Annotated in this window: 57 protein-coding genes and 6 pseudogenes (1 of these 63 cut by a window edge); 26 read left to right on the plus strand and 37 right to left on the minus strand. The window is 58.2% G+C overall.

All coding sequences use genetic code 11. The features are described from left to right. A partial coding sequence (locus MRBLMR1_RS09970) for a PAS domain S-box protein (RefSeq protein WP_500064401.1) occupies window positions 1-1084 on the minus strand: 1084 nt, incomplete at its 3' end. A 1272-nt stretch (window positions 1085-2356) separates the two neighbouring features. Here MRBLMR1_RS09970 and MRBLMR1_RS09975 point away from each other — a divergent pair. From MRBLMR1_RS09975 to MRBLMR1_RS09990, 4 genes and pseudogenes are all read left to right on the plus strand, one after another. After that, window positions 2357-2851, plus strand: a complete 495-nt coding sequence (locus MRBLMR1_RS09975) for a YciE/YciF ferroxidase family protein (RefSeq protein WP_183687713.1) — start codon at window positions 2357-2359, stop codon at window positions 2849-2851. A gap of 60 nt (window positions 2852-2911) precedes the next feature. After that, entirely contained in the window at window positions 2912-3109 is a 198-nt protein-coding gene (locus MRBLMR1_RS09980) for a DUF2934 domain-containing protein (RefSeq protein WP_183687715.1), read from the plus strand. Between the two features lie 54 nt (window positions 3110-3163). Beyond that, window positions 3164-3550, plus strand: a pseudogene (locus MRBLMR1_RS09985) (SDR family oxidoreductase); the annotation flags it as partial. A 34-nt stretch (window positions 3551-3584) separates the two neighbouring features. Further along, entirely contained in the window at window positions 3585-3992 is a 408-nt protein-coding gene (locus tag MRBLMR1_RS09990; protein WP_210298124.1) for a GFA family protein, read from the plus strand. Between the two features lie 22 nt (window positions 3993-4014). Here MRBLMR1_RS09990 and MRBLMR1_RS09995 read toward each other — a convergent pair whose 3' ends face one another. The 12 genes from MRBLMR1_RS09995 to MRBLMR1_RS10050 form a co-directional block, all read right to left on the minus strand. After that, on the minus strand, window positions 4015-4461 hold the full coding sequence (locus tag MRBLMR1_RS09995; RefSeq protein WP_183687717.1) for a YetF domain-containing protein: 447 nt from the start codon (window positions 4459-4461) through the stop codon (window positions 4015-4017). A gap of 7 nt (window positions 4462-4468) precedes the next feature. Further along, on the minus strand, window positions 4469-4984 hold the full coding sequence (locus tag MRBLMR1_RS10000; RefSeq protein WP_183687719.1) for a hypothetical protein: 516 nt from the start codon (window positions 4982-4984) through the stop codon (window positions 4469-4471). Window positions 4985-5057: 73 nt separating this feature from the next. Then, on the minus strand, window positions 5058-5897 hold the full coding sequence (locus tag MRBLMR1_RS10005) for an SMP-30/gluconolactonase/LRE family protein (protein ID WP_500064407.1): 840 nt from the start codon (window positions 5895-5897) through the stop codon (window positions 5058-5060). Continuing rightward, window positions 5894-7675, minus strand: a complete 1782-nt coding sequence (locus MRBLMR1_RS10010; protein WP_500064409.1) for a glycoside hydrolase family 15 protein — start codon at window positions 7673-7675, stop codon at window positions 5894-5896. The genes MRBLMR1_RS10005 and MRBLMR1_RS10010 overlap by 4 nt, the downstream gene beginning before the upstream one ends. Further along, complete coding sequence (locus MRBLMR1_RS10015; protein ID WP_112456584.1) at window positions 7675-8574, minus strand: SDR family oxidoreductase; 900 nt, start codon at window positions 8572-8574, stop codon at window positions 7675-7677. The genes MRBLMR1_RS10010 and MRBLMR1_RS10015 overlap by 1 nt, the downstream gene beginning before the upstream one ends. A 111-nt stretch (window positions 8575-8685) precedes the next feature. Beyond that, on the minus strand, window positions 8686-9291 hold the full coding sequence (locus MRBLMR1_RS10020; RefSeq protein WP_500064411.1) for a flavodoxin family protein: 606 nt from the start codon (window positions 9289-9291) through the stop codon (window positions 8686-8688). 137 nt (window positions 9292-9428) lie between these two features. After that, window positions 9429-10235 carry an SDR family NAD(P)-dependent oxidoreductase gene (locus MRBLMR1_RS10025; protein WP_500064413.1) on the minus strand — a complete coding sequence of 269 codons (807 nt, stop codon included), beginning with the start codon at window positions 10233-10235 and terminating at the stop codon, window positions 9429-9431. A gap of 12 nt (window positions 10236-10247) precedes the next feature. After that, window positions 10248-11417: a zinc-dependent alcohol dehydrogenase gene (locus MRBLMR1_RS10030; protein ID WP_500064416.1), complete on the minus strand. Its 1170-nt coding sequence runs from the start codon at window positions 11415-11417 to the stop codon at window positions 10248-10250. Between the two features lie 13 nt (window positions 11418-11430). After that, window positions 11431-13239, minus strand: coding sequence for a YbhB/YbcL family Raf kinase inhibitor-like protein (locus MRBLMR1_RS10035; RefSeq protein WP_500064420.1), 1809 nt, complete (start codon window positions 13237-13239; stop codon window positions 11431-11433). 66 nt (window positions 13240-13305) lie between these two features. Next, complete coding sequence (locus MRBLMR1_RS10040; RefSeq protein WP_500064424.1) at window positions 13306-13833, minus strand: DUF4142 domain-containing protein; 528 nt, start codon at window positions 13831-13833, stop codon at window positions 13306-13308. Between the two features lie 12 nt (window positions 13834-13845). Beyond that, window positions 13846-14904 carry an alpha/beta hydrolase gene (locus MRBLMR1_RS10045; RefSeq protein ID WP_500064426.1) on the minus strand — a complete coding sequence of 353 codons (1059 nt, stop codon included), beginning with the start codon at window positions 14902-14904 and terminating at the stop codon, window positions 13846-13848. 318 nt (window positions 14905-15222) lie between these two features. Further along, on the minus strand, window positions 15223-15462 hold the full coding sequence (locus MRBLMR1_RS10050) for a DUF6894 family protein (RefSeq protein WP_500064428.1): 240 nt from the start codon (window positions 15460-15462) through the stop codon (window positions 15223-15225). Between the two features lie 141 nt (window positions 15463-15603). On the opposite strand from MRBLMR1_RS10050, the gene MRBLMR1_RS10055 reads away from it, so the two are divergent. Continuing rightward, a complete protein-coding gene (locus tag MRBLMR1_RS10055; RefSeq protein ID WP_183687741.1) occupies window positions 15604-15747 on the plus strand; it encodes a hypothetical protein in 144 nt (47 codons plus the stop codon). Window positions 15748-15794: 47 nt separating this feature from the next. Here the strand turns inward: MRBLMR1_RS10055 and MRBLMR1_RS10060 are convergent. Further along, window positions 15795-17429 (minus strand): annotated as a pseudogene (locus tag MRBLMR1_RS10060) (response regulator); the annotation flags it as partial. A gap of 268 nt (window positions 17430-17697) precedes the next feature. Between MRBLMR1_RS10060 and MRBLMR1_RS10065 the strand changes: the two are divergent. The 4 genes from MRBLMR1_RS10065 to MRBLMR1_RS10080 all read left to right on the plus strand — a co-directional run bounded on the left by MRBLMR1_RS10065 (window position 17698) and on the right by MRBLMR1_RS10080 (window position 20535). Further along, entirely contained in the window at window positions 17698-18111 is a 414-nt protein-coding gene (locus MRBLMR1_RS10065) for a nuclear transport factor 2 family protein (protein WP_183687747.1), read from the plus strand. 100 nt (window positions 18112-18211) lie between these two features. Beyond that, on the plus strand, window positions 18212-19273 hold the full coding sequence (locus MRBLMR1_RS10070) for an aldo/keto reductase (protein WP_183687750.1): 1062 nt from the start codon (window positions 18212-18214) through the stop codon (window positions 19271-19273). Between the two features lie 54 nt (window positions 19274-19327). After that, window positions 19328-20077: a glucose 1-dehydrogenase gene (locus MRBLMR1_RS10075; RefSeq protein ID WP_183687752.1), complete on the plus strand. Its 750-nt coding sequence runs from the start codon at window positions 19328-19330 to the stop codon at window positions 20075-20077. 44 nt (window positions 20078-20121) lie between these two features. Beyond that, the gene (locus tag MRBLMR1_RS10080; protein WP_183687754.1) at window positions 20122-20535 is read left to right on the plus strand and encodes a nuclear transport factor 2 family protein; all 414 of its coding nucleotides are present in this window, start codon (window positions 20122-20124) and stop codon (window positions 20533-20535) included. A 38-nt stretch (window positions 20536-20573) separates the two neighbouring features. Here the strand turns inward: MRBLMR1_RS10080 and MRBLMR1_RS10085 are convergent, their stop codons facing one another. Both MRBLMR1_RS10085 and MRBLMR1_RS10090 read right to left on the minus strand, forming a co-directional pair. Then, window positions 20574-21470: a LysR family transcriptional regulator gene (locus MRBLMR1_RS10085; RefSeq protein WP_183687756.1), complete on the minus strand. Its 897-nt coding sequence runs from the start codon at window positions 21468-21470 to the stop codon at window positions 20574-20576. A 110-nt stretch (window positions 21471-21580) separates the two neighbouring features. Continuing rightward, the gene (locus tag MRBLMR1_RS10090) at window positions 21581-21991 is read right to left on the minus strand and encodes a hypothetical protein (protein ID WP_183687758.1); all 411 of its coding nucleotides are present in this window, start codon (window positions 21989-21991) and stop codon (window positions 21581-21583) included. 72 nt (window positions 21992-22063) lie between these two features. Between MRBLMR1_RS10090 and MRBLMR1_RS10095 the strand changes: the two genes are divergently transcribed. Then, window positions 22064-22624 carry a TetR/AcrR family transcriptional regulator gene (locus MRBLMR1_RS10095; protein ID WP_183687882.1) on the plus strand — a complete coding sequence of 187 codons (561 nt, stop codon included), beginning with the start codon at window positions 22064-22066 and terminating at the stop codon, window positions 22622-22624. A 68-nt stretch (window positions 22625-22692) separates the two neighbouring features. On the opposite strand, the gene MRBLMR1_RS10100 is transcribed toward MRBLMR1_RS10095, so the two are convergent. Continuing rightward, entirely contained in the window at window positions 22693-23502 is an 810-nt protein-coding gene (locus MRBLMR1_RS10100) for an SDR family NAD(P)-dependent oxidoreductase (RefSeq protein ID WP_183687760.1), read from the minus strand. Between the two features lie 47 nt (window positions 23503-23549). Between MRBLMR1_RS10100 and MRBLMR1_RS10105 the strand changes: the two genes are divergently transcribed. Beyond that, a complete protein-coding gene (locus tag MRBLMR1_RS10105; RefSeq protein ID WP_183687762.1) occupies window positions 23550-23930 on the plus strand; it encodes a winged helix-turn-helix transcriptional regulator in 381 nt (126 codons plus the stop codon). On the opposite strand, the gene MRBLMR1_RS10110 is transcribed toward MRBLMR1_RS10105, so the two are convergent. The 6 genes and pseudogenes from MRBLMR1_RS10110 to MRBLMR1_RS10135 form a co-directional block, all read right to left on the minus strand. Next, window positions 23898-24128, minus strand: coding sequence for a hypothetical protein (locus tag MRBLMR1_RS10110; RefSeq protein ID WP_183687898.1), 231 nt, complete (start codon window positions 24126-24128; stop codon window positions 23898-23900). The genes MRBLMR1_RS10105 and MRBLMR1_RS10110 overlap by 33 nt on opposite strands. Then, window positions 24108-24282 (minus strand): annotated as a pseudogene (locus tag MRBLMR1_RS10115) (FAD-dependent oxidoreductase); the annotation flags it as partial. The pseudogene MRBLMR1_RS10115 and the gene MRBLMR1_RS10110, both read right to left, overlap by 21 nt. Window positions 24283-24626: 344 nt before the next feature. Further along, the gene (locus tag MRBLMR1_RS10120; RefSeq protein WP_500064433.1) at window positions 24627-24803 is read right to left on the minus strand and encodes a hypothetical protein; all 177 of its coding nucleotides are present in this window, start codon (window positions 24801-24803) and stop codon (window positions 24627-24629) included. 2 nt (window positions 24804-24805) lie between these two features. Beyond that, window positions 24806-25327, minus strand: coding sequence for an SDR family NAD(P)-dependent oxidoreductase (locus MRBLMR1_RS10125; protein WP_500064435.1), 522 nt, complete (start codon window positions 25325-25327; stop codon window positions 24806-24808). A gap of 15 nt (window positions 25328-25342) precedes the next feature. Then, window positions 25343-26095 (minus strand): SDR family oxidoreductase, encoded by a 753-nt coding sequence (locus tag MRBLMR1_RS10130; protein WP_183687766.1) that lies wholly within the window; start codon window positions 26093-26095, stop codon window positions 25343-25345. Beyond that, complete coding sequence (locus tag MRBLMR1_RS10135) at window positions 26092-26925, minus strand: oxidoreductase (RefSeq protein WP_183687769.1); 834 nt, start codon at window positions 26923-26925, stop codon at window positions 26092-26094. Before MRBLMR1_RS10135 ends, MRBLMR1_RS10130 begins: the two co-directional genes overlap by 4 nt. 111 nt (window positions 26926-27036) lie before the next feature. Between MRBLMR1_RS10135 and MRBLMR1_RS10140 the strand changes: the two genes are divergently transcribed. Together MRBLMR1_RS10140 and MRBLMR1_RS10145 are read left to right on the plus strand one after the other, a co-directional pair. Then, window positions 27037-27945 (plus strand): LysR family transcriptional regulator, encoded by a 909-nt coding sequence (locus MRBLMR1_RS10140; protein WP_183687771.1) that lies wholly within the window; start codon window positions 27037-27039, stop codon window positions 27943-27945. 142 nt (window positions 27946-28087) lie between these two features. Continuing rightward, window positions 28088-28379, plus strand: a pseudogene (locus MRBLMR1_RS10145) (hypothetical protein); the annotation flags it as partial. Between the two features lie 18 nt (window positions 28380-28397). On the opposite strand, the gene MRBLMR1_RS10150 reads toward MRBLMR1_RS10145, so the two are convergent. Further along, window positions 28398-29051 (minus strand): TetR/AcrR family transcriptional regulator, encoded by a 654-nt coding sequence (locus MRBLMR1_RS10150; protein WP_183687773.1) that lies wholly within the window; start codon window positions 29049-29051, stop codon window positions 28398-28400. A 314-nt stretch (window positions 29052-29365) separates the two neighbouring features. On the opposite strand from MRBLMR1_RS10150, the gene MRBLMR1_RS10155 reads away from it, so the two are divergent. Next, complete coding sequence (locus MRBLMR1_RS10155; protein WP_500064439.1) at window positions 29366-29878, plus strand: limonene-1,2-epoxide hydrolase family protein; 513 nt, start codon at window positions 29366-29368, stop codon at window positions 29876-29878. 225 nt (window positions 29879-30103) lie between these two features. Then, the gene (locus MRBLMR1_RS10160) at window positions 30104-31243 is read left to right on the plus strand and encodes an epoxide hydrolase family protein (protein WP_183687777.1); all 1140 of its coding nucleotides are present in this window, start codon (window positions 30104-30106) and stop codon (window positions 31241-31243) included. Window positions 31244-31436: 193 nt separating this feature from the next. Here the strand turns inward: MRBLMR1_RS10160 and MRBLMR1_RS10165 are convergent, their stop codons facing one another. Beyond that, window positions 31437-32378 (minus strand): dienelactone hydrolase, encoded by a 942-nt coding sequence (locus MRBLMR1_RS10165; RefSeq protein ID WP_183687779.1) that lies wholly within the window; start codon window positions 32376-32378, stop codon window positions 31437-31439. A gap of 39 nt (window positions 32379-32417) precedes the next feature. Beyond that, on the minus strand, window positions 32418-33176 hold the full coding sequence (locus tag MRBLMR1_RS10170) for an SDR family oxidoreductase (RefSeq protein WP_183687782.1): 759 nt from the start codon (window positions 33174-33176) through the stop codon (window positions 32418-32420). A 98-nt stretch (window positions 33177-33274) separates the two neighbouring features. Here MRBLMR1_RS10170 and MRBLMR1_RS10175 point away from each other — a divergent pair, with 98 nt between their 5' ends. From MRBLMR1_RS10175 to curA, 3 genes are all read left to right on the plus strand, one after another. Continuing rightward, window positions 33275-34174 (plus strand): AraC family transcriptional regulator, encoded by a 900-nt coding sequence (locus tag MRBLMR1_RS10175; protein WP_183687784.1) that lies wholly within the window; start codon window positions 33275-33277, stop codon window positions 34172-34174. A 324-nt stretch (window positions 34175-34498) separates the two neighbouring features. Further along, window positions 34499-35725: an alpha/beta fold hydrolase gene (locus MRBLMR1_RS10180; protein WP_183687786.1), complete on the plus strand. Its 1227-nt coding sequence runs from the start codon at window positions 34499-34501 to the stop codon at window positions 35723-35725. Window positions 35726-35796: 71 nt separating this feature from the next. After that, on the plus strand, window positions 35797-36813 hold the full coding sequence (curA, locus tag MRBLMR1_RS10185) for an NADPH-dependent curcumin/dihydrocurcumin reductase (RefSeq protein ID WP_183687788.1): 1017 nt from the start codon (window positions 35797-35799) through the stop codon (window positions 36811-36813). Between the two features lie 35 nt (window positions 36814-36848). Here curA and MRBLMR1_RS10190 read toward each other — a convergent pair whose 3' ends face one another. Beyond that, window positions 36849-37232: a winged helix-turn-helix transcriptional regulator gene (locus tag MRBLMR1_RS10190; protein ID WP_148171133.1), complete on the minus strand. Its 384-nt coding sequence runs from the start codon at window positions 37230-37232 to the stop codon at window positions 36849-36851. 133 nt (window positions 37233-37365) lie between these two features. Here MRBLMR1_RS10190 and MRBLMR1_RS10195 point away from each other — a divergent pair, with 133 nt between their 5' ends. The 3 genes and pseudogenes from MRBLMR1_RS10195 (at window position 37366) to MRBLMR1_RS10205 (ending at window position 41499) form a co-directional block, all read left to right on the plus strand. Further along, on the plus strand, window positions 37366-38094 hold the full coding sequence (locus tag MRBLMR1_RS10195) for an SDR family oxidoreductase (protein WP_183687790.1): 729 nt from the start codon (window positions 37366-37368) through the stop codon (window positions 38092-38094). 801 nt (window positions 38095-38895) lie between these two features. Beyond that, window positions 38896-40367, plus strand: a pseudogene (locus tag MRBLMR1_RS10200) (methionine--tRNA ligase). Window positions 40368-40491: 124 nt separating this feature from the next. Continuing rightward, window positions 40492-41499 (plus strand): NAD(P)-dependent oxidoreductase, encoded by a 1008-nt coding sequence (locus tag MRBLMR1_RS10205; RefSeq protein WP_183687794.1) that lies wholly within the window; start codon window positions 40492-40494, stop codon window positions 41497-41499. A 114-nt stretch (window positions 41500-41613) separates the two neighbouring features. Here the strand turns inward: MRBLMR1_RS10205 and MRBLMR1_RS10210 are convergent, their stop codons facing one another. The 7 genes from MRBLMR1_RS10210 to MRBLMR1_RS10240 form a co-directional block, all read right to left on the minus strand. Next, window positions 41614-41955 carry a hypothetical protein gene (locus MRBLMR1_RS10210; RefSeq protein ID WP_500064444.1) on the minus strand — a complete coding sequence of 114 codons (342 nt, stop codon included), beginning with the start codon at window positions 41953-41955 and terminating at the stop codon, window positions 41614-41616. 49 nt (window positions 41956-42004) lie between these two features. Continuing rightward, on the minus strand, window positions 42005-42568 hold the full coding sequence (locus MRBLMR1_RS10215) for a hypothetical protein (protein WP_500064446.1): 564 nt from the start codon (window positions 42566-42568) through the stop codon (window positions 42005-42007). A gap of 45 nt (window positions 42569-42613) precedes the next feature. Then, window positions 42614-43870 (minus strand): GNAT family N-acetyltransferase, encoded by a 1257-nt coding sequence (locus MRBLMR1_RS10220; RefSeq protein WP_183687800.1) that lies wholly within the window; start codon window positions 43868-43870, stop codon window positions 42614-42616. A gap of 71 nt (window positions 43871-43941) precedes the next feature. Further along, window positions 43942-44877 carry a pirin family protein gene (locus MRBLMR1_RS10225; protein WP_183687802.1) on the minus strand — a complete coding sequence of 312 codons (936 nt, stop codon included), beginning with the start codon at window positions 44875-44877 and terminating at the stop codon, window positions 43942-43944. A 29-nt stretch (window positions 44878-44906) separates the two neighbouring features. Continuing rightward, on the minus strand, window positions 44907-45827 hold the full coding sequence (locus MRBLMR1_RS10230; RefSeq protein WP_183687804.1) for a LysR family transcriptional regulator: 921 nt from the start codon (window positions 45825-45827) through the stop codon (window positions 44907-44909). 29 nt (window positions 45828-45856) lie between these two features. Then, on the minus strand, window positions 45857-46894 hold the full coding sequence (locus MRBLMR1_RS10235) for an LLM class flavin-dependent oxidoreductase (RefSeq protein WP_183687806.1): 1038 nt from the start codon (window positions 46892-46894) through the stop codon (window positions 45857-45859). A gap of 234 nt (window positions 46895-47128) precedes the next feature. Further along, window positions 47129-47788, minus strand: a complete 660-nt coding sequence (locus MRBLMR1_RS10240) for a hydrolase (protein WP_500064450.1) — start codon at window positions 47786-47788, stop codon at window positions 47129-47131. Between the two features lie 146 nt (window positions 47789-47934). Here MRBLMR1_RS10240 and MRBLMR1_RS10245 point away from each other — a divergent pair, with 146 nt between their 5' ends. Continuing rightward, window positions 47935-48846 carry a LysR family transcriptional regulator gene (locus tag MRBLMR1_RS10245; RefSeq protein ID WP_183687811.1) on the plus strand — a complete coding sequence of 304 codons (912 nt, stop codon included), beginning with the start codon at window positions 47935-47937 and terminating at the stop codon, window positions 48844-48846. Window positions 48847-48915: 69 nt separating this feature from the next. On the opposite strand, the gene MRBLMR1_RS10250 is transcribed toward MRBLMR1_RS10245, so the two are convergent. The 3 genes from MRBLMR1_RS10250 to MRBLMR1_RS10260 form a co-directional block, all read right to left on the minus strand. Then, a complete protein-coding gene (locus MRBLMR1_RS10250; protein WP_500064452.1) occupies window positions 48916-49791 on the minus strand; it encodes a class I SAM-dependent methyltransferase in 876 nt (291 codons plus the stop codon). A 240-nt stretch (window positions 49792-50031) separates the two neighbouring features. Then, window positions 50032-50988 carry a quinone oxidoreductase family protein gene (locus MRBLMR1_RS10255; RefSeq protein ID WP_500064454.1) on the minus strand — a complete coding sequence of 319 codons (957 nt, stop codon included), beginning with the start codon at window positions 50986-50988 and terminating at the stop codon, window positions 50032-50034. 104 nt (window positions 50989-51092) lie between these two features. Further along, the gene (locus MRBLMR1_RS10260; RefSeq protein ID WP_183687815.1) at window positions 51093-52868 is read right to left on the minus strand and encodes a monovalent cation:proton antiporter-2 (CPA2) family protein; all 1776 of its coding nucleotides are present in this window, start codon (window positions 52866-52868) and stop codon (window positions 51093-51095) included. A 410-nt stretch (window positions 52869-53278) separates the two neighbouring features. Here MRBLMR1_RS10260 and MRBLMR1_RS10265 point away from each other — a divergent pair. The 4 genes and pseudogenes from MRBLMR1_RS10265 to MRBLMR1_RS10280 all read left to right on the plus strand — a co-directional run. After that, window positions 53279-53599: pseudogene (locus MRBLMR1_RS10265) on the plus strand (alpha/beta fold hydrolase); the annotation flags it as partial. 121 nt (window positions 53600-53720) lie between these two features. After that, the gene (locus MRBLMR1_RS10270) at window positions 53721-54044 is read left to right on the plus strand and encodes an alpha/beta fold hydrolase (protein WP_500064457.1); all 324 of its coding nucleotides are present in this window, start codon (window positions 53721-53723) and stop codon (window positions 54042-54044) included. 113 nt (window positions 54045-54157) lie between these two features. Then, window positions 54158-54577 (plus strand): L-alanine exporter AlaE, encoded by a 420-nt coding sequence (gene alaE, locus MRBLMR1_RS10275; protein ID WP_183687817.1) that lies wholly within the window; start codon window positions 54158-54160, stop codon window positions 54575-54577. Between the two features lie 58 nt (window positions 54578-54635). After that, on the plus strand, window positions 54636-55009 hold the start of the coding sequence (locus MRBLMR1_RS10280; protein WP_183687819.1) for a nitronate monooxygenase. The gene runs 700 nt beyond the window's last position; the window shows 374 of its 1074 coding nt (coding positions 1-374); its start codon is at window positions 54636-54638; the stop codon falls past the right edge of the window.

Consider the following 55009-nt stretch of genomic DNA (forward strand, 5'->3'; position numbering starts at 1 on the left):
GCCGCTCCGCCTCTTTCTTCGCGGAGATGTCATGCGCGATTTTCGAGGCGCCAACAATCCTGCCGGCGGAGTCATAGATCGGTGAGACGCTGAGGAGAACGTCGACCAGACGTCCGTCCTTACGCCTTCGCTTCGTCTCATACGCGTCAACCGGCGACCCTGCCCTGATCTGCTCTAGAAGTGCCGGCTCCTCGTCGGTCCGGTCTTCCGGCACGAGCATCAGCACGGATTGACCGAGGACTTCCCCAGCCTTGTAGCCGTAAAGGCGTTCAGCCCCGCCGTTCCAGGAGGTAATGTTCATGGCCAAATCGATGCCGAGGATGGCGTCGTTAGAGGATGCGATGATCGAGGCCAGTCTGCGTTCGGCTTCCTGAGCCTGCTTGCGCTCGGTGACATCGACCGAGATGACGGCAACCTGGTGAATCCGCCCTTCGTCATCGCGCAGAGCAGAGACCGTATTGTTCACCCAGACGAGGCTACCGTCTTTCCGCACATAGCGCTTCTCCATGTCGAAGCTTTCGCCGGTCGCGGCCAGCCGGTTGAACAGGCGGGTCTGCTCGGGCATGTCATCGGCATAAGTGATGTCCGCAATGTTTTTTCCGAGAAGTTCGTCCTCTTCATAGCCGACGATCTCGCAGAATCGCCGGTTGATGTGCAGGATCTTGCCTTCCAGGCTTCCCTGGCCAATGCCGGCGGCCGACTGGGATATGACTGCCCGAAGCCTTTCCTCGCTTGCCTGCAATGCCTGATCGGCGCGGACGCGATCGGTCGTTTCGTTGACGATGCAGAAGACGCCGCGGACCGCGCCATATTCATCATGAATGGCCGAATAGGAGATATCGAAATAGACGGTTTCCGGATAGCCGTGACGCTCGATGTAGAAAGGACGATCCTTTGCCGCGACCGTCTCGCCGGTCTCCATCACCCGGCGCAGGAGGGGTTCGAGATCATCCCAGAGTTCGGCCCAGTTCTCTCGCGCCGGCCGGCCAAACGCCTTGGGGTGTCGTTGGCCGATCGTCGGAGCATACGGCTCGTTATAGAGCGCGATCAGGTCGGGTCCCCAGAACATCACGATCTGGGCCATTGCCGGCAGCATGATATCGACAGCAGATCTGAGACAGGGGGGCCATGTCGACGGCGGGCCGAGGATGGAATCGTCCCAGTTTCCGCTCTCGATAAGCCGAGAGATCTCATCCGTCCCTTTGAAAGTCTTCCCCGCTTCGCTCCGCATTGGTACCCGCTTTACATTTCCATTGCGTGACCGCGCCTCGTTCCCGATCTGTCGCTGGCAGATTTATGGCGCAAGCACGGCTCGGCAAGCCTTTCCGCAATGAAATCAGCGTGAGATGCCAGCTGGGCTCGTAAATCCCTCCTCAGTTGACCGACTGTAATTCGGTCTTGACCCCGCACGCCCGATTTCCCATATCGCGCCGCAAAGAAGGGGAAGGCTATGCGCGCGTTTCTTGAAACGGCATTTGGACCACAAGAGTTCGAGATAATTGATGAGGTATTCCATAATTGGCTAGACACGCACCGCGTTTTTAAAGGTAGCCTAGAGGCTGAGCTCGCCGCAGCGATCATAATCACCCTTTATCGAGAGGGCCATGATACCCGGTTGGCGCTAGAGACTGCCATGTCTCAGCATCGCGGGCTGAGTGATCTTGCCGGTTAGCACCGAGGTCTTGAAAGGAAATGAACCCTCGACCAGCCAATTGATGGTCGTGTTTTCTCATTTATAATTCAATCCTAACAAGAGCTTGAAGGACTTTCATGCTGCCGGAGTAAGGCTTGAACCGTTCCTGCGAAGTCCAATGGCCTCCCCGTATGCAACAAGCCTATCGAGATGCACAAGATCAGAAAAGGGCTTACTGAGATTTGACACAGCGGTCGGCTATACATGCTGCGAAAGCCATTCGGAACGTTTCCCAGCTCAACAGGCCGGCGTCAGTCTCGTCACAAAAGATGAGCGCTAATCGAGGTTTAACCGCCCTCCCCCTGACGTAATAAACACAGATCCATCGGCCCGATCGACAGCGGATGGACTATCGCTCGTGCACGGTGATCACCGCGACTCCAATCCCGATGCCCAAAGATTGAGCAGGATCTGGACGGTAAGCGACAATGAGATGCCGGCAAAGATCGCCCTTGTTGTGGGTGCTGTTAATGTAGGGATCGGTGATTGGGCGTGGTCTAATACCACTGACTACCTCTGTCACGCCTCTCTCCTCAAAAGGGGTTTTTGATTGCGGTAGAAACTTGGCTAGATGCCGTTTTGTTTCCAACCGATCATTGCCGCATTCCGGAACAAATGATCGCCCGGAAAGTTGATCGGCGCTGCAACAAGGGAGATTCAGCAATGGCTAGCACCAAAACACTCGATGACCTGTTCCTCGATACGCTGAAGGACATCTATTATGCAGAAAAGCAGATCATCAAAGCCCTGCCCAAAATGGCGCGCGCTGCCGACTCCGAAGAAGGGAAGGCCGGATTTCTTCAGCACCGAGAGGAAACACAGGGACAGATCGAACGTCTCGAGCAGGTGTTCGAACTTCTCGGCAAGCCCGCTCGCGGCAAAACCTGCGAGGCAATCCAGGGCATCATTGCCGAGGCAGAAGAGATCATCGACGAATTCAAGGGATCGGTAGCCTTGGATGCTGGTTTGATCTCGTCGGCTCAGGCGGTCGAACACTATGAGATCGCGCGTTACGGCACTCTGATCGAATGGGCCGGACAGCTTGGCCTGACCGAGGCGGTGTCGCTGCTCAAGGCAAATCTTGCCGAGGAGGAAGCGACTGACAAGAAGCTCACCCAGCTTGCCAAGGCATCGGCTAACACTAAAGCCAAAGGCTGATCATTATCGTGGCGGCGGACCAGCCCGCTGCCACGTTTAAATTCAATGTGGAGCTTTGAGATGGGCAACGAACGAGACGAGTGGATAGCAGCCAGGGCCTATGAGCTTTGGGAGCAAGCTGGTAGGCCGGAAGGTCAGGATCACGAGCACTGGTCCCAGGCCAGCCGCGACTGGGGAACTACGTCAGCAGGGCCAGCAATCGAAGTCGTCATGGGACGACGAGGAATACTGAAAAATATGCGTATGTCTCATCCATGACTAAGTCGAGTGCCGCGAGGCCGTGTTTAGGATCAAAGCGCAGTCGCGACTTCCACGGCTTCAAACCCCGAGCGGCGCTTCATGCGGGCCGGCAGCTCCATCATCAACACGACGTCGATCCAGTCTTGGCAACCCTCACCACAACTGCTGGCCTATGCTTCAACGAAGGGAGCAATCTCGAACTTCACAGCCGGCCTGGCGGAGATGGTTGCGGACAAGGGCATCCGAGTAAATGCAGTTGCTCCTGGCCCCATCTGGACTCCACTTATTCCCTCGACAATGTCGGCCGAGAAAGCCGCCAAGTTTGGCGAGCAAACATTGATCGGTCGGGCTGGCCAGCCGGCGGAACTTGCCGGGGCCTATGTGTTGCTAGCGTCCGATCTCGGCAGCTACATCACTCGGGCTGTCATTCTGGTGACGGGCGGCGAGGTGATGATCTGACCGCAATCCGCCGGTCCTCGAAGAGGGTGCACTGATGAATGTGGTGGCAAAATGGACCGGCGGATGTCTATGTGGCGCATGCCGGTATGAGTTCACTGAAAAGCCGCTATATGCCGGCTATTGTCATTGCAATATGTGCAAACGCGCGACCGGCGGCGGCTTCGCTGTCCTTGTCCAAGCGAGAAAATCATCACTGAAGTGGATAGCGGATAAGCGGACCGTATATCGCTCGTCTGCCATCGCCACGCGAGGATTTTGCAAGAAATGCGGCTCTCCGCTTTACCTGCAGTATGATGGTGACGAACTCATCCGGTTGACGGTGGGATCGTTGGATCGACCAGCCGATATATTCCCAAGCGGACATTACGGTGTGGAAAGCAAGCTAGTCTGGGCAGACATCGGTGGAGGCCTTCCTGAGGAAGAAACTCAGGAACAGTTGTGATTTCCACCCGCTCGTCCGGCGTTTACTGCTCTCGTGGTACAATGCTGACAGCGCCATCTGCCTCGAGCACCGCTGACTTTATCTGGTCCAGCCGTTCCAACCCTTGCTCCTGCCGAGCGGTCGTCAGCACATCCTCCAAGCTCACGCGTGCACGGGCGAAGGCGCGCAGGTCAGGCCTGCCGTCGGATATAAGGACGGTTGGTGTTCCGTCGATGACGCGCGCCAACCTGGGTGCCCACTGCTTGACGTAGGAGAGGCCGATATCGAGGCTGAACAGCACGATGATCAGAAGCGTGGCATTGACGATGGAGAAATCGTCACCCAACAGCGCCTGCTGCGTGGTTTCGGCAATGATGAGCAGCAGCACGAGGTCGAACGGCGTCATCTGCGCAACCGTTCTTCGGCCTGACAACCGCAACGCTATCAGCAAGATGAAGTAGATCGCTGCTCCCCGAATGATCGATTCCATTACACCCTCACGGAAAGATAAAGCTGGAAAGCGAGGCAGGTGCATCATCGACGATAATATCAAACGTAGCCGAACCGGCCGTCTGGGCGCGCAGATGTAGTTTTATTACCCCACCGTCCTGCCTCGGATTGTCGAAATGCAATCTCTGCCCGCCGGCCTCGATCGCTGTCCGTATCGGCAATGGCTGGATGTCCTCGACTTGAAACACTTTGGCGAACGCGTCAGGCAAAAATAGCGAACGGGTTTGCTTGGCAGGATCAGGCTTGTATTTCACGGTCATCTCGTCCGTGCCCTCCCAGCGTCCGATCCGGGGATGTTCGACAACTGCTCTTTCGGTCTCTGTAACTTTTGTCGCGAGCGGACCGCCTGCCCCAAATGCACCGAGCATAGCGAGCACTATGATCAGCGAGAACATCAACCAGGCAAATCGTTCAATCGTCCAGAAGCGCTCTTGAAACCTGCGGTGCTCATCCAGTTGTAGACCATCCTTTCGGACGGGTGGCTGTTCTGGAATTCTGCTCACGGCTCAAACCTCGTTGCCTTCGATCCTTCTTAACGCCGGTGACTGCTGAAGGTTTCGGTGCAAAGTCTGTCGCTCATCGATGCAACTCAAACTGAAAAACCTGTCCCGAGAGAGGTGCGGAACGCCGCTCCTCGTCACTCATTCCGTCAAAAGCGGTCGTGATGAACAATGTCCTTCGGTCCAATCCACCCAGGCAGCAACTGGTAACGTTTGGCGCGGCAAGATCGACCTTTCCAACGATCTCGCCGCGGATGGAAAGAATGTCGACCCTGGAGCCGCCGAAGATCGCCGCATAGAGCCTGCCCTCATCATCGGCCTCCAGTCCATCCGGACGGCCGTTAACGGTTTTGGCAAAGACACGCTTGTTTGCCAGCGAGCCATCCTCAAGGTTGTAGTCGTAGACCCAGATCGTATCGCGGCCCGTGTCCGCGTGAAACATCACCTTCTCGTCGACACTCCACGCCTTGCCGTTCGCATTGGTGTAGCCACCCTCGACTTCCTGCAGATGATCGCCCTCAAGCAAGTAGAGTGCTGCCGTCTCCGAAGGCTCGGGGGAGGTATCGATTGTTCCGACCCACAGACGCCCTGCCGGGTCCAGTTTTCCATCGTTGAGGCGGTGATCATGCGGAAGGTCGAGGAGAGCGATGGGAAACTCGTCTCCTGTGTCAGGGTCAAACTCGTATACACCGTCAGCCAAGCCAACCAGGATCTGTCCATCTTGGCGGGGGAAGACAAAGCTGACCTGCTTCGAAACCGTCCAGGACTGATGCAGCTTCTGGGCCAGTTCGTACCGGTGAATTGACTGTTGCACGATATCGACCCACCATAGCGACGAGGAATGCTCGTCCCAATGGATACCTTCACCGAGCTGACAAGCCGGCAAAGAAGCATCTAGGAGCACAGCTTGTGTCATCGGTTTTCCTGCAGCGAATAAATGGCGTGAAGAAGGGTGAGATGGCTGAGGCCCTGAGGCAAGTTGCCCAGGCCTGCACCGCTGGAAGGATCGATCTGCTCGGGCAGAATGCCGAAATTGTTGCCGAGTGGCTTTAGCAGATCCTTTAATAGCTCTTCCGCTTGATCGACCTCGCCTAGAAACGCGAATGCCTCCACGAGCCAGCAGGAGCAGGCGACGAATGTTCCTTCCTCGTCTGACGCGCCGCTATATCGATAGACAAGCGGTCCGACAGCAAGTTCCTGGTGAATGGCGTCGCGGGTGCGGGCAAGGCGATCTTCATGTTCGAAGCCGAACCTCGTCGTCAAAAGCAAGGCGGCGTCGAGCTTTTCTGTCCCGGCAAAGAAAGTGTATGCGCCTCGGTGCTGCGACCAACAATTGGCATCGATCCAGTCACGGATATTGCGGCTTTCCGTTTCCCAACGGTCCGCGTCACCGCCTATGTGGCCACCACGTGCAAGCTGCGCCGCGCGATCGAGCGCCAGCCAGCAGCCGATCTTGGAAAAGGTATAATGCTGCTGCTCCTCCAGTTCCCACAGACCGGAGTCCTTTTCCTGCCACCGATCGACGACTTGATTGGCCAAGCGCTCGACGAGGCGCGCTGTCGCTGGATCGAGAACATGCCCCATGTCAGCGAATAGCGCAGCAGTTTCCAAGAGATCCCCATAGCAGCTGAGCTGGACCTGGCTTTTGGCACGATTGCCGGTCCTCACGGGTGTCGATCCTTTGTAGCCCGGCACCTCGATGATCTCTTCGTCCGGAACTTCGCCACCGCTCAGCGTGTAGACCACCGAAGGGGTCGGGCCGTCTTCATCGATTGTACGGATCAACCAGCCAAAGGCTGCTATCGCCTCGGATAGCGCGCCAGCGCGGAGAAAAGCCTTGATCGTATAGGCAGCATCGCGGATCCAGGCGTAGCGATAATCGTAGTTCTTATCCTCCCCAATCCGCTCGGGAAGCCCTGACGTGGCAGCTGCTGCGATGGCACCGGTTTTGGAGTAGAGCAGAAATTTGAGGGAGAGTGCGCATCGGACGAGGTCGGAGCGAAACGGTCCTTCATAGGAAAGCTTTTGCGACCACCGTCGCCATTCGTCATCACTGAAGTCGATCCTCGCATCGATCTCTGACAAGTCAGGGATTGCCAATGGTGCCCTGTCCGCAACCAGATAAGCAATACAAACTCTGCTGCCGGCTTCGGCTTTATAACGCGCCTTTGTAATTTTGTCGGCATCCTCAACAATTGAGACTGCGTCCGGATGACAGAATGTCGTTGTCAGATCACCGATATAGCGGATAGCGGCGTTCGGGTGATTGACACGCTGGACCTCGCCTTGGGCGCAGATAGGACTGATAACAATCTCGAAGTCGACAAAGCCGGACAGTCCTTCAATGCGGCGCGCAAGCTCGCACCATGGCAGCCGCCCGCCGGCCCCACTGTTGATTGATTCCGTCACACGAGCCGTACCCGTTTCGGTGATGAAAATTGTCTCAAGAACATTGCTGTCTTCGCGATATTGCCGCTCGATGGAAAATGGCTGGATCGGCGAGAGTGAAAAACGCCCGCCGTCGGCATCGTGCAAACGGTTGAAAAGTGGCGGCGAATCCATGTCGGGCGCGCACCACCAGTCGATCGACCCATCTGCGCCGATTAATGCGACAGAGCGCCCCTCGCCGATAGCCGCATAGTGCTCGAGCGGCAGAAAGCCGCCCGAGCGTTCGGGTGTGAGCGATTTCAGCATCAGGGCAGCGTGTTGCCGCCAGTGACGCCGAAAACTTCACCGGTAATATAGCTCGACTCCTGAGTGGCCAGGAACACGTAGAGCGGCGCACATTCGGCGGGCTGACCGGGACGTTTCATCGGCACCTGACTGCCGAACTTGACGATCGCCTCCTGCGGCTGACCGCCCGACGTCTGCAATGGTGTCCAAACCGGGCCGGGTGCGACGACATTTACACGAACGCCCTTGTCGATGACCTGCTTGGACAGTGCCTTGCTGAAGGCAACGATCGACGATTTGGTTGGTGCATAGTCGAGCAGGCTGGCAGACGGCTCATAGGCCTGGATCGAGGCGGTATTGATAATAGTCGCGCCCTCCGGCATGAGCGGCAGTGCCGCCTTGCAGATCCAGAAGAGTGCGTAGACATTGGTTTTGAAGGTCTCATCGAACTGCTCGGTGGTGAGTTCGGCGATGCTCTCGACGGACTTTTGACGGCCGGCCACATTCGCAAGCAGATCAAGGCCGCCGAGTGCGCTGTGCGCCTGCTCGACCAACTGCTTACAAAACTCTTCGCTCTTCAGATCGCCTGCGATAGCGACTGCTTTTCGCCCTTCCGCCTCGATTAGCTTGACGACTTCGTCAGCGTCGGACTGTTCTTCCGGGAGATAGTTGATGACGACGTCGGCACCCTCGCGGGCAAACGCGATAGCCGCTGCCCGGCCGATACCGGAATCTCCGCCCGTCACGAGAGCTTTGCGGCCATTCAGCCGGCCCGAGCCTTTATAGCTCGTTTCGCCGTGGTCGGGAACCGGGTCCATCTTAGATGCGAGACCTGGGACGGGTTGCGGCTGTTTGGGGAATTCCGGCTGGGGATATTGCGTCAGGGGATTTTGAATATCGAATTGGTTGGCAGATGCCATTCTCATTATTCCTTTCTTGGGGACGATGGGAAAGACTTGGCGCCGATAGATGTTCCGAGGAAAATATCGGAGATGACCTGTCCCGGCCCGCTCGCAATTGAACGGTCAGCCCTAGCCGGGAAACGGGTTGTCCTTGGTCAGCCGCGCCAGATGAACAGTGTTTCGGGCCAACATGTTGACCGTATTCGTCACCACTTCGGGCACATCGGACAGATCAACAAAATTGGTGCTGCCCATCGCCTCCCCCACCCAATAAGCCACAGCATTGGGCGCAATCGTGAAGCCAACATCATTCAAGGCCTGGTAAATCTCGGCAGACGTATGATGCGCGCCGTCTTCATTGCCGACCACCGCAACCGCGGCGACACGGCCATAGGAAACCATCCGTCCCTCATCGTCGGTTTCCTCCAGGAATGCGTCCATGCGCTCCAAAGCCCGCTTTGCTACGCTGCTCGGCTGACCAAGCCATATCGGTGTGCCGATGATGAGAATGTTTGCATCAAGGATTTTCTTACGAATAACCGGCCAATCATCCCCCTCGCCTTCATCTGAGGTGACACCTGGCTTGATATCGTAATCCGCAAGACGAAGGATTTCCGTCTCGACACCATCCTTTTCCATGGCTGACCCGATCAGAGACAGCATGCGATCCGTCGAAGAGGGCTCGCCTCCCGTCGATTTGAGCGTTGCGTTCAGCGCGACTGCCTTGAGTGTCATGGTCATCATCCTCTCGACTTTCAAAGAATAGGCGGCGCCATGCGACGGTCGGCGCCCTAACGGCTTCTGATGCTTGTGCACACAGCCGCGATTGCTTGATCCGCCATTGATCAGCGGATTGACTGAGTGCGAAGAGCCTAGATGTCAGGCTTTGCCGAACCGGGCTCAGCCATCTTGCGATGCTGCTTGGCCAGTGTTTCTGAGGGCATGACGTTGGCGGCCGCCGACATTACCTTGTTTTTCCAGCCGGATACGACATCGCCATCTCCGTCCATCATGGCGTCAAAGCCTGCCTTTGCGACCTCGGCAGGGTCATCCTTCTCGCCCTGACCGACGGCTGTATCCAGCATATCAGCACGAGCGAAGAACTGAGTCTCAGTTGGTCCCGGCATCAAGCTGGTTACTGTCACGCCCGTATCCTTCAGTTCCTCACGAAGCGCGAACGAGAAGGAAGTGATGAAGGCCTTGGTACCGTTATAGACCGCCTGGAACGTGCCCGGCATGAAACCCGCGATCGAGCCCGTCAGCAGAATGCGACCGGCCCCGCGGCTGCGCATCTGCTGTCCGATCTGCTGGACGAGATACGTGGTCCCGACGATATTGGTGTCGATCACGCGGCGCGCTTCGGCGAAATCCTGATCAAGAAAACCCCTACCAAGTCCGCGACCGGCATTCGCCATCAACAGATCTACTGATCGGCCATCGGCCGCAATGTCCTCGATCAGCCGGTCCACGCCTTCGATCGTTGAGAGGTCGGCGTTTACGGACTGTACCGAAACGCCGAAATCCTGGAAGTGAACGGCCATGTCTTCGATCTTTGCCTCGTCGGAGGCGATGATCAGATCATAGCTCTTCGAAGCGGCAATCGTCGCCAGTTCCAGTCCGATCCCGCTTGATGCGCCGGTCACCACGGGCAGACCTTTGGCCGGTTGTGCAATTTCCATCGCCGCTCTCCTTCAGGGCTTCAGGACGACTTTGACGCAGCCGTCCTTCTTTTCGAGGAAGGTCTTGTAAAGCTCCGGCCCATCTTCCAAACTACCAATATGGGTGATGATGAAGGACGGATCGATCTCGCCATTTAAGATGCGATCCATCAGGACGGGCAGGTAGCGCTGAACGGGGGTCTGCGCCATCTTGAAGGTCAGACCGCGATTGATGGCCGACCCCATCGGGATCTTGTCCAGATAACCGCCATAGACGCCGACGATCGAAACCGTGCCGAAGTTTCGGCAGCAATGGATGGCTTGGCGCAACACATGCGGCCGGTCGGTCGCCATGAAGGTCGCGACCTTAATCCGATCGAGACGTGCATCCCAGCTCGCGGAAGGGTCGGACTCGGTGCCGACCGCGTCGATGCAGGCATCAGCCCCTCGCCCGTTCGTCAGCTCCATGATCCGGTCGTAGATGTCCTTGTCGAGGTAATCGAGAGTGATGGCGCCTGAAGCCTCGGCAAGCGCAAGCCGCTCAGGAACGCTGTCGATGGCGATGACCCGTTCGGCGCCCAGGATGAAGGCGGACTTGATCGCCATCTGGCCGACAGGCCCGCAGCCCCAGATGGCGATCGTATCGCCCGGCTGAATGTTGCAGAAATCGGCAGCCATGTAGCCGGTCGGAAAGATATCGGAGAGAAACAAGACCTGCTCGTCCGTCAGGCCATCCGGCACCTTGATCGGTCCGGCATCTGCAAACGGCACGCGCAGATATTCGGCCTGACCGCCGCTGTAGCCGCCGAGCAGATGCGTATAGCCGAACAGGCCGGCCGGCGAATTGCCCCACATCTTGGTGACTTTTTCCGGCTTCGGGTTCGACCGCTCGCAGCCAGAGAAAAAGCCGCGTTTGCAGAAGAAGCATTCGCCGCAGGCAATCGTGAAGGGGACGACAACACGGTCGCCGACCTTCAGTTTCTTGTTGTCCTTGCCGACTTCCACCACCTCGCCCATGGTCTCGTGGCCCATGATGTCGCCATGGTGCATTTCCGGCATGATGCCGTTGTACAGATGCAAGTCCGAGCCACAGATGGCGCAGGCCGTGACCTTGATGATGACATCTCGGCCATCCTGAATTTCCGGATCGGGAACGCTGTCGCAACGGATATCGTGCTTGCCGCGCCAGGTCAGTGCTTTCATCGTCTCAATCCTCCTACTTCTCAGCCATCTTGCGCTCAAACGTGCCGACGATCTGGCCTTCACCGAGCACGTGTCCCTCCATCGCCTTCAGCACCGCGTCACGTTTGGCGCCGGGCTCGAGGCCGAGGGTTTCGATATCGAGGGCAAAGACCTGGAAATGATAATGATGTGCCGGATCGCCGACGGGCGGCTTAGGCCCGGTATAACCTATCGAGCCCATGCTGTTGGCGCCCTGCTTCATCTCCTTCGGCTCCTGAAGGATCGGCGTGCCGGGAATACCTTCCCGCAGCTTTGTCGTTGCGGCCGGAATGTCGTAGGCAAGCCAGTGTGTGAACGGCTTCGGCTTTGCCGCATCCGGGTCGTCGGCAACCAGCACGAAAGATTTTGTCCCCTGCGGTACCGAGGCCCATTCGATCGCCGGAGAGGCGTTGTCGCCATCAGCGACATATTGAACCGGGATCGGACCGTCCTTTTCGAAGGCGGCTTTGACTGTAATCGCCTGATCGCTTTTGACGTCCACGAGATCGACAGCGATCTGCGACGCTGGCATATCGGTGACGACATTGGGAATGGTCGCAGCTCCCGCCACCTGTTTGGCGACTGCGCCGACATAGGAAACCTTATAAACCACGCCATTGCTGTCGTCGGCGACGAATAGCGATCCGTCTTGGCCGACGGCAATGCCGGTCAGCCGTCCCAGATAGCCGTATTTGCCGTTTTCCTGCTGCAGCAGAAAGCCTTCCAGGAATTTCTCGAACCCGACCGGCTTGCCGTTTTCGAAATTGACACGCACCACCTCATAGCCGCTGGGCGGCCTTCGGTTCCAGGAGCCGCGCATGGCGATGAAGGCGTCCCCGCGATAATCCGCCGGGAATGCATTGCCGTCATAAAACGCCATCTGCATCGGCGCGCTGTGGGCGGTGTAACCAAGGACAGGCTCGGTCGATTGCTTCGCCCATTGATCGAGCGTGATGCCTTCGGGCGGATTGATATGCGGGTTGATGCCGCTCATGCCGTAGAAATACGGCCAGCCATATTTCTTGCCCTGTTCGATCCGGTTCAGTTCCTCGATCTGCACCTCGTCGCCTAGCCAGTCGATGCCGTGATCGATGCCGTAAAGCGCACCGGTCGTCGGTTCCCAGTCGAACCCGATCGTATTGCGCAGGCCGCTGGCAAAGATCGTGCGCGTCCTTCCGTCTTTGCTGGCGCGCACGATCGTCGCATTTTCCGGATTGTCCTCCTGGCACTCGTTGCAAGTGCTTCCGATCGAGATGTACAGCATGCCGTCCGGGCCGACATTGATCGTCCGGTTGGCGTGCTGGCCAGCATCCGGCAGATCGTCGATGATGCGGCTCAGCGGCCCGAATGTGCCATCTTCGTTGACGTCCGCCGTATAGACGTCGTGGATCGTGACCAGAAACACCTTGTTGCCGTCAAACGCGATGCCATGCATGTTCGGCCGGCTCGCGACCGTAACTGCGCCATCCGCTTTGCCGTCATTGTTATCGTCCTTCAGCATGATGACGTCGCCGACCGTCCGGCGGGTCGCGTAGACGATCCCCTTCTGCGAGACGGCAAGCATGCGCGGATTAAACAGGTCGCGGGCGAACACATCAACCTTAAAACCAGCAGGCGTCTCGATGAGGCCGCTAAGCTTGGCATCATCCTTTACCACCAGTTTTTCCGGTTCGAGGATCGAGCCCTGGATCGTGACGTCGGACGCCTCGCCGACCGTTCCCTTGATCTGGGCGTAACTTGCTGACGGCAGCATAACCGCAACGACGGATACGGAAAGCGCAAGGGCTGAAGGGCGGCTGGCCATGGAGATCTCCTGTGGTTGCGTAATGAAAAAGCCCGACCTTACGGCCGGGCTTCGGGTTGGTCAGGATCAGTGCGCTGCGACCAGCTTCATCACATGCATCTTGTGCATTTCGAGCTTGGGCAGCGTCTTGGCGGCGAACTCTTTGACCGCCGCGTCATCTCCGCCCTTGGCATAGGTCGCAAACAGCGTCACAGCTTCCATATGTGCGCTTGCCTGCATGTCGATGTAGAGCGGCTGAAAATCCTGTTCGGACGCGCCTTTGAGAAGCTCCAGCATGGCGGCATGTTTCGGCGACAGCTTCGGCGCCTCATCGCCGAGCTTGGCGGCCTTTTTCAGCTCTTCGCCGGCCATCGTGTGGTCGGCGATCATCTGCTTGGCGAATTCCTTGACGTCAGCATCCTTCGCCTTCTGTTCGGCGAGCTTGCTGGACTCGATCTCGAAGGCGTTCGAGCTGGTGACGACCTTGACGAACGAGGCCTTGTCGACATTCATCGCGGCCGCGGCCTTGTCAGCACTTTCCGGCATGGCGGCAAATGCCGACGAGGACATCAGAAGCGAGAGCGATAAGAGCGAAGCGGAAATGATCTTGTTCATGATCGGCTCTCCTTACTGGGCTTTATTGAAGGCGGCGGTGAGATCGGCGACGGCAAGGTCAAGAGCCTGCTTGGCTTCCGGAACGACCTTGCCCATGCCGAAGAACTCATGCGTCACGCCGGCATAGGTCTTCATGTCGACCGCCACGCCCGCATCCTTCAGCTTTGCCGCATAGGTTTCGCCATCGGAGCGCAGCGGATCGATCTGCGCCAGGATCACCGTTGCCGGAGCGACCCCGGCCAGATCAGAACGGCCATTGAGGTTGATGCGTGGATCCTTGGTCTCATCCATAGAGGAGACCGTGTTTTTTACGAACCACTCCATATCCGCCTTGCCGAGCGGCTTGGCCTCGGCATTCTCCTTGTAGGATGCCGTGTTCATGTCGTTGCCGGCGACCGGATAGACCAGAAGCTGGTGGACCGGCTGTTTCGTCTTCTGCTCCTTGGCCATCAGCGCGACGTTTGCGGCGAGATTGCCGCCGGCGCTTTCACCCGCCACGGCGATCTTGTCGGAATTGCCGTTCAACTCGTGGATGTTCTCGACCACCCATTTGTAAGCCGTCCAGGCATCGTCGTGAGCAGCCGGAAACTTGTGCTCCGGCGCATGGCGATATTCGACCGAGACGACGATCGCGTTCGCACCCATAGCCAGCGCTCGTGGCGCCCCGTCGTAAACATTGATGTCTGCCACGACCCAGCCGCCGCCATGGTAATAGACGACAACGGGGAACGGTCCTGTTCCGCCCGGAATGTAGACGCGTGCCGCAAGCCCACCGTCAGCAGACGGAATAGTGATATCCTTGGTCGTGACCTGTGCTTCGGGGTTGGACGACAGGCGCTTGCCCCATTGGACGGCTTTGGCGGCATCCGCCGGGCTTGCTTGTGTGCGTGCTTCCGGCACGCTCAATGTCGAGAAGGGCTTTGCCTCCAGCGCGCCAAGTTTGTCGAGGACCGCTTGCATCTCGGTTGTCGGCTTCGCCATTTCCTCCGCAAGGCTCGAGCCGGCACTGCTCAAGAACACGATGAGCACAGCTGTGGCAAAGCGCGGAAGACGTTTGTTGTGATGCGTCATGCGTGATCCCTTCAGTGAAGATGATGCTTGAGGTTATCGATTCGAAACGCGCCTCCGACGCCTACGGGCTTGGAGACTTCTGCGTGAATGGCGATCAGGAATGCCGGCCTCTAGCCTTGGTTCCCGAAAAATGTCATGACTTAATCATGCGTACGCTACCGGACGAGATGCCCCCAGCCAGTCTCTCTCGCGGCTCAGACCGATTATCGACACGATTTGGCCTTGGGGCATGACCGCTCCGCCGAACTTTTGGGCTCAATTCAACTCGCGCGGATTAGATCAGTTTCTGCGGGTCGGATCTTGCGATAATCAAACCGACTATTCCGCAAGGTTCATGACGTCCTTGAACTTCACGACCTCTTCTACCCGACCGTCTTCGCCGGTTAGCTCAAAAGACTGACCATCGACAAGCTCCCCGTGGAGAACACGCTCCGAGAGAAGCTCGCGGGCCGCCTTTACAGCCTCGATGCGCGCCAGCTCCACAGTATCGAACTCAGCGCCCTCTGGATCCTGGGAAGGCACATTCCCGTCGCGAATATGGAAATAATATCTTGGCATGCATCACTCCTTCTGATGCCAAGCCAAACTCCGTAAGTCGGGAATAGTTCGATCGCGGAGGGAGCTTTTGGCCACCAGCAATTTCTCGCTGGGAACCGTCTTCCCCATTCTCGGTTGACAGCGACAACAGGAGAAAGATCGATGAGCGAGCAAGAGCGAAATCCCACGAGCGGTTCCGCCAGCAACGATCCGGCGGTCGCCGAGGAGAACCACAACGAATTGAAAAAACAGGCGGAAAAGGGAATGCGCGACGCCGGTGGCAAACTTCCGAAAGACGAGGTCTGATGAAGCGGCGGGATCTTGCCCTTTACAAAAAAAACGCCTGTTTTCACCTATGATAAAACTTCGTCCAATACAGCCTTGAGTTCTTCCAAACCATGGGGCTTGCGAAGCAGCAAAGCCTCTGGTCCGCTGTGAAGCTTCGGCGCCTCATTCATACCGGTTGAACAGACGATGCCGACTTGCGGCCAGCGACGGCGCACTTCCTGGGCCAGAGCCTCGCCGGACATGCCAGGGAGGCCCAAGTCAGTCACAAGAACGTCAATCAGCTCTTTCTCAATAATTTGCAAAGCCGCTTCCGCCGACTCGGCTTCCAGGACCGAATAGCCCAGCTCGACGACCATGTCGGCGTCCGACATCCGGATGAGGGCGTTATCTTCGACCAGCAGCACAGTCCGGGGTTTGGGATCAGTCGTCGTCCCGTCGTCTGTTTGGCTGCTGTTATCGCCTTCGCTTACTGTCCGCGTTTCCGAGGATAGTGTCATCTGCTTCTCGTTGTTCAGGAGATGTCGGATCTTTCGAGCCAATGCCTCGCGGGAATACGGCTTGGAAAGAAGCTGAACTCCGGGATCGAGCCGCCCGCCATGGACGATCGAATTCTCCGTGTAGCCTGAGGTGAACAGGACAGCGATGTTTGGAAGCCGCTCCTTGGCCTTGCGAGCGAGCTCCGCGCTTTTCAATGGCCCCGGCATGACGACATCCGTGAACAGCATATCCACCGGCATGCCGCTTTCAAGAATTGTCAAAGCTGCGCTCGCGTCAGGAGCCTTGAGCACACGATAACCCAGTTCCTGAAGCATCTCGACAACGGTGGCCCGAACACCCTCGTCGTCTTCGGCAACCAGGATTGTCTCAGGCCCTCCCTCCACTGGACCGGCCATGGTCACGACTTCCAAATCCTCCTGACTTGTCGATCGCGGCAGATACATCCTGATCGTCGTACCCTGACCGACTTCACTATAGATTTTTACATGGCCGCCGGTCTGCTTGACGAACCCGTAGACCATCGAAAGGCCAAGACCTGTTCCTTTCCCTTCAGCCTTCGTGGAAAAGAATGGCTCGAAAACCTTCTCGATCAGTTCCGGCGACATGCCTGTCCCAGTATCCGTGACCGACAAAGCCACATACTGGCCAGCGTCCACTTCCTGATGAAGCCTCGCATAGGCATCGTCGAGATACGCATTTCCAACTTCGATCGTAAGCTTCCCGAAGCCATCCATCGCATCACGAGCGTTGATAGCAAGGTTGAGGATAGCGTTCTCGATCTGCATTGGATCGACCAGTGTGTTCCACAGTCCGCCGGAGACGATGGTCTCGACCTCAACCCCCTCCCCGATCGTCCTAAGCAACATCTCATCCATGCCGCGCACAAGCCGGCCTATGTTGAGGACGCGCGGATCGAGCGCCTGACGACGCCCAAAGGCAAGCAGTTGCGAAGCGAGCTTGGATCCGCGATCCACGCCAGCCAGCGCATTCGAAATTCGACGTTCAGCCTGATCATTTCCGACCACGTGCTTCGCAAGCAGCTGTAGATTGCCGGCCACAACCTGCAAAAGGTTATTGAAATCGTGTGCGACGCCGCCTGTCAGGTTTCCAATCGCCTCCATCTTTTGCGCCTGCTGAAGTGCCGCCTCCGTGGTTTTCAGAGCCTGAGCTGCCTGCCGCTCTTCCGTCACGTCGCGTCCGACCGCGTGGATGAATGCATCGTCGGGCACCGCGGTCCAGGAAATCGTCCGATAGTCGCTGTAGCCGGCATGCGGCGTGACGACAATCTCGTCCACGCCTCGGAGCACCAGCCGTGCCGTTCCGTAGTTGTTGGCGTTGCGAGTAGTTCGATTTATCCACGTTTTCCAAAAATGGAAACCGGTCGAGCATTTTTCGCCGTTTTCTCCGCGAGGGGAGTTCCTAAGTCAGGTGGTGTGAAGTCTCGACCCATGGCTAGGAAGGAGATATGCCGTGAATAGAAAGCAGCACGAGGACGTCGCCAAGGTCTTTCTGGACGCACTTGGACGGTGCGATACCGAGACAATGGCGAGGCTCAGCACCGAGGATATGACTTGGTGGATCATGCCAGGAAACAAGTTTTCCGGCTTGCACGCTAAGGCATACTATCTCGCAAACCTGCCTAAGCTTCTGGAGGGCGCCTCCGGCCCGCTGATAATGGATTATCATGAAATTACCGGCGAAAGCGACCGTCTTGCGATCGTCGCCAAGGGCGATCTGCTGATGAAAGACGGTCGGCACTATCGGAATAACTATCACTTCCTTCTACGCTTCCGGGACGGAAAGATCGCAAGCGGCAAGGAATTTACCGACTCGCTACACATCAACGAGATCTTCGGCGCGCCCGAAACAAGCGACGCAACCTAGTCGCGAGTGAGCACTTAGCAGCTCTACACCCTCATCATTCACAACCAACGCCAACGGGCCTTTCGGTCCGAATGAAATCACGCGTCTTAAGGAGAGAAAAATGAAATACAAGCAACTTGGCAACACCGGTCTTCTGGTTTCGCAGCTTTGCCTGGGAACAATGACCTTTAGCGACGGCACGGGCATCTACGAGCATATCGGCGATGTCGGCCAGAACGGCGCGGACGAACTGGTCAAGGCTAGTATAAACGCCGGCATCAATTTCTTCGACACTGCTGATGTCTATTCAGCCGGCGCCAGCGAGCGCACGCTCGGCCAGTCCTTCAAGAATCTCGGCATCCCCAGAAACGAGATCGTGCTGGCCACCAAGGTTTATAGTCGCATGGGACCGGGTCGAAACGATGTCGGCGTGTCGCGCGGGCATATCATGGATGCCGTGGAAGCCAGCCTCAAGCGGCTCCAGACCGATCACATCGATCTCTACCAGGTTCATGCTACCGATATCTTGACACCGGTCGAAGAAACGCTACGGGCGCTCGACGATCTGGTACGCCAGGGCAAGGTCCGCTATCTGGGCGTGTCCAACTGGCAGGCTTGGCGCATTGCGACCGCGCTGGGAGTTTCCGCCCGCCTTAATCTGGAGCGGTTCACGACGCTGCAGGCCTATTATTCAGTCGCCGGACGGGATCTGGAGCGCGAATTGCGGCCGCTTCTTGAAGCCGAGAAGATGGGCCTCCTCGTCTGGAGTCCCCTTGCTGGGGGCCTTCTGTCGGGCAAGTTCAGCCGGGAAAACCAGTCGCCCGAGGGTTCGCGCCGCTCCTCCTTCGATTTTCCTATTGTCGACAAGGATCGCGCCTGGGACGTAATCGACGTGCTGAAGCCGATTGCAGAGGCCCATGGCTGCAGCCCGGCGCGCATCGCGCTCGCCTGGCTTCTTTCCAAGCCGGTCGTAACCTCCATCATCGTCGGCGCGAAACGGCTGAGCCAACTCGATGACAATATCGCTGCCGTGGATATTTCTCTCACGGAGGACGAGATCGCCAGGCTCGACGCCGTCAGCGAGCTGCCGCCGGAATATCCGGGCTGGATGCTGGCGACGCAGGGTGCTGACCGCATGGGCGCTGTTGATCTCTGGGCCGGCAAGACGTCCCAGAGCTCCTGATCGACGGGCGGGAGGGGTCTTCTTCGCCACAATCAAATCAAAAGGATAAGGATCATGCCAAATCGATTGAAGGGTAAGGTTGCCGTCGTCACCGGCGCCTCAAAGGGCCTCGGCGCAGCAATTGCGCGAGGCTTTGCCGCCGAGGGCGCCTCGGTGGTCGTCAACTATGCCGCCAGCAAGGATGCCGCCGACCATGTGGTGGCGGACATCGAGGCGAAAGGCGGCCAGGCTCTCGCCGTCAAGGCAGACATGAACGATCCGGCACAGGTGGAAGCGCTTTTTACCGAAGCGAACCGCGTCTATGGCCGCGTCGACGTGCTCGTCAACAATGCCGGCGTCTACGATTTCCAGCCGCTAGAAAATCTCTCGATCGAGCTTTTCCGCCGGCATATGGAGCTGAACGTCTTCGGGTATCTGCTCGCGGTGAAGGAAGCCATCAAATACATGCCGGAGGGCGGCAGCATCGTGAACATGTCTTCGACAGTCACGATCTTCGGACCCGAGAACGCCTCAGTCTATACGGCCAGCAAAGGCGCGATCGACGGATTGACGCGGGCGCTTTCCAACGAGCTCGCATCTCGCAGGATACGCGTCAATGCGATCAAGCCGGGTGTGGTCGACACCGAGGGCGTCCAAGCCGGCGGTTTCCTCAAGACGGATTTCGGCCCGGCCGTGACGGCCAGGACGCCGCTTAAACGGCTGGGCACAGCCGACGACGTGACACCGGCGGCGATCTTCCTCGCCTCTGACGAATCCAGCTGGACGACCGGCGAATTCTTCGTGTTTGCCGGCGGCCATCGCTGACTTCGATCCTCAAAGACGCCGCCCTGCGGCCCGGAGATTTCAAGATGACAAATGGAATGGAGAGGACGGCCGGACAGGTTGTCCAGCATTATCTCGATACGTTCTTCCGCAAAGATGTGAACAAGACGCTCGAGTGCCTGACCGACGACGTTGTTTGGAAGGTGCAGGGGGCGTCCGACGTTCCCACCATCGGCATCCGCCATGGGAAGGATGCAGTGCGCGCCTGGATGGCGCTCTTCCCCGAAAATTTCGAGCCTCTCGATTTTCGCGTAGAGCGGATCTTTGAGAACGGCGACACGGCCGTCGTGACGGGCCATTTCCGCCATCGCATCCTCAGCACGGGCAAGACCTTCGAAAGCGACTTCGCAGCGATCTGCTCCGTGCGCGATGGAAAAGTCAGCGCCTATAACTTCATCGAGGATTCCTACGGGCTCTGGAGAGCCTTCGAGCCAAACTGATATATGCGACCCGGGCGCGCTGCCGTCATGGCTGGCTCTCAGCCGGCGGAGGCGGGTCTGGAGAGATCGAGATTGGTGCGCATTACCCGATCGGCGAGAAAATCGCCGACCGCTCTCACGCGCGCCGAGGCCACGAGATCAGCATGGGTGACCAACCAGACCTTGTTGCTGAACATCTTGTCGGACGAAATGACGGGAACGAGATCGTCCCCGATGGCAAGGAAGTCAGGAATGACGGCCAGGCCCAGACCGGCTCGCACGGCAACGATCTGCGAAGGCAGACTGCTGGTGACGAGGGCGATCTTGCAACCGGGGTGCTCTCGCTTCAGCCAGGCATAGGCCGGCATGAAGGTATGACTGTCGTCCCAGGTGATGAAATGCCGACCGCCCAGCGGCTCTCCCTCGATATATGGATGGCGGTCGAGATAATCCCGGCTGCCATAGACCGAATAGGTCATATGGCCGACACTCCTGACCGTCAGATTGCCCCGTGTTGGCCGAACGACGCGCAGCGCGATATCGGCCTCGCGCCGACCGAGTTCTGCGGCAACCGTGCTGGTGATGATTTCGAGACATATCCCGGGATAGCGCTCGCGGAAGGCCGGGAGTGCCGGGATGATCAGATCCGTTGCCAGATTTTCCGATGTCGCAAGTCGCACCACCCCGCTTGGATCCTTGTCGAGGCCAGCCGCGCCGCGCTCCAGGGCAAGAATGCTGTCTTCAACCTGCTCGGCATTGCGCAGCACCTCCCGCCCCTCATCCGTAAGAAAATAGCCGGTCTGGTGGCGCTGAAACAGCGCAACGCCGAGGTCGTCCTCAAGCTCCAAGATCCGCCGACTGACTGTAGATTGGCTGACCTTGAGTTCCGCTGCGGCCTGAGTGAGGCTTGTCGTGCGAGCAACGGCCAGAAAATAGCGAAGATCGTTCCAATCCATGCGCAGCCTTTCATCTCGTGCCCTCGTCCCGGATCGCATGTCGTCCGTGGACCGGGAGACACCAATAGCGCGGAAGCTCTCACTTGAGCCAGCCCGCAGGCGGCTGCACATTATGGACGGGTTGCGATGAACTGCCAGCCTGCAATCCCGGCGAGACGATGAGGCAAGGCGTGGCGCGCATAATCCTCCGTTTCGGTGATCCTTCGCAGATCAGATAGACTTTGGTAGCGCACGATGACGATGTCGTCCCAACTTTGCGGTTCGCGCGGCACCAGCGTCAGCAGATGGCGGCCAGCATGGACGAGCTCATAAGTTATCCCCAAACGCGCGGCGATCTGGGCAAATGCTCCTGCGTAGCCCTCGTAGTATGCCGCACGGGAAGAGGGTTTTCTGTCGGTAAAATCGTTCGGGTAGAGCGGGCTCTCCCTGAAAGTCAGGAGGTTAACCATGACCACGGGGCCATCTCCGACCCGCGCCACCGCCTCGTCCAAAACATGCTTCGATAATTCGACTTCCTGCATGATCTTTCTCTCTGACATTTTTCGTCACCATGTCATATATTGACATTTTGACGAAAGATGTCAATCTTAGCTATGGATGCCCGAGCCGAAAAAGAAGATCAAATCCTCCGTGCCGCTCAATCGGTTTTCGTGCGCTACGGTTTCGCCCGCACAACCATGGGCGATATAGCCAAGGCGGCGGGGATGTCGCGCCCGGCGCTTTACCTGCAGTTCCGCGATAAGGAAGCGATCTTCACACGCGTCATCGAAAACATGGACGCGCAGGCGCTGACATCGATCAGAACGGCCATTGCGAGGATCGGACCGCTCGACGAGAAGCTGCTTCACGCCTGCACAAGTTGGGGTCTGCATGGGGTCGAACTCGCAGCCGCCTTTCCGGATGCGGCAGATCTTTTCGATCTGCAATTTCCCGCCGTCCGTCAGGTCTATCGACGCTTCCAGGCTCTGGTCGTCGAGATCCTGAAAGAAAACTTGGAAAACTGGCCGATATCCGTTGAGCCCGAGGATTATGCCCTGACGCTGACTTATGGCATGCGAGGTTTACGGTATGCCGCTCAGGATGTGGAGGATATGCGGCGCCTCATAGGCATCCATGTTGCGATCTATAGCAAGCCATTGATGGGCCGCCTTTAGTTGAAGACCGAGACTTGCCGATCCCTGCGGCATGGGGCCAACTTAGCGCCATGCAGAAGCAGCCTGCGTCACAGCCCCGGCCAAAGCCCACCGTCGAGCCTTAGGTTTGAGCCAGTGATGTAAGCTGCGCGTGGACTGGCAAGAAAAGCAACCGCGTCAGCAACTTCCTCTAGCGTCCCGACTCTGCGCACCGGAACCTCCGCGAAGTGAGAAAGCACCCCCTGTTCAACCTCTGGCCAAGGAGCGTCTTGCGCAATCCCCTTCTGAACAGCAACCTTGCGAAAGGCCATTTCAAGGCTAGTGCTGTGGATCGTGCCCGGAGATACGGTATTCGCAGTAATCCCGTCTGCCGCGACATTTTTTGCTAGAGACGCTGTCATCGCTAGCATCGCCGCTTTCGCTGCCCCATAGTCTGGCCTTGCTGCCGGAGGCATCATGGCTGCAAGGCTGGAGATGTTGATTACACGTCCCCATCTCGCGACGCGCATCGGGGGTAGCACGTGCGACGTGACCCTTACCGCGGCAACAACGTTCCGTTCATACCCATCTATCCATGTGCGAGACTGCGTTGTGGCCCAGTCTTCATGCTCCCCCGACCCTCCGGCGTTATTAACGAGGATACCGATCGGCCTGACAAAGGCCTGCGCCTTTTCAACCAGACGCTGGACGTCGTCTTCACAGGTCAAGTCACCGGTGACGACATGCGAGCGCCCGCCCTCAAGGCAGATCGTGTTCGCGACCTCTTCTGCTTTTGCTTTATCGCGCCCGTGGATGATGACGACTACACCTTCGCGCGCTAACCCGCGGGCTATTCCCTCACCGATCCCCTTGCTGCTGCCTGTAACCAATGCGATCTTTCCGTCGAGATTTAAATTCATAGTAATCACTCCGACACTCGATCCGGAACCGACAAAGAAGGAAGTTGATGACTGAGGCAATTACGCACTTAAAAGTGCCCGTGAATGAACGTTCCGCCTGTCTCGGACCGGATGGCTCCGTCGCCCATGTCAGTCGCATTCTGGCAATGCTGACCGGAAGGTGGAAGCTGCAGATTCTGTTTCGCCTGTTCGCTGACCCATCGATGCGTAGTTCCCAATTTTTGCGAGAATTATACGGCATATCGCAAAAAGTACTCACACAGCACCTGCGGGATCTTGAAGCCGACGGCCTTGTCGAGCGTCGAGACTTCCACGAGCAGCCTCCACATGTTGAATACCATCTCACCCTTGCGGGTCATCAGCTCATGCCGGTCCTGCTTGCGATGAGGGAGTATTCACGAGATCATCCGGCTGTCGGCCAGAAATGAACTCTTACCCTTCTGCGGGATCCCAAGTATGGGCCTTCCATGAACGAGGGACTGGATGATGTGGTGGCGCGGGCGCTCGATGGCGGGATCCGCTTTGGCAGCCTTATCGACAAGGACATGGTGGCGCTTGAAGTGCGTCGAGATCAGCGATGTCGATCTGCCGCAATAGCCGGTGGCCGGCGCGGATAGACCGCGCATTCCAAACGGGAGTTCCTTTAGCGGGGAACCAGGGTCTTCTGCCTGTTCCAGCACCAGAACCGACACGCCCGCGAGCCGAAGCTCGCACGCGAGAAAAGCCGACCGGGCCTGCGCCGGCAATCACCACATCATAAGTAAAAGGAAGGTCTTTCACAATCTGCTCCAAAACTGTCGTTCGATCGGTGCAGTTCGTCGTTTTGAAAACCACACGGACGACCAAAGGGATGCCGTTCAGCGGTCGTTGCTCGTCGTGGGGCTCATGCGTTACGCAAGGACAGAGCTTTCGTTTCGGAAAGGACTTGGGCTAGACCACACCAAATCTGCCTTTTTCGACAATCAATTTTTAGCACCGCCGGAGCAAAGCGCAATGCGTGGTACCACGGCCTTGGCAAACGTACCTGCGATCAACGGAATGTGTGAAAAACCTCTCGATTTCACGGTGTGTTACGCCTTCTTTTCGCTCCCGTCGGACGCGGTGGGGCAAAACACCTCGGAGGCTCACCAATCGAGACGATTGTTTTGATAGTCAAGGTATAGATTTTCGCCGGAGCCCATGTGCTTTTCGACTACATCGGCAACACCGCGTACGCTGGGTTCGAGCGAAATCTCGGCCTTCACTTTGCCGCCAAGTGTGCCCATGGCAGTGTCGACCCAGCCCGGGTGTATGGACAGCACAGTTAATGCCCAGTTTTCCGCATAAATCCCCGCGCGAGCATGTTCGCCGCCACCTTGCTTGCCCGGTAAAGCTCGAGCCCGCCCTCGACATTGATGGCAATACTGCCGCGGTGCGAAGACATGAACGCCAGTGTCCCGCCTGGCATGACGAGTTGGTTGAGAAGATGGCGGGCGAGCCTGATCGGCCCGAATGTATTTGTCAGCATGATCTGGGAGAATTCCTCGTCTGTCGCCTCCAGAACGCTTTGATGCTCCGCACCCCAAATTCCGGCGTTTATGAAGACTACATCGAACAGACGATCTCCGAGCGACGCCTGAAACGGCGCGATATGTGCGGCGTCGGTCACGTCTATGGTTGCAACGGTCAGGCGATCGGGGTCGGTCGCGCCCACTCTCCTGAGCTCATCCACGTCGGTGCCTGGTCGAGCCGTCCCCACCACATTCCAGCCACGGTTGAAGAACTGCTCGGCAAGGCCAAGTCCCAAGCCGCGTTCGGCGGCCACGATCAGAATTGATTTTGTCATCACGTTTACCTTCCCCTAAAGAGCCGTGTAGCCGCCGTCCGCCATCACGAGAGCACCCGTTATGAAGGACGATGCAGGCGATGCCAGAAATGCGATCACCTCGGCTATATCGATTGGCTGTGCGACCCTTCCGATTGGATGGGCGCCACCATAACTCGCAAGCGTAACCTTGCTGTTCGCGACAATCCCTTCGAGAATGTCGGTTTCAACGACGCCAGGGGCGACGGCATTAGCGCGGATGCCGCGATCACCGTACTCGACCGCGACAACCTTCGTGAGTTGGGTAATGGCGCCTTTTGACGCGGCATAGACGGCCGTATCTTTCATGCCGACCGCAGAGACGATGGACGCGACATTGACGATCGCGCCGCCGCCCATGCCGATCATTGCCCTCACCGCCTCCCGCGAATGCAGGAAATTTCCGCGAGCATTGATCGCCATGATGGCATCCCAGTCGGCAGCGCTCATATCGATCAGAGGTTTGTTCATTGTTCGTCCGGCATTGTTGACGAGGATATCGATGCTCCCGAAGCGCTGGAGTGAGAGCGCGATGGTTCCGATCGCGGTCGCTTCCTCCGATACATCCCCGCAGAACGTTGCGATGTCCTCTCCAGCGAGGTCTTTCACCGCTGGGTTGATATCGCTGGCGACGATGCGTGCACCTCTCGATCGCAGCAGTCTCACCGATTCCAGCCCGATCCCGCGTGCTGCACCTGTAACGACAGCGACCTTTCCGGAAAGATCCCATCCCTGAGGTATGGTCTTCATTTTCCGTCCTCCGGATAATCCGTGCTGAGGGTCGTCGTCTCCCAGGCATCGATTTCGTCTACGGTTTGATCGAGCTTGGTGCGCATACGACGCAAGGCATCGCTACCCAGCAGCAGGTGAAGCGGTGGATTTTCGGACTTAACCAGAGCCATGATCGCATTTGCGGCACGTTGCGGATCACCCAATTGATGCCCGGCTGCCGCGTTGAAGGCCGCATCGCTCTTTCCGATTGTTCCGGCATAGGCTTCATGCGCCGTGCCACTCCTTTGAATCGAATGTGCCGACAGAAAGTCTGTCCTGAACGCGCCAGGCGCAACTGCCGTCACTTTGATGCCAAGCGAAGCGACTTCTAGAGAAAGCGCAGCTGACAGGCCTTCCAGCGCTGCTTTGGCAGCCGAATACAAGGCAGATCCAGTAGAGGGAGCTCTGCCGGCGATCGATGTGATGTTGATGATATGCCCCGATCCCTGCTTGCGGAGATAAGGCAGGGCGCGCCGGATAATCCGGAACGGCGCAAAGACGTCGACGGCAAAAAGACGTTCCACTTCTGCGTCGGTCGCATGTTCAAGGGCACCGAGCAGACCATATCCGGCATTGTTGACGATGACATCGATCTGGCCGAGGCGCTTAAAGGCTTCTTCAACCGCAGTTTCGGTCGCAGCACTATCGGTGAGATCGACGTTTAGAACGTGCAGGTTACCTGTCTCATTGTCGAACGAAATTGAACCCGTCCTGACCGTTCCGACAACGGTGTCGCCCTGCGAGAGCGCTGTCCTTGCCAAGGCGTTGCCCAGTCCACGCGAGATACCTGTGATAAGCCACGTCTTCATCTTTTGCTCCTTCAAGTGAATGATGCAAAGATGGCGTGTCGCGTCCAGCTTGATAATGCGCTATAAAATTACAGAAGTTGTTAGCTCAGCTAAAGAACATTGAGGCGATCTTTGAGCCACCTTCTGAACGGTCAGGATTACAATCAGCTCCGCGCCTTCATCGTCGTGGCGGAACAGTTGAGTTTCAGCCGGGCAGCCGACCAGCTCGGGGTTTCGCCCTCTGCCTTAAGCCAGATGGTTCGCAACCTCGAAGATCACCTCGGCATGCGGTTGCTTCATCGTACCACTCGCAACGTGTCTTTGACCGAAGTGGGCGAGAACCTTTTTCAGCGCGCTCGGATCGCGGCGCTCGACCTTGGCGGCGCGGTGGCGCAGGTTAAGCAGGCGGGCGAAAAGCCCGCTGGAACCGTTCGGGTGCACACATTCCGATCGGCGGCGCACAAGTACATCGATCCGATCCTGAAAGACTTTACCGATCGCTATCCTGAGATTGTCCTTGATATAACGCTGGACGACGAGGTGATCGATATTGTCGCCGCTCGTTACGACGTCGCGCTCCGGATCGGTGAGGTAATCGAAAAGGACATGGTTGGGGTCCGCCTCGGGCCAGAGCTAAGGCAGATTGCCGTCGCAGCGCCCGACTATCTGCAGCTCCACGGACAGCCAAGGCATCCGCGAGACCTCGTAAATCATCGCTGTATCCGGTGGCGGTGGCCAGGTCGGGCGACACCTTACGCCTGGGAGTTCTTCGAAAACGAAGCTTGGTTCAGTGTAACCGTTGATGGCCCTCTCATCTTCAGCGACAAGGAGAGCGCCTTGAGCGCGACGCTTAAAGGGGTCGGGATCGGCTTCCCAGTTGAAGACACCGTAGCAGATCATATCAGCGCAGGGCGACTAGTCCCGCTGCTTCAGTCATGGTCAGCGCCCTTCCCAGGTCTGTTTATTTGCTATCCGCAGCAGCGCCAGATGTCTCCAGCCTTGCGTGCCTTTATCGACGCCTTGCGGACTGGCGTTTCGTGACGAGGGCAAATTTTCGCTTCATGCGGATATCCAGCCTAGGATTAAGATCGCGCTAGTCAGCAGGTAGCGCGAAGATTGGAAATGAGGCGATAGTTGCTCTTGAACCAATTTGAACTTACAACTCGCTGCTTCAATGGGTATGTCGATCAGCCAGACGAACTTTCATTCGCTGCGTTCAACGCCAGAAGCGCCGGCTGTTTCCTCGCCGGGCCGACCGAGCGATAGCTTTTCTCCGTCGGGTGGAGGTTCGTCGGGAACTGCAGGCGTGCGTATCGTCCAAACGGGGGGACAAGATGATCCGGGAGCGCAAAGCCGGCCTGGCTTGCCAACGAAGTCAACGCCAGCCGTCGCCACGCTCTGATAGTGGCTCAAGTCATCAAGCATGCCAGAAGCTTACGGTCGATGCTGGGACGATGTTCATCAAGCTACTAGGCCTCGCCTAGCAGGTATAATCACTTGGCGTTGATATTGTCCCAGCTGGAAAGCGCAATTTCCGCCACATCGTTCAGCTCGGCGCGGTCCGCTCCATCCCGGGCACGGATCGCCATGCCGCTTTGGACTGTCTGCACGAACCTCGCCAGTTTGGTCGTGTCCACCGTAGCCTTTAGCTCACCATCGTTCTTCGCTCGATCGAAGCGCGCTTTGAGCAGATCGAAACCGCCTGCACGAGTCGCTCGCATGAGTTCGCTCAGTCCGGAATGCCCTTCGCTGCCCACGGTCGCAAGCGTTGACATGCACCCATGAGGTAGACCGAGATCTCCACCGGTCATGGCGATCGCCTCATCCTGGAGAAAGAACAGAGCGGCCTGCCTCGCTGTCGAAGCAGCCCTGAAGCGGGTCCACACCAATCCCTCGTAGGTCGTGTAATAGTATCGGAGGGCCTCGGCATACAGCGCATCCTTCGAACCGAAGGCCGCATAAAGGCTCTTAGTTCCGATCCCCATTGCCTCCGTCAGGTCGGCGATCGAGGTCGCTTCGTATCCCCTAATCCAGAACAGCCGTGTCGCCGCGGCAAGCGCAGCCTGGCGATCAAACTCCCTCGGCCGCCCGCGTGGAGGACGCGTCGATGGTAAGTTCACTTGAGGTATCGAAACTTTATTTTGCATCGATCACTGTATAAATCCATTGACGATCGTTTGCAATGCCGCTACTTATTTGTGCATCGATCACTGCATAAAAGGAACGTCATGGATCTGCTTGGGAGACGCACACTTGTGAATTGCGTTTTGGGGGAACGCAGGAGGCACAGAGCCTGATGGTCGGCGACAAGATCGACGCGGCCAGTAACGGCTTCCAAGTCGGTTACGGCAGCCCCTCGCAATTCAGTCCCGAATAAGTGCGCATCTTTGGGCTTCCACCGGCGCGTCACGCCAGCCGACTGAGCAACTTAGTCTGAGCTGCTCTGCCTTTGGGACGCTCTGTGTGTTTCGGCCTGGAATATTCGACCCATCTCAATCGGCGGCCGGCTCACGCAGTTTCCCGGCCGCCCATTACCGGCAAACAATCTTGTCAAGTTTCCCTAAACCCTGTTTGGAGAGCTACCATTTCCACCAACCCTATCGATATCGCCACCATTTTCTTCGGCCACTGGTCAGCAAATCGCATTGAGGACGCCCTTGCGATGCTGTCGGATGACGTCCTCTATGACAACGTGCCGCTGCCTGACATCGTAGGCAGAGACAACGTTCGCAAATTCCATCAGGACTTCGGGGTTGGAACAGCGTTCAAGGTCGACTGGGCTGTGACCAACATCGCGGCATCAGGAAACCTCGTTCTCAACGAACGGATCGATGTGTTCACCCATGAAAGTGGCGCGACGATCAAACTGCCGGTGATGGGTACGATCACTGTGGAAAACGGGGAAATCACTGTCTGGCGCGACTATTTCGATCTGGCCGACTTCGAGAGGCAGGTCTCACTTCTCAAGAGATAGCCAGATCGCAAACCTGACGCCGTGGGGCTGCGGCGGCGTTGTTCACGCCGGCATGCCGGGCTTTAAAGCGAGGTGCTTTGGTGACTGACGGAGCCGTTCCTGTCTTTCCGGCGATCGCCCGGGAAGGTCCGTGGCTCGTAACACGGATATCGAAGAAATGACGCGGTGTTTCTAGGAATTCGCCGCAATAGAGCGGTTTCCGTTCAATCTAAGCGGAGAAACATCATGATTTCACCCTACACCATCAACATCCCTGACGAACGGCTCGCCACGATCAGAGCTAAGGTCGAGGCTTATGACTGGAGGCAGCTGCCGGATGCGGGAGGCTGGTCAGCGGGGGTCGGGGTTGATGATCTCAAGCGGCTCGTCGAGTATTGGCGGAACAGCTATGACTGGCGTGCGGTCGAACGCCGCCTCAACGCACGCCCCAACTTCACGGCCGACGTAAAAGGCGAGCACATCCACTTCGTTCATGTGAAGGGCGACGGCTCGAAGCCGCCCGTCCTGCTTCTCCATGGCTGGCCGGGCTCGTATCTCGAATTCAAGCGGCTCCTGGAGCCGCTCGCAGCGGACGGGCACGATGTTGTCGTCCCCTCGCTTCCTGGCTTCGCGTTCTCCAACCCGATCACGGGCCCGATCGGCCCGCGACGGGCTGCTGCGCTCATGCATGGGCTGATGATCCAACTGTTCGGCGACGCGCCGTATTTCATCCAAGGGGGCGATTGGGGCCACGCCCTCGCGGTCTGGGCGGCGCATGATCGTTCGGACGCCCTGCTCGGCATCCATATCAACATGATGACCGTGCATGCGGAGGATGCCGCTGCGACGACCGACCAGGAGAAGTCCTTCGCCGCCAAGCGGGCCGCAATTGCCGATCGGGAGAGCGCCTACTTTCACGAGCAGGCAACGCGTCCGCAAACGCTTGGCGTCGCGATGGCCGACAGCCCGGTAGGAGCGGCGGGCTGGATACTCGAGAAGTTCGGCAAGTGGGCCGGTCTACCAACAACCGCCGATGGCGACCCGGACATCTGGAGCAAGTTTTCCGAGGAGGAACTCCTCACCGACATCATGCTTTACATCGCGCCCGCATCGTTCGTGACTGCAACCTGGATCTACTACGGCAGCCGGCTTGAGGAATCGCGGATGCTCCCGGCCGGTACCCGCATCCAGGTGCCAACCGGCTTCGCGGCCTTCCCCGATCCGGTGTTCCTGCCGCCGCCGCGCTCGTTCGCGGAGAAGACCTACAATATCGTGCATTGGACCGACATGCCGCGGGGCGGGCATTTCGCCGCGCTGGAGGAGCCGGAGCTGATGCTGGCCGACCTGCGCGCCTTCATCGCGACGGTGTCGGGCGCGCGCTCCTGAAGGTGGAGACCTCCGTTTTCGAAGCGTGGCGCTGGCGGCGTACGTTCCCCGGACAAGATTTTCTAGAGGGTGCTGCGACTTAGAACGCTCAGTCCTCGCCTTTTTCCGGGTCACGAACAAGCATGTTTAGTGTGCTGTGCAGTCAAGCTAACGAGGCATCGCGCGGTAGACTGCTCCAGAAGCCGAGCCCCTGTCAAAGATGCTTCTCCGAGACAGTGGCGAGCGTTGCCGCATCCTGGACAACCGCGAAAGTTGCTCTTTCCCACGCCCCACCGTCTGCGTTAACAGCCGTCTGAAGCCAGGCAAGCGTCAGGCGCCGCGTCGCCTCCAGCACGTCTGGGGATTCAGTCTCTGTTTCTTTTGCGTCTAGTGCGGCGATCCCGCCTAGGCCGTGACCAACGCCATGCATGGTCAGCATTGCTTTAGCGCCCGGCGCATCGTGAAACGCATCCGCGTGCCACTCAGGGCCACGGGTGGTGAAATGCGGTTTGTCCATATCACCACAGACAACCAAGCTTGGTGTCGTCAACGTCGAGAAGTCGACGTCGAAGAACGGAAACCGTGCAGCACTCTCTGGAGTCATGTCCTCGCCGCGTCCCGGTGTTGTCAGAAGAACGCCAGCAGCAATGCGAGGATCGGAGAGGTCCTCGCCATCCAGCTGGGCCCCGAGCAGGAGCCCGACCGTGTGGCCGCCGAAGGAATGCCCGACCGCGCCGATGCGTGAATAATCCATCCGGCCGGCCACGCCACGAGCCTGTCTCTCGATCTCCGGCAGTTGGTCCAGGATAGCCTTCATCTCCTCCACCCGCTCACGCCAGAAGAACGGCGCGCCCGGTTCATCGGACGGTAGGCCGCCGACCCGCGAACTTGCATGCGTCGGCTGGATGACGACGAACCCTCTTTCCGCCCAAAACTGCACGAGGGGAGCGTAGCCATCCTTAGAGGGGATATAGTTTGAAGGGCCGTAGCCATGCGACAGCAGCACGATCGGCAGCTTGTCGCCGCTCGCGGGCGCGGTCAGCCGCAGCTCCAAGGGCTGGCGGCCGGGCATTAGAAGTCGGATCGGCGTGTAGGCGACAGTGAGAGTAGCTTCAGGCGTCGGAATATGCTTGGCGAGATTGATCAGATTGTTCATGGCTCTGGACCTTCAAAGGAGGGTTTCGGAGGGTGATATTCAGGTGAGCAAATGACCCGCTTCGTGGAAGGAGGTTTCCGCGTCGGCGCCGGCGGGGATCTTCATCGGCGCGTCGATCTCCGTCACAGACCGCCAGACGGCCTCTGCAACCGCATCCGCGGTCGTGACCTCTGTGCCCGAACGCAGCTTCGTCATGTAATCGTCGACGAAGGCGGTATATGGCTCGGGAATTTCCATGCCCATGCGCGAGACGGCATTCTTGCCGAAGCCGGTCGTCGGTGCGGAGCCAGGTAGGACGAGTTTAGCGCGGACTCCGAACAGCGCCGCCTCGAGCGCGAGGCTCTCCGTGAAGGCATTGAGTGCCGCCTTGCTGGCGCTGTAGACCGAGAGAGCGGGCAACGGCCTTATCGTGACGGCGGAGCTGACATTGACGATGACGCCTGAGCGCCGGACCCTCATCTGCGGAAAAACAGCTTTTGTCATCGCCATTGCGCCGAAGACATTCGTCTCGAACAGTTCGCGAACCTTCGACATCTCCGAGCCTTCGAGCACATTGAGCATGCCCACGCCGGCGTTGTTGACCAGAGCATCGATCGTGCCGGCAGCTTCGACCGCCTCAGCAATGCTGTCCGCGCTGGTAACATCTAGCGGCAGGACTTCGAGCCCGTCGTTCGAAGGAAGAAGGTCGTTTCGCGGTGTGCGCATGGTTGCGACGACGTCCCACCCGGCGTCCAAGAATTTCTGTGCGGTGACGAGGCCGAAACCGGACGAGCAACCGGTGATAAGGATCTTTGGCATGTTCCATCTCCTGTCATTTGATTGGGCTAAAGATGGACCTAATTGCCCGGACCTGCTATAGTCGCACGTCCAAGTATGTTTAGCGAAAGTCCGAATTCATGACCGATCCGGTTGCTGAAGTTGTTTCTTTGTTGAAGCCGAGCCCGTCGATCTCAAAGCTGGTGACGGGCGGCGGTCGGTGGCTGGTTGAGCGCACGGAGCTTGGAAGCCCCTTCTACTGCGCGGTGGTCGAGGGCCGTTGCCTGATGACGATCGCCGGTCGTGAGGCCATGGTGCTGGCTGCGGGCGATTTTGTCCTGGTTCCGAAGATCTTCTCGTTCACGATGAGCAGCATGGAGCCGCCGCCACGGGGCGCACTTGCCCAGCGCTTGGAGACCAGCCCCGGTGTCTTTCATCTGGGCGACCCGGAAGGGCCGGCGGAGATCAAGGCACTGGTTGGCCATTGTCAGTTCGGCTCGGATGACAAGGCCCTCCTCGTATCGCTGCTGCCGGAGGTCATCCATGTTCATGGTGAAGAGCGACTGATGGCTCTCGTCCGGATGATCAACGAGGAAACAAGGGCCGACCGTGCCGCGCGTGAGATGGTGCTCAATCGGTTGCTCGAAGTGTTATTCATCGATGCAATACGATCGGCCGCAAGCGCTAAGGCACCGCCGGGTCTCCTGCGTGGCATGGCCGATCCATTGCTGGCGCCTACATTACGCCGGATACACGCAGATCCAGGGCGCAGCATGACGGTGGAGACGCTTGCCCAAGATGCTGCAATGTCTCGTTCGACCTTCTTTGATCGCTTCCGCAAGGAGGTAGGCGTCGCGCCGATGGAATACGCAACACGTTGGCGGATGGCTTTGGCGAAAGAGCTTCTTCGCGACGAGGTCGCGATGGCGGAAATCGCTGAACGCGTCGGCTATGGCTCGACGAGCGCTTTCAATGTCGCCTTTAGCCGGCATGTGGGGATGCCGCCCGGGGCTTATTCTCGCGCAATTGCCGCCACGTAAGCATGTATGACCTTTTGAAAAGCTGGCTAGCGAAGCTCCAGCAGCCGACCGCCGCGGGTCATGAACTCGCAACTGTGCCAACAGCTTACCAAGTGGTGAGGCGGCCATCGCGTCATCGATGCGATGAAGTCGATATACTTTCCGAAACCTTGTTTACGTAAAGTGCGTAATTGACCGTAGATATCCTGCGTATATCTTCAGCGAGCGATTGCACTCGTTTCTGCAGACACGGCCGATCGGGTCTCTTAATCGCCCTCGCAAGCATCGGCTGCGCATAGCACCCCTGCGCGAGGCGTATTCTGAATTGAACAATTGGAGTGTCTTATGAATGCCTCGATATTGAGACGGGCGGTCACGCACGCGCTCGTCATGACGATCCTTAGCTCCACCGTGATGATCGCCGGTTCCACCGTTCCCGTCCTGGCTGTCGAAGAAGCGACAACGTCCGGAGCGGTTATCTCCCATAAACCGCACAACATTTCCCCACAGATCAAGGGACACGCAGAGCTCATGGTCCACACCATGCAGTCGGTGTCCGGAGATCTCACAACGGCATCAACCCTCCTGTTTGTGCCGGACGGAAAGGCGCCACACGGGGGATGGCCAGTGATTGCCTGGGCACATGGGACGACGACACCTGGCAATAAACTGTGCGCACCCAGCCTGACAGATGAGCTTGATGGTGGCCTTACAAAGGACGGCTTCAATAGCGATTACCTGTTCGAAATCTCGACGCTTGTAAACGCGGGCTATGCGGTCGTTGCTCCTGACCTGGAAGGGCTGGGTAAGGTGGCAATGGTCCCCTACCCCTATTTTCATGCCGGCAGCCTGGCACGTTCGCTGATCAGCGGCGTGGTTGCCGCTCACAATGTCGACGGCAACCTTTCGAAGCAGTACGCCGCGGTCGGGCATTCCGATGGTGGTCATGCGGTCCTCGGCGTCGAAGCCTATGCCGATGAAGCCCCGCAGTTAGATTACAAGGGAACGGTGGCAATAGCGCCCTACACCTCGATCGATGCTTTCGTGAAAGAGCTAGCCCAGCGAACCGTAGCGAACCCAGACAAGGCAAGCGACTATCGCCTTCTCCAGAATTTTAACGTCGCCCTCATGACGACTGGATTGAAGGTGATTGATCCTTCGTTCAAGGCTTCATCCGTGATGGGCCCCGATCTTGAAGCGCAGTTGAAGGAATTCACGACACGTTGCTCAGTTCCTGCCATTGGTGGGCTATCTAAAGCGATTGCCGCAAAAGGTGCGACCTTCGATGGTTTCAGACAAGATTGGGCGAGCGATCCAGAGATGGCAGCGTTCCTTACTGCGAACGACCCGGCTGCCAACCCGAACTTCCGCCTCAAAAAGCCAACCTTCATCTCGCTGGGTCCCGACGATGCTTTCGTCTTCGTGAACACGACGAGGGCGCTGGTCGCTCGGTTGAGAGCAGACGGGACACCTGTGACATACAACGAGTATCCGCACACCGACCACTTCACAGTCATCCGTGCCGCGCAGCCTGACACCATGAGCTTCCTGAAGCAACTTTTCGCAAACTGAATCGCAATCGCGACCGCCGCGCCGGAAATAAACGCGGCGTTCCGTCCCGACACACTTTGAGGAATCCAGCCATGCCACAGACCAACAGCCGGATTGTACTTGCATCAAGGCCGGCAGGACCGCCCAAACCTGCCAACTTTCGTCTCGAAGAAGCGCCTGTGCCCGAGGTGCCCAATGACCACGTTCTGCTCGAAACCATCTACCTTTCGCTCGACCCTTACATGCGGGGACGCATGAGCGACGCCAAGTCCTATGCTGATCCGATCGCGATCGGCGACGTGATGGTTGGCGCCACGGTCTCCAGGATCAAACAGTCCCGCAACCGGGATTGGAAGGAAGGCGACATCGCGGTTGCCTACTCGGGTTGGCAGACCCATGCCATCTCCGACGGAAGCGATTTGCGGAGAATCGATCCGCATGCCGCTCCGATCTCGACTGGACTGGGTGTCCTGGGCATGACCGGTTTCTCAGCCTATGCAGGCCTGCGCAACATCGGGCGCCCGAAGCCCGGAGAGACTGTTGTCGTCGCCGCAGCAAGCGGCGCGGTTGGCTCAGTCGTTGGCCAGCTCGCTAGGATCGACGGGGCGCGCGCCATCGGGATAGCCGGGGGTGCTGAGAAATGTGCGTTCGTCAAAAACGAACTGGGCTTTGACGCCGCGATCAATCATCGTGATCCAGACTTCGCGCAACAGCTCGCCGAGGCCTGCCCTGACGGTATCGATGTCTATTTCGAAAACGTCGGCGGCGCTGTCTGGGATGCGGTCCTGCCACTTCTCAACAATTTCGCGCGTGTGCCACTCTGCGGAATGATCTCCCACTACAATGACGAGGCCCTCGGACCGCCATCCGTTGACCGGCTTCCTGCTTCCATGAAGGTCATTCAGCAGAAGAGCATCACAGTTCGAGGCTTCATGAACGTGGAGTTCATTGAGCAGCAACCAACATTCTTAGAGGAAGCCGCTGGTTGGGTCGCTGACGGCAGGTTGAAGTATCGAGAGGACATCGTGGACGGTCTCGACAATGCCCCCGCAGCATTTATAGGTCTCCTTGAAGGGCGCAATTTCGGCAAGCTGATAGTTAGGGTATAGACCCAGTAGTGGAACCCAATACGATCGTCAGCGAGCTAGTCTCGCTGACGATCGTATTCTACTTGTGCGCGCTCGAGCTCCGGGCCGTAGGTCATGGACCAAGCGTATAGCGCCTCGAACGGCTGCTGAAGCGAGCGACCGAGCGCGGTGATAGTATATTCGACGCCAACCGGCGTCGTCGTCGTCAGAACTTCACGGCGGATGAGCCCGTTGCGCTCCAGTCTTTTCAAAGCTTCGGAAAGCGCTTTATGTGTGATCCCGTCAAGGCGTCGCATGATCTCGTTGAACCGTGACGGCCTGGTGCATAATACAGTCAGGATCAGCACAGACCACTTGTTGGCGATCTGCTCCAGCACCGGCCGCGCCTTCTCGACGTCCAACAAAGCCTCAACGGAGACAGGCTTGGGCCGGCGAGGCATGCTGGCTTTGGTGGACAGGCCTCCGTCATCCAATGACATAGGTATACTCCTCGATATCTGCTTTACTCGTAGTGCGTAATTGACCGTAGGTATAGACATTATATCTATTCCCATCATTATTGATGGAGTTAGCATGAACAGATTAGCACACAAGATCGCACTCGTTATCGGGGGCGTCGGTGGCATCGGCGGAGCCATTTCGCAGAGATTTGCCAACGAGGGCGCGGGAGTCTACGCGACCAGCCGCAAGGGCGGGGACACCACTTTAGAAGCAGAGGGCTCGGGGAGCATCCGGGTCCTTCAAGCAGACGCCAACGAAAAGACCGATCTTAAGCGCGTCATCGAGCTTATCCGTTCGGAAGAAGGCCGCATCGACGTGCTTGTCGTGAACGCAGGCTTGTCCGAATATGCACCGCTTGAAGAGATTTCGGACGACCATTTCGATCGGGCATTTGGGCTGAACGTCCGATCCCTCGTATTCGCAGCGCAGGGTGCGGTTGACCTCATGCAGCCGGGCGGCACGATCGTACTGATCGGCTCAATCGCCGGCGACATCGGCACAAAGGGCTATGGTGTCTATGGTGCGACAAAGGCAGCAGTCCGTTCGTTTACGCGTACCTGGGCCAACGAACTTGCTCCCAGAGGAGTTCGCGTCAACGTCGTCAGCCCTGGACCGACTGACACCGCGATGATGGCAAGCGCCTCGCAAGAGGTGCGAGATGCACTGTCCGGCATGATCCCTCTTGGCCGCATGGGCAGGCCTGAAGAGGTGGCCGCGGCCGCCCTCTTCCTCGCGAGCGACGAGAGCAGTTTCACGACGGGTGCAGAGCTCGCTGTCGACGGAGGCATGGCCCAGGTCTGACGCCAGCCTTACAGCGGGCGCCGGAACCACCTAAGCTTCACCGTGGTCGTAGGGCCAACCAGTCCCTCCAGAGATGAAGTATGCACCGTCCCTGGAGGGACAATGCCTGAGTTCAGTATCAGCTGACGGCGCTGAGCGACCAATTCTGGTCTAATGGACTCAACAACAACTTACAGTCTTGATGGGATATGAACTTGCGACCACCTAGTTATTTTTGACGACCCTTTGAAAAAACTCAGATTTCAAATTAGGGTCGTCGAACCTTCTCACCTGACTTGAGCAGATCGGAATTGGTCAATTCCACTAGCCTTACATGGTCCGCCACCGACCGAAATTAGCGATTATGTTGAAAAGGTAAGCTGGGTTCGATCAAAGTAGCGCTAGGCTTGATCTGTGCGGCTAGCCCTTTGTTCAAGAATAAGAAATTCAAAGCCCATCCCTAATTGTCATTTTGCAACTTATCAGCTGGAACGATCCGATAAAGCTTTTCCAATCACCACGATCAACACCGGTGCACTTTAGACGCTGTCGATCCGCGATAAGTGTGTCGATACCAATTAGGATGATCGCATGTTCTGCAAAACAGTGTCGCAGGATAAGCAACGCCGATCAGCTTGTTGAGGGTTTCGACACGTGATAGTGGTCGGGTTATGAACAGCAACCTGATCAACGCCACGATGATGATGCCGCGCTCATAGCGTGGCGGGTTTCGTGCGTTTTCAGTGCACCAGAGACCGCCCTTGAGGCGGTTTTTTTTGCGATCCGCCTCAGGGATTTTGCACCCTTCGAGAGGATCTTCCCGTGATACGACCGACCACCTACCTCACCACCTCTATCCCCTACGTCAATTCATCACCACATGTCGGGTTCGCGCTCGAGCTTGTGCAGGCGGATGCCTATGCGCGTCACTATCGGCTGCTGGGGCGGGATGTTCGCTTTCAGTGCGGAACCGACGATAACAGCCTGAAGAATGTCCGCGCGGCAGAAGCCGCAGGACAGGCGGTCGCTGACTTCGTCGGCGCCAATGGCGACAGTTTCGAGCGGCTGGGTGAGCGGCTCGACATCTCCAACGACGAGTTTGTTCGCACCTCACGCGATCCGCGGCATGTTGCCTGCGTTCATTCCCTATGGAATGCCTGCGCGAGCCGCGGCGATCTCTATCGTAAGGCCTATGAAGGCTTTTATTGCGTGGGCTGCGAGCAATTTTACGAGCCATCGGAACTTGATGAGGGGAAATGCCCCGAACACGCGGTGGCATTGGAAATCGTTCGGGAAGAAAATTGGTTTTTCCGTCTTTCCCGATACGGCGATCAGATCCTCGCGTTGATCGAGGCAGGCGAACTTCAGGTTACGCCCGCACATCGTCGCAATGAAATCACCGCCCTCCTCCGGCGTGGACTGACCGACATCAGTGTTTCGCGCAGCGCCGAACGAGCAAGGGGATGGGGCGTGCCGGTTCCGGGAAGCGACGAAGTCGTCTATGTCTGGTTCGACGCCCTGGCAAATTACCTGACCGGGCTCGGTCACGGCACGGATGATGCACTTTTTCGTCGCTACTGGACCAAGAGCGGCGCACGGCTTCATTTCGTCGGCAAGGGTATCTCAAAATTCGACGCCATTTACTGGCCGGCCATATTGCTATCCTGCGGCCTGCCGCTGCCCACATCCATCTGCGTGCACGGATACCTGACGGTCGATGGCCGGAAGATCGGAAAATCTGCCGGCAACGGAATTGCGCCGGATCGATTGATCGAGGCTTACGGCACGCCGGATGCGCTTCGATATTACCTTTTGCGGCACATCCGCTCCGCAGATGACGGTGATTTTTCGCAGGACAGGCTGGATGCGGCATGGTCGGGAGAACTCGGCGGACAACTGGGCAACCTCGCAAACCGTGTTCTCGCACTTCTGGCCACCACATTTGACGGAGTGACGCCGGAAATAGCCTGAGCGAGATCTTCGCCTATCTGGCCGAGGCGAACAGGGTGTTTACGAGGCAGGCACCATGGGCAGATGCCAAGGCGCTGTCTCGCGAGATCGCGGCAAACGAGCGGACGGTGACCACACAGCGCCTCGCAGCGACCCTGGGGGAGCAGATATATGGCCTTGCCATCGTGGCGCGCTGCCTGCTGCCGTTCATTCCACGAGCCGCCGCGGAACTACATGACAAGCTCGGCATTCCCATAACGACGCACTACCACCAACCGATTGACGTCAGCGGGCGAAAAGCCCGGGCAAACTCGGTTCTTTTTCCACCCAGAGTCACCGTTTAGCTGGTGTCTGCATCATTTGCGATTGGCGATCATCCATACATCGATCGGGCGGATGTCGCTCATTTTTTCAAGTTGTTTGGCAACCAATGAGATCGCCTGGTGCGAAAACCAGAAGGAGAAATTCATGCACTTTGATCCTATCCTGATGATGGGCGGCTCCGGCGCAATCGGCCGCCTGAGCGCTCAAACGTTACGCAACCTGCATCCCAACGTGCCATTTCTGATTGCTGGCCGGAACATGGAAAAGGCGCAGGCGGTTGCCGCGGAACTTGGCAACGCCGAAGCCGTGCAACTGAACAACGATGCCGATAATCTCGGATTGGGCAGTCGTGAAGTCGGTGCCGTTGCCGTATTCCACTCGGACGAAAGCCTGGCAGGGTTGCGCTTTGCCAATGCACGCGGCCTGCCCCATCTTGGCATCTCGTCCGGTGTGTTCGAGATCGCGCCCGAAATTGCAACCTTCATGCACAAGCCGAACGCAGGCGCGGTTGTTCTTGGCTACGAATGGCTCGTAGGCGCCACGACGGTTCCCACGCTTGAACTCGCCAAAAAGTTCACTCGCATCGACGCGATCAAGATCGGCGCGCTGGTGGACGAAGAGGATGGCGGCGGGCCGGCTGTTGCGGAAGATTTCGAACGCCTTTCCAAAATGATGTCGGCCGCACTCACGCGGCGTGATGGCGCCTATATCTGGCGCGATGGCGATGACAACAAGGCGCTGTTCCATGCGATTGACGGTACCGAAATCAAAGCCTCGGGCTTTTCATCGATCGATGTCGTAGGCTTGGCAACGGCTACCGGTGCCAGGAGCGTCCAGTTCGATCTGGCAACGGGTGTCAGCTCGACGCGTCGCCGCGGCGAACCGAAATCGACCGAGATCATCATCGAACTGTCCGGCAAGGATCATGATGGTCAGACGCTTGAGACACGACATGCGGTCTTTCACCCCGGAGGGGCTGCACCTTTGACGGCGATGGGCGTGACGATGATCCTTGAACGCCTGACCGGGCTTGACGGTCGGGCGCCGGCTACGCCCGGCCTCTATTTTCCATATCAGTTGATCGAACCGGGGACATTTCTGCATCGGCTGGAAGCCGGCGGCGGCGGCGTGCTGACGCTGGATATTGCCTGAGGTCTGTTATCGGAGACAACGCAGAAGCGGCGGCGAAAACAAGGTTTCGCCGCCGCTCACGCCAGGACCGACATAACCTGAACCGGTTCGCCCAGTTGAGCATAAAAGGCGGCTCTACTTCGGTGGATAGGGTTCGATATCCGCTGCCCAATAATGTTTTGCAATATTCTGGCTATTGCGGATGACGTGGTAGGCGATATCCGGATTGCCCCCTTCAAACGTGTTCGGATCCGCACCACACATCAGGCAATACATTCGCTGATGAACGACGCTCGCGAAATACTGCAGGGCCGGCGCGGATTGTTCCTGTCCCGCCGCTTGCATCTCTTCGGCAGCCTGTCTGGTCACCTCCTGCAATGCCTGGGAGACAGCAGCAGCCAGCGTATCATCGGCGCGTTTGATGATGTCTACGACCTGCTTTTCGGCCGGCGTGAGTATGGGGCAGTTTTCCGCCATGATTTCACCTCTTGTGAGAGTGCGCATCTTCAGGAAGGGTTGTCAGCGCCTATTCCGGCAGCCCGGTCAGGAGACGCATGTATCTGCGGGCATTTTCGGTGAATTCTCGGTCCGTCTCCGAAACATTCTCCAGCCGGTCATGGCGGGCGTCGATTGGCGCCTCGAGGCGCTCATCGATTTGCGGATCGGACGCGCGCGCATGATCGATCAAAACACGGATAGCGGTTTTCACCGCGAAGTCCCGTGCGGCGAGTGTCAGCAACCGGCGTTCGCTCGCATCTTTTTCAATGTCTTCCGGCCGATCCTTTTTCCGCCGTATCACGGCGGGAACCCCGCGCTCCTTTTCCCAGTAGCGAGCGACACTGCGGCCCATATAGAGGATTTCCCATGCGGCTTCGGGATCGCCGCCCGTATTCGTTTGCGGGTCGGCGCCGCATAACCGCAGAAACAGGTGACGAAGTGCTGCATCGGCGAAGTAATCACCCGGCGTTCTGCCGATACCAAGAGATCGAAGCTCAGGCCCGGCGGTTTCAGCGGCACGTTCGATCGCTTCATCGACGGCAGCCAATAGCGCCCTGTCGGCCTCCTGAAATCTGAAGGTTTTTTCCTGCATTCCATCCTCCGGCACCGGCACAGCCATGTTGCTCGGCGCGTGATTTCACTTCTTAAGAACATCCTGCCATTCAGGATGACGGTCGATTTGCGCCTTGGCGAAAGGGCAAAGAGGAATGATGGCGACGCCGTCACGCCTTGCATCTTCAATGGCCTGTCGCACCATCCGTTCCCCGATTTTTCGCCCACGCAAGGCCGAGGGTACGTCCGTATGGTCGATGATGATCAGCCCCTCGCCGGCTCGGCTATAGGTCATCTCGGCTTCGACACCGTCGATGACGAGCCGGTAGCGACCCTTCGACGGACCATCTTCCCGTTCGACCTTTTCATCATCTGCTGCTGGCGCAGGACCTGCGTTCAGCTGTCCTGCATTTTGTGGGCGCACCACGCCTGGCCGGCCATGCGCACAGTCCAGCATTTCGCGATCCCAATTCCCCAGATCGGCGGCAGCTTCGTAGCTGGACATGAGAAACGCCATCAGCGCCGCGTCCGGATCAGCTGCCGACCGCACCGCATCATAAGGCAGGATGAACTCGGAGAGGCCTTCGTGCCAGAATGCCGCGTCGGGCCTGATCTCCGCATTACGGAAACCATGTGGCGCCGGATAAGCGTAAGCATAAAAAGCCGGATAGTCCAGGCCGCCACCGCCCGGCCAAAAACCGACTGAGGAGACCTCACGGTCATAGGCCTCCTGCGCAACGTCATCCGGCAAGGCTGGGATTCCGCCTGCATGGAGCGGCGCCGGACGCCCCGAAAAACGGGTGACGGCAAGATCGAAACTACCCCAGAACAGATGAACGGGACTGGACTTTCCGAGAAACGATGTCCGGAATGCCTTGAAGACACGGTCGATCGCCATCAAAGCCTGATGGAATCGCTGTACGGCATCTCGATCATAAACGCGGTCGCGATCGTCCTCCCGGAATGGCACGGGATCCGGCACTTCGTTCGGTTGTCCGTTGAAGCTTGGCGAACCGCCGAGATCCGAGACCAACCGAATAAATCGGGCATGGAACTCTGCAACCGTGGACGGCCCAAGGTCGAAGGACGCAGTGCGACCATCGCCGCTAAAACCCACCACTCTATGATCATGGAAATCGAACAGGATTTCGACCCCGGCTCCATCGGGAATGGATGACGTCGTGAGACCGCGGGGAGTGACGTATAAAGTGGCGTTCCAAGAGTGGTTGAGCCATGGTGTATGGGCCAGCCGGTACTTGCCCACGATCTGTAGGTAGAGATGCAGGGCTGAGCATGTCTCGCGCCAGCTGAGATAGTCGAGACTAGGCCACTCGTTGTTCATTTGGCATTCCTCCGTGTCTTTTTTGGCATGGTCTTCAAGCCGCTCTGCAACTCTTTCCACCGGCCACGGACTTAATCCGGGAGCGGAATGTGTTCGTCGCGGTCGTCAATCGGAAGGTCGAAACGTCCCTTGCCCCAGTTTTGGGCGCGCCATTCCGCCTTTGCTGCTTCAATGCGCTCTTGCGAGGAGGCGACAAAATTCCACCAGATGTAACGTGGTCCAGAGAGCGTTGCGCCACCGAGAATCATCACTCTCGCGCCCCTTTCGCCAGCCGCGACCGTGATCCTGTCGCCGGGGCGAAAGACCATCATCTGCGGGGACTCGAAATTCTGTCCGGCAACTGAAATCGAGCCTTCGACGATATAGATGCCCCGGTCCTCGTGATTGTCCGGCATAGGCAGACGTGCACCCGCCTCCAGCACGACATCCGCATAAAACGTCTCGGAAAGCATGGTGGCCGGGGCGTTCTCGCCATAGGCGTTTCCGAGAATGAGGCGCAGTGAAACTCCCCTATCTTCGATCACCGGCAGGGTTTCCTGGCCGTGGTGCTCGAACGTCGGATCCATATCCTCATGGGCTTCCGGGAGAGCAAGCCAAGTCTGGATACCGAACAGGCTGTTTGGCCCGGTTCGAGCCGTAGCAGTTGTCCGCTCCGAATGGGTCACGCCACGTCCCGCCACCATCCAGTTCAGTGCGCCGGGCCGGATAACCTGGTCCGCTCCAGTGCTGTCACGGTGGTGGAAATCGCCGCGGAAGAGATAAGTGACGGTGCCAAGACCAATGTGCGGATGGGGACGGACGTCAATACCCTGTCCAGTCAACAGCTCAGCCGGCCCTGCCTGGTCGAAGAAGATGAACGGGCCTACCATCTGCCGCTTCGGCGCCGGCAGGGCACGCCGCACCTCGAAGCCGCCGATATCGCGAGCCCGAGGCACGATAAGCGCTTCGATCGCCTCGATACCGACCTCATCAGGACAGCCCGGTTCGATTGCAGGGTTCCAACTCATTTGCGCAACCTTTCTTTTCGTCTGTTTATCTATGCGTCGAGAACATTGGCTACAGGTACCCCGTTCACCGACTCATTCGGATGCCGGCGTTTTTCGAAGGAAGCGATCAAGAACTCGCAGAGGATACGCACTTTGCGGGCGGGATGCGGGCTGGAAGGCCTCACGACATAAACGGTGCCGACTGGCAACGGAAAGCGGGGCATCACCGGGACGAGCGCTCCGGACGCCAGATATTCATGAGTCACGCAGTCGGGAAGCCATGCAAGGCCGAGTCCTGCCGCCGCCGCGCTTGCAAGGGCGGCGCCATTGTCAGAACTGAAGCGCCCTTGTGGCTGCACAGTGACGATCCTGTCGTTTTCTGTAAACCGCCACGCCTCAGCTCCTATCAAGCCCTGATGCGCTGCGATATCGCCCGGTGTTTCAGGCAGACCATACCGCCTTATGTAAGCCGGGCTGGCGACAAGCTTTCCATAAATCTCTCCCACGCGCCTCGATATGAGATTGGAGTCAGGCAGTAGGCCGACCCGAATTGCGCAGTCGAACCCGTCCGCGACGAGATCGACGAACCGGTCGCTATATTCGGCATGGATCTGAAGCTGTGGGTGATGGCTGGCCATTTCGGCAAGCACGGGTGCAAAATACATTGGCCCCGATGTCAGCGGTACGGCAACTCTCAACCGTCCACGAAGATCACCATCTGGCAATATCGTCTCGCGTGCAATCTCGATCTCGCTACAGGTTTTTGCTGCAAACTCGCGGAATGTCACGCCCGCCTCCGTCAGGCCAGCGCCTCGTGTGGTGCGCGCAAGAAGCTGGACACCGAGTTCCAACTCTATCCGTGCGAGCCGGCGGCTGACCATCGATTTGGAAATTCCCAAACGCCGCGCCGCCGGCGAGACGCCTCCGGTATCGGCAACTTCGACAAATGTCCGCAGATCTTCGATATTCACTCGCTCCTCCCTTTTTCGATCAGGCTCGACTAAATTCTTCGTGCTGCCCTCACGATCGGCGCGACCTCCGTGCCCAGAAGTTCGATGGATCGCTTCATTGCCGTAGTATCAAGCGAGGCCGTACTCATCTGGAAGGTGATGCGGGAAATGCCGCCGAGTATTTTGCTGGCCTTCTGCATTTTGGCTGCCACAGTCTGCGGATCACCAACAAGGAATGCGCCCTCCGGGCCGGCCATCGCGTCGAACTGCTGGCGTGTCGGCGGCGACCATCCGCGCTCCCGACCAATCTTTGAGGTGAGATGGGCCCAGCCAGGAAAAAAGGCATCACCGGCGGCCGCATTTGTCTCGCCGATAAAACCCATTGCGTGGATGCCAACCCTCAGAGCATCAGGGCTATGTCCAGCACGCTCCCCCGCCTCTTTGTAGAGATCGACAAGTGGACGGAACCGTTCAAAATTGCCGCCAATGATGGCTACCATCAGCGGGAGGCCGAGTGCACCTGCCCGTGCGAAGGACTGGGGCGTGCCGCCGACGCCTACCCAAACCGGAAGCCGTAATTGATGAGGGCGCGGAAAGACACCTTGTTCCTTGAGCGACGCGCGGAAACGCCCCTCCCAAGTGATATTCGTCGTTTCGCCAAGCGCGAGCAACAGGTCGAGTTTTTCTGCGAAAAGGTCGTCGTAGTCGCGTGTTTCCAGGCCAAACAGCGGGTAAGCCTCGACAAACGAACCGCGACCGACAACGATTTCCGCGCGCCCTTTGGAAATCAGGTCGAGTGTTGCAAATTCCTGAAAGACACGCACCGGATCGGCGGCGCTCAGAACTGTTACCGCGCTTGTCAACCTGATCCGGCTGGTGCGCGCTGCAGCTGCGGCCAGTATGACAGCCGGTGCGGAATCGAGGAATTCTCCACGGTGATGCTCACCAATGCCAAACACATCCAGCCCGACACGATCAGCAAGCTCGACCTCCTCAATCAGTTCAGCCATGCGAACTGTGGGCGATGGAAATCGACCTGTCGCCGGATCAGGAAGTATTGCGGCAAAACTATCGATACCGATTTCCATGTGCGATCCTTGCAATCCGCTATTCACTGCTGCGGTCGGAGCTATGATCGGCCCAAACGCGTTGGTGCAGGCCTACGCAGAAGTTTGGGGATGGCCGGAGACACGTCATCTCATGGCGATTAACAATGTTTCAGATGGCTCGACCTGTAATACGTAGAAGGGACGACGAGGATTTTGGAACATCGCAATTCACGCGACTTTGCCTTCGATATCCACGTCGTCCCGGCTTGGTTTTTAGTGCCCGCCCTTGGTCGTTGGGATCGGTGTGTTGAGCAATTGCTGTTCCCACAGATACGCTATGCCGCTGCCGCTCATGTGTGAAATGAGAACTTCTGTTAGTTCCTCAACGTGCTCAGTTCTCGCCCAGTCCCGCTGCCATTCACCAGCCAAAGCCATCCAAGTCATCATGTTGACGCCAGCTGCGATCATTCGCTGGATGGCCACTTGATGAGACTCGGTGGAGCTTCCGCCCGATGCATCGGTAATAACCGTCACGTCCCAACCTTCGCCGGCAGCCTGGATTGCAGGCATCGCGACGCAGACTTCTGTCCACAGGCCTGCGATGATCAGCTGCTTGCGGCCAGTCGCTTTGACGAGTTCCACCACCTTTTCGTCCTCCCAGGTGTTCACCCAGGTTCGGTCGATGACTTCCTGTCCCGGGAAGACGTCTGTGATCTGCTTGAAGAGCTTGCCACCGCGGTCCGCGATAACGCTTGTCAGGATCGTCGGAACGTCGAAAGCCTTCGCCAGCTTTGAAAGGGCGGTCACGTTGTTAACGACAGCCTGGGGGTCATGGCTATTGACGTTGGTAAGCTGGTAGGGTTGGTGATCAATAAGGACGAGGACAGAATCTTTGGGGCGGAGTAGGGAATTGAGGCCGTTACGAAAGGTCATGGATAATATCCTGTTTTGGCGGTTCGTTGAGGCTAGATCAGAGAATGCTCTCGCCGGAGAAACATTCCGCCGCAACTTGTCATTGTCTTTTTTGGTACGGTAGTCCCGGATCGTGCTAAGCTGTGTTGCGAAACGAGGAACGCGCATTGGACCTGGAAGATTTGAGAACATTCGTCGAAGTCGCGGATGCCGGTAGCGTTTCGTCTGCAGCGATGCGACTGGGCATCTCAAAGTCGATGGCCAGCCGCAGGATTACACGACTTGAAGCTGAGTTCGGTGCCCAGTTGCTTGCTAGGACGACCCGAGGCATAGCGCTCACCGAAGCAGGCTCAACATTCCGGGATTACGCGTCCAGAATTTCGGCTGAACTGGACGCTGCGCGAGAAACCATACTCCCTGTCGGTGAGCTTCGAGGCCGCATGCGTGTCGCCGCTCCGTTGTCGTTCGGACCAACGCATTTTTCTCCTGTTCTGTCGCAGATGGCACGGCAACACCCACAACTGCACATACAGTCATCCTACACTGATCGGTTCGTGGATCTCGTCGGTGAAGGGTTCGATTGCGCAATTCGTGTCGGGTATCTTCCCGACTCGAATCTCGTCGCCAGACGAGTCGGCCCGATTTTCGGCAGGCTGGTCGCAAGTCCTGCCTACATCGCGGCTCATGGTGCTCCCAGAAAGCCCGATGAAATCCTGGATCATCAATTGGTCATTCGAGACGCCGAGACCTGGCAGTTCATGGATGGCGACAAGATCGTCCGGGTGCGTCCTCAGGGACGTTTTGTGGCCGATAACGCGATTTCACTTATAGCGGCTGCATTGGATGGCCTCGGGATCGCCTATTTGCCGGAGCCACTCGTGGCAGATCAAATCCTATCGGGCAATCTGGTGGAGGTCATGCCTGCTCATCCAATCCCACCAGCCGGAATATTTGTTGTTCGGCCTCCCGGCCTCCACCCGACTCGAAAAGTAAGGGTCCTCACCGAAATGCTGATTGAATGCTTCGGAAACCATTCCACCAGTGGCAACACAACAAGCGCTGGTAAACAGGACTTGTGATCAGGCTAAAACCCATTGCTGACGTAATTTTTGAGTGCGCATGATCGGACCGCCGTCATGGAAACGATCCTAAGCTTTTTTTCCTATGGCTAAAATGGCGGAGGACCGGATCAGTACCCTGCCGTCCACGGTTAATCCTTCAATTACCTCCGCGATCGCCTTTTCAACTCGGCTTTGCCCGTCTTTGTCCAGCTGCTGGAATGCCCCCATATAACTATGCAGTCCGCGTAGGTCATCCAAGTAGGACTGACCGGACTGGCCCTCCCAGATCGTCTCAATCTCTTCTACGCTGATCTCCGCCAGTCCTGCCAGTGACATTTCCTCAATCAAGCGATCTGGTTCGGCCAAGGCCAAAAAACCCTCCGGCGGCGCTGGCGGCTGCATCTCGGGAAAAACCGCGCGCAGCGCCTGCGCCATCACCAGAAAGGGGCCGCCGCCGGGCGGCCGGCGCCAGGTGGCGATACAGGCCTTGCCGCCGCTGCGCGTCACGCGCGCCTGTTCTGAAAGCCCGCGCCGCCAGTCGGGAAAGAGGCTTGCGCCGAACAGCGAGAATGTCGCATCGAAGCGACCATCCTCCATTTCGAGCTGCTGGCCGTCCATCAGCCTTGCCTCACTAGATGGAAAGGGCGCAAGCTGGTCGGCCAGAAGGTTGACCATGCCCGGTGCGTTATCCACCGCCAGCACCGAGGCCCCGCGAAGGGCAGCAGGCACGCTCAGCGCTCCGGCCCCGGCAGCGATATCGAGGACACGCGTGCCCCATTGAATGGTGCCGACGCGATCGAGCGCCGCCGCCGCCACCTGCCCGGTATTTCGGTTCGCCGTCCGCTGATACACGCGGGCAAATTCGTCCGTCATATGGGGATGCACGCCGGCCGATTGCTGCTTCGGTATCCATGTCGGCTGATCGGTCGCTGCGCGTTCTGAAATCTCTGGATTCTGCATCATCTAATTCCCTATTTGAAAAACAACGGCATGCCTGTTGCTTGAGCCCTTCCGGCCGTAATTTCGGCCAGCGGACAATGGCCACCTCCTCTGACCGCCACCCTTATAAAAATGACTTTCAATCATGTAACCTCTATGGCATCGGGGTAAGCCGCGCGATAGAAGCGCTTCCTGCAAAACTGTGTCGCTGAACCCGGACCGGCTTGCGGCCGGGTGGGCCGGAATGAGCCGCAAGTCCCCGTATCAGGGGATCATCACAACACGGCCCAGAGGCTTGGCGGTCTCCGCATAGTCATGAGCCTCTGCCGCCTCACAGAGGGGAAATGTCCGGTCGATCACGACCGTCAGACGTTTGTCGCGCGCCGCCGCCAGCAGTGCGTCCACAGTTCCGGATACGTCCGGCCTCTCGAACAGCGTCCCCATGAACACCCCGTGCAGGGTCTGGTTGTTCTGCATCGCCTGCCAGAGATCGACAGCCAGGCCGCCACCTCCGGCATTGCCGACGAAGACGAGGCGACCTTCCGGGGCAAGGGCGGATAGCGACGCCTGCAGGGTCGAGCCGACGGGGTCGATGACGAGATCCGCGCCCTTCCCGCCGGTGAGCCGGAGAACCTCGTCCACCACGTCCTCCTGCAGGCGATCGATGACATGGGATGCACCGAACTCCATGAGGCGCGCCTGCCGTTCGCGGCCGCCTGCAATAGCGATGACCCGCGCGCCCTCTGCATGGGCGATCTGGACGGCTGCCAGGCCGACGCCGCCGGCGGCGGCCTGCACCACCACCGTCTCGGCCTGCCGCAGGCCGCCTTTGGTGATCAGGCAGTGATGCGCCGTGGTGAACGAGATGGGCAGTGTCGCAGCCTCCGCCATGCCCAGCCCGTCGGGCACACGCCATGTGCGGGAAGCAGGCACGGACCAGAGTTCCGCATGAGAGCCATGCATGTCGAAGGCCGTCACCCGCTGGCCGACAGCCCGGCCCGAAACATTGGCACCGATCGCAACGATCGTCCCGGCGGCAGCATAACCGACGACCCAGGGCGATGCCTGAGGGGTAGACCTTCGATTGATCAGGTCGCCACCCTCGATCGAAATCGCCTCGACCGCGATCAGAACATCGTCAGGTCCGCAGACGGGATCGGGCATGTCGACATAGGTCAGGACCGAGGGCGGGCCGGGCTCGGCATAGACTGCGGCTTTCATATGCGTTCCTTTACCGTGCTCAAGGTTATGCCATCGCATGATGGCAGCGAGGACCCGCCGTTGTAGCCTGCCGGCCTGTGCCAAGGGCCGTTTTGCGCCTAGCGTCAGGTCGCGGATCGGTCCTTGCTCGCCGCCTTGCTCAGCGGCTCCGGAACCGGCTGCAGCAACAGCCGGTCGCGGCCGGACATTTCGTCCCCCTGTACCTGTTCCGAAAGGCGGCCTTCATCTCGTTGACGCACGTCCTCGGCGGTCTCCTCGATATCCAGTTCGGCATATCCCAGGGCTCGCAGGCCCTCGGCACCCATGAGATAGGCGGATTCGACCGTCTCTCGGATCTGGTAATCCACGCCTGCCCGGATCAGTTCCACCGCATGCCCGCGATCATAGCTTCGTACCAGGATCCTCGCCTGCGGAAACTCATGCTGCGCCAGTTCCACCATGTGCAGCGCGGCCTTCGGATCGTTGACGCAGATCATCAGCGCATCGGCAGAGCCTGCCCCGGAGTGGCGCAGGGTATCGAGACGCGTGCCGTCACCGAAAAAGACCTTGAAGCCGAAGCGCCCGGCATCGCGGATGCGATCGGGGTTGGTATCGATAACCGAAAGGCTGACGCCCCTGGCGAGCAGCAGTTGCGAGGCGATCTGGCCGAACCGCCCGAAGCCGATCATCAGCACCCTGCCGTTCAGGTCGCGGGCCAGTTCGACGCCCTCCATCGAGGCCTCGTTGCGCAAAAGTCGGTCCGCCGCGATCATCAGGAGCGGCGTCAGGGCCATGGAGAAGATCACCACCGTGGTGAACAGGGCGTTGTCGCGCGCATCGATCACGCCGCCGGCCGCTGCTGCGGAATAGAGTACGAAGGCGAATTCCCCGCCCTGAAGGAACATCGAGGTGCGGTGCAGCGCCTTGTGATTGGAGCCGCCGAACAGCCGCGCCACGGCATAGACCACCACGCCCTTGGCGATGGTGAAAGCGACGAGCATGGACAGCAGCAGCCACCATTCCGCGGCGACCACCGAAAGGTCGAGCGACATGCCGACCGCGAGAAAGAAAAGGCCCATCAGCAGCCCGCGAAACGGCTCGATGTCGCTCTCGATCTGGTGGCGATAGCTTGAGCTCGACAGCATCACGCCGGCGAGGAATGCGCCCATCGCCATCGAAAGGCCGGCCGCATCCATCAGCAGCGCCGCACCGAGAACCACGAGCAGCGCCCCTGCGGTCATCACCTCGCGCGTCCGGGCCCGTGCCAGAAGGGCGAAAAACGGATTGAGGCCCCACTTGGAAACGCCCAGCAAGGCAAGCAGGGCCCCGAAGGCGAGCAGGATATCCAGCCAGCCCGACTGGCCCTGCGACAGCGGCGAGAGGAACGCGACCACCGCCAGAAGCGGCACGATCATCAGGTCTTCGAAGAGCAGGATCGAGACGGACTTTTGGCCCTCGGCACTCGATATCTCTCCGCGATCCTGCAGCACCGACATGATGACCGCGGTCGAGGACAGGACGAAACCGGCGCCGGCAACGAAGGCGACCGGTCCCGATAGGCCGAAAACCAATATGCCGGTCAGGGCAAGGGCTGCGGTCGCCGCCGCCACCTGTACCAGTCCCAGTCCGAAAATCTGGCCGCGCATGGCCCATAGCTTATGCGGGCGCAATTCAAGTCCGATGACGAACAGGAACATCACCACCCCGAGTTCCGAAAAATGCAGGATGGAGAGGGTGTCGGTAAACAGGCCGAGCACGGAGGGACCGACCAGCACGCCGGCGGTGAAATACCCCAGCACCGATCCGAGGCCGAGCCGCCGGAACAAGGGCACGGCTGCGACTGCCGCCCCCATCAGAACGATCGCAGGCCCGATCGTCTCCCCCAAGCTCATATCTGCCATGCGCTCCCCTCTCAGCATCGGGTGCTTGCAAGAGCCCTGATACTCGCGTTCTGCTATTCATCCGTTACCGATTGTCTGTTGGTAGCGTTGCAAGGAGCAGCTGGATAGTCGCGCAATTAGCAAAAGTCTGTCGCAATTTTTGGAACGCCAAAATCCTGGCCACTAAGCTGAAAGTCTGCCAACAAGCAAGGATTGAGAACGCAGGGACATGACATGTCAAATTGCGACCGACGATCGCGACACGGGTGATGCTGTCTACCATCGCTGCCAGCTTTCGTCCTGCGGTGCTGTTAGATTATCCATTGTTCGATCAGTACAGAACGCACGCCCCCGCGAACTTAGGCCCATCGCGCCCAAGCGATTAGAAACTGATTGAAACTAAGCGTGCCGATCTTTGCAGGGAGACATAGATGTCGAAATTTGCCGCTACGATTGCTGTCGCGACTACCCTATTGTTCGGGACTGCAGCCGCTGAGGAGTCCAAGCCCACAATCGTCCTTGTGCACGGCGCATTCGCTGATTCATCCAGCAGGAACGGCGTCGTCAATCACCTCAAAAAAGATGGATACAAAGCAATCGCGGTCGCAAATCCGCTGCGTAGCGTCCCGACCGATGCTAGCTTTGTATCCGATATTCTCGCCAGCATAGAGGGGCCGGTAGTGCTTGTCGGACATTCTTACGGTGGGCAAGTGATCTCGAACGTCGTGAACAAGCACAACAACGTCAAGTCGCTCGTGTACGTGGCAGCCTTCGCGCCGGACGCTGGGGAAGCTGCGGCCGATCTGGCGGACAAATTTCCCGGTGGTACGTTGGGTGAAGAGCTCGCCCCTCCCGTCAAGCTTGCTGGAGGCGGTGATCTTTATATCGACCAGACGAAGTTCCACGGACCAGTTCGCGCACGATATATCGGCCGAAGATGCTGCACTGATGGCAGTCACGCAACGGCCAATCACCGAAGCGGCACTCGCGGAGAAGCCGCTCAATCCCGCGTGGAAGTTGCTGCCATCCTACTTCGTCTTCGGTGACAGCGACAAAAACATCCCGGCAATGGCGCTTCGGTTTATGGCCGAGCGGGCTGGCTCAAGGCGTACGGTTGTGGTTAAAGGCGCGTCGCATGTCGTCATGGTCTCGAAACCGAACATTGTGGCAGAGTTGATTGAGAATGCGGCGAATTAACGCTTTCATTTTTATCAAAGAACCCAGTGCTGCGATACTGCCCGCAGAGCGTGGACGATACGCTGGAGGCTCCCATCGTGGGTAACATAGCAAGCCACGGTAGACGCTCCTTTATGGCCGACACTCTGGCGCTCCTCCTGTTCTTCACTGCGACAGGCATAATCAACGAGCGTATGATTGCCGGTATGAGTTGGGAGCAAATTTTTAATGCGCGTTTGCTTGGCGCCGTTCTTATGGTTCCGGTAGCGCGTCCGTACGGCATTTGGCGCGACTTGCTGATGCGATGCGCTTCCGACAAGCAACTCTCTCGGTTATTCTGGGATAGCACTGCTCTCATCACGTTCCAGGTGCCATTTTACGCCGCGATTCTTGCTCTAAGCGGCGCGCAAAGCTCCAGTCTGCTCAGCGGCACTCTTGGTGCTACGGTCATGATGCTGGTGCTTGGGCCGCCCTATGGTGCATTCCTTAATTGGGTAAGAAGGTGTTTCGGGCTTCCGAAGGGGGGAGTGAAGCCGATGTCATTAAACCTTTGACATCTGGAAGAGTTCGAGAACCGACTTTGGTCAACATTGCAAGAGATATGAGGACGGCATGATTGAACTCCTTCAGACCGAGCACCCGGTGGTGCAGGCGCCGATGGCTGGAATATCCACCCCCGCGCTAGTAGCTGCCGTTTCCAACGCAGGCGGTTTGGGATCTCTGGGCTTAGGAGCAAGTTCCGTCACCCAATCCCGAGCCGCAATAGTTCAGACCCGCTCACTTACCGATAAACCCTTTAACGTGAACGTATTTTGCCACAGGCCGCCGGAACGGGATGAACTCGTAGAGACGACTTGGATTCGTCACTTTTCCGGTTTGTTTGAGAAATTCGGAGTTAACGCGCCGAGAGCGCTGAATGAGATTTATCAGAGCTTCCTGGTAGATGAGCAAGCATTTCTGATGCTGCTGGAATTGCGCCCGCCAAT

Source organism: Neorhizobium sp. LMR1-1-1.1, assembly GCF_040675795.1.
GTDB lineage: Bacteria > Pseudomonadota > Alphaproteobacteria > Rhizobiales > Rhizobiaceae > Neorhizobium > Neorhizobium cellulosilyticum.

What these genes read in the sequence shown, in the direction of transcription:
- MRBLMR1_RS10205 (WP_183687794.1), top strand. Translation starts at nt 40,492, where the DNA reads ATGCACTTTGATCCTATCCTGATGATGGGCGGCTCCGGCGCAATCGGC.
- MRBLMR1_RS10095 (WP_183687882.1), top strand. Translation starts at nt 22,064, where the DNA reads ATGGATGCCCGAGCCGAAAAAGAAGATCAAATCCTCCGTGCCGCTCAA.
- MRBLMR1_RS09990 (WP_210298124.1), top strand. Translation starts at nt 3,585, where the DNA reads ATGAATGTGGTGGCAAAATGGACCGGCGGATGTCTATGTGGCGCATGC.
- MRBLMR1_RS10045 (WP_500064426.1), bottom strand. Translation starts at nt 14,904, where the DNA reads ATGACGCATCACAACAAACGTCTTCCGCGCTTTGCCACAGCTGTGCTC.
- MRBLMR1_RS10235 (WP_183687806.1), bottom strand. Translation starts at nt 46,894, where the DNA reads ATGGAAATCGGTATCGATAGTTTTGCCGCAATACTTCCTGATCCGGCG.
- MRBLMR1_RS10225 (WP_183687802.1), bottom strand. Translation starts at nt 44,877, where the DNA reads ATGAGTTGGAACCCTGCAATCGAACCGGGCTGTCCTGATGAGGTCGGT.
- MRBLMR1_RS10010 (WP_500064409.1), bottom strand. Translation starts at nt 7,675, where the DNA reads ATGCTGAAATCGCTCACACCCGAACGCTCGGGCGGCTTTCTGCCGCTC.
- MRBLMR1_RS09980 (WP_183687715.1), top strand. Translation starts at nt 2,912, where the DNA reads ATGGGCAACGAACGAGACGAGTGGATAGCAGCCAGGGCCTATGAGCTT.
- MRBLMR1_RS10025 (WP_500064413.1), bottom strand. Translation starts at nt 10,235, where the DNA reads ATGGAAATTGCACAACCGGCCAAAGGTCTGCCCGTGGTGACCGGCGCA.
- MRBLMR1_RS09975 (WP_183687713.1), top strand. Translation starts at nt 2,357, where the DNA reads ATGGCTAGCACCAAAACACTCGATGACCTGTTCCTCGATACGCTGAAG.
- MRBLMR1_RS10040 (WP_500064424.1), bottom strand. Translation starts at nt 13,833, where the DNA reads ATGAACAAGATCATTTCCGCTTCGCTCTTATCGCTCTCGCTTCTGATG.
- MRBLMR1_RS10090 (WP_183687758.1), bottom strand. Translation starts at nt 21,991, where the DNA reads ATGCAGGAAGTCGAATTATCGAAGCATGTTTTGGACGAGGCGGTGGCG.
- MRBLMR1_RS10085 (WP_183687756.1), bottom strand. Translation starts at nt 21,470, where the DNA reads ATGGATTGGAACGATCTTCGCTATTTTCTGGCCGTTGCTCGCACGACA.
- MRBLMR1_RS10190 (WP_148171133.1), bottom strand. Translation starts at nt 37,232, where the DNA reads ATGCCTCGCCGGCCCAAGCCTGTCTCCGTTGAGGCTTTGTTGGACGTC.
- MRBLMR1_RS10135 (WP_183687769.1), bottom strand. Translation starts at nt 26,925, where the DNA reads ATGAAGACGTGGCTTATCACAGGTATCTCGCGTGGACTGGGCAACGCC.
- MRBLMR1_RS10015 (WP_112456584.1), bottom strand. Translation starts at nt 8,574, where the DNA reads ATGGCATCTGCCAACCAATTCGATATTCAAAATCCCCTGACGCAATAT.
- MRBLMR1_RS10130 (WP_183687766.1), bottom strand. Translation starts at nt 26,095, where the DNA reads ATGAAGACCATACCTCAGGGATGGGATCTTTCCGGAAAGGTCGCTGTC.
- MRBLMR1_RS10070 (WP_183687750.1), top strand. Translation starts at nt 18,212, where the DNA reads ATGAAATACAAGCAACTTGGCAACACCGGTCTTCTGGTTTCGCAGCTT.
- MRBLMR1_RS10035 (WP_500064420.1), bottom strand. Translation starts at nt 13,239, where the DNA reads ATGGCCAGCCGCCCTTCAGCCCTTGCGCTTTCCGTATCCGTCGTTGCG.
- MRBLMR1_RS10020 (WP_500064411.1), bottom strand. Translation starts at nt 9,291, where the DNA reads ATGACACTCAAGGCAGTCGCGCTGAACGCAACGCTCAAATCGACGGGA.
- MRBLMR1_RS10150 (WP_183687773.1), bottom strand. Translation starts at nt 29,051, where the DNA reads ATGCAAAATAAAGTTTCGATACCTCAAGTGAACTTACCATCGACGCGT.
- MRBLMR1_RS10175 (WP_183687784.1), top strand. Translation starts at nt 33,275, where the DNA reads ATGACCGATCCGGTTGCTGAAGTTGTTTCTTTGTTGAAGCCGAGCCCG.
- MRBLMR1_RS10125 (WP_500064435.1), bottom strand. Translation starts at nt 25,327, where the DNA reads ATGACAAAATCAATTCTGATCGTGGCCGCCGAACGCGGCTTGGGACTT.
- MRBLMR1_RS10030 (WP_500064416.1), bottom strand. Translation starts at nt 11,417, where the DNA reads ATGAAAGCACTGACCTGGCGCGGCAAGCACGATATCCGTTGCGACAGC.
- MRBLMR1_RS10100 (WP_183687760.1), bottom strand. Translation starts at nt 23,502, where the DNA reads ATGAATTTAAATCTCGACGGAAAGATCGCATTGGTTACAGGCAGCAGC.
- MRBLMR1_RS09995 (WP_183687717.1), bottom strand. Translation starts at nt 4,461, where the DNA reads ATGGAATCGATCATTCGGGGAGCAGCGATCTACTTCATCTTGCTGATA.
- MRBLMR1_RS10215 (WP_500064446.1), bottom strand. Translation starts at nt 42,568, where the DNA reads ATGCAGGAAAAAACCTTCAGATTTCAGGAGGCCGACAGGGCGCTATTG.
- MRBLMR1_RS10240 (WP_500064450.1), bottom strand. Translation starts at nt 47,788, where the DNA reads ATGACCTTTCGTAACGGCCTCAATTCCCTACTCCGCCCCAAAGATTCT.
- MRBLMR1_RS10005 (WP_500064407.1), bottom strand. Translation starts at nt 5,897, where the DNA reads ATGACACAAGCTGTGCTCCTAGATGCTTCTTTGCCGGCTTGTCAGCTC.
- MRBLMR1_RS10055 (WP_183687741.1), top strand. Translation starts at nt 15,604, where the DNA reads ATGAGCGAGCAAGAGCGAAATCCCACGAGCGGTTCCGCCAGCAACGAT.
- MRBLMR1_RS10250 (WP_500064452.1), bottom strand. Translation starts at nt 49,791, where the DNA reads ATGATGCAGAATCCAGAGATTTCAGAACGCGCAGCGACCGATCAGCCG.
- MRBLMR1_RS10180 (WP_183687786.1), top strand. Translation starts at nt 34,499, where the DNA reads ATGAATGCCTCGATATTGAGACGGGCGGTCACGCACGCGCTCGTCATG.
- MRBLMR1_RS10105 (WP_183687762.1), top strand. Translation starts at nt 23,550, where the DNA reads ATGACTGAGGCAATTACGCACTTAAAAGTGCCCGTGAATGAACGTTCC.
- MRBLMR1_RS10110 (WP_183687898.1), bottom strand. Translation starts at nt 24,128, where the DNA reads ATGCGCGGTCTATCCGCGCCGGCCACCGGCTATTGCGGCAGATCGACA.
- MRBLMR1_RS10050 (WP_500064428.1), bottom strand. Translation starts at nt 15,462, where the DNA reads ATGCCAAGATATTATTTCCATATTCGCGACGGGAATGTGCCTTCCCAG.
- MRBLMR1_RS10210 (WP_500064444.1), bottom strand. Translation starts at nt 41,955, where the DNA reads ATGGCGGAAAACTGCCCCATACTCACGCCGGCCGAAAAGCAGGTCGTA.
- MRBLMR1_RS10260 (WP_183687815.1), bottom strand. Translation starts at nt 52,868, where the DNA reads ATGGCAGATATGAGCTTGGGGGAGACGATCGGGCCTGCGATCGTTCTG.
- MRBLMR1_RS10165 (WP_183687779.1), bottom strand. Translation starts at nt 32,378, where the DNA reads ATGAACAATCTGATCAATCTCGCCAAGCATATTCCGACGCCTGAAGCT.
- MRBLMR1_RS10075 (WP_183687752.1), top strand. Translation starts at nt 19,328, where the DNA reads ATGCCAAATCGATTGAAGGGTAAGGTTGCCGTCGTCACCGGCGCCTCA.
- MRBLMR1_RS10220 (WP_183687800.1), bottom strand. Translation starts at nt 43,870, where the DNA reads ATGAACAACGAGTGGCCTAGTCTCGACTATCTCAGCTGGCGCGAGACA.
- MRBLMR1_RS10080 (WP_183687754.1), top strand. Translation starts at nt 20,122, where the DNA reads ATGACAAATGGAATGGAGAGGACGGCCGGACAGGTTGTCCAGCATTAT.
- MRBLMR1_RS10195 (WP_183687790.1), top strand. Translation starts at nt 37,366, where the DNA reads ATGAACAGATTAGCACACAAGATCGCACTCGTTATCGGGGGCGTCGGT.
- alaE (WP_183687817.1), top strand. Translation starts at nt 54,158, where the DNA reads ATGGCCGACACTCTGGCGCTCCTCCTGTTCTTCACTGCGACAGGCATA.
- MRBLMR1_RS10255 (WP_500064454.1), bottom strand. Translation starts at nt 50,988, where the DNA reads ATGAAAGCCGCAGTCTATGCCGAGCCCGGCCCGCCCTCGGTCCTGACC.
- MRBLMR1_RS10160 (WP_183687777.1), top strand. Translation starts at nt 30,104, where the DNA reads ATGATTTCACCCTACACCATCAACATCCCTGACGAACGGCTCGCCACG.
- curA (WP_183687788.1), top strand. Translation starts at nt 35,797, where the DNA reads ATGCCACAGACCAACAGCCGGATTGTACTTGCATCAAGGCCGGCAGGA.
- MRBLMR1_RS10170 (WP_183687782.1), bottom strand. Translation starts at nt 33,176, where the DNA reads ATGCCAAAGATCCTTATCACCGGTTGCTCGTCCGGTTTCGGCCTCGTC.